This window comes from Ochrobactrum soli, from assembly GCF_003664555.1.
GTDB classification, from domain to species: domain Bacteria; phylum Pseudomonadota; class Alphaproteobacteria; order Rhizobiales; family Rhizobiaceae; genus Brucella; species Brucella teleogrylli.
Map to the genome: position 1 here is coordinate 1 of NZ_RCHH01000021.1, position 57671 is coordinate 57671.

Genomic DNA, 57671 nt, shown 5'->3' on the forward strand with positions numbered 1-57671 from the left:
ACAATCATCCAAATAGCCAGATCGACGACCTGCTGCCTTGGGCCTATGCCGCAACGCACGATCTCAAAGCCGTGGCCTGAAAACAGCGCTTACAGATCATGTCAGCCAGACTAATCATTTCGGCCACTGCGCCATTCGCGATGGCTTCCGGTATAGCGAATTTTGGTGCGAGCTGGAGCCTCACTATTTTGGCTCTTTCTTCCTCGCTAGGTGTCGCGATGCTCACAGGACTGAAGTTGCTTCGCTAATGTCAGCTTTCAGTCTGAAGCAATTGGGGGCGAGATTACGGCAATAGAGCGCAAAGCGGTCATGTGCGGATCTGGTTGCCAGTCAGAATCTTGATAGCCTGAAACAACATCTCCTCGTCCGTGCAGAGCAGTTTTATTTCGTTTCAAGCTACTTCGGTACTGAAGCGTAAACGCGCCATATACTCTTAGCTGAGGCGACTAAAACTCCATCTGAATTAAAATCCAGACTTACGAAAGCCAGGCTACGACCACGTTTTTGCAACGTGCATTTGCAGATTAACGATTTATCTGCGGTAGCGGTATTCAGAAACTGATATCAGTCTGCACAGTTGTATACCTAAACGTTGGATCGGTTGTGCGAAGAATCTTGGCCGCCGCAATATCAGCAAATGTCATGATAACACCGCCATGAATAAAGCCACTTCGGTTATTATGCCCTTCGTCAGGAATAAACTGGAACAACATTGCCCCTTTGTTTGTCTCGCTGAAATCGATCGGACCAAGATTAACCGAGAAAGCTAACAACTCCAGCGGCATCCAATTGGTTTTAGCCAGTGACCTCATCAATGCTCACTCACCGGTACATGGTGCGAAGACGCGTGGATTACTATCGCCGCTCTGTCTGCCGAGACAAAACGGCTGAAATTTCTGGTCGCCTTTCGCCCGGGCCTGATTTCACCAACCCTCGTTGCACATCAGGCTGCCACCTTTCAGCGTGTGACACAGGGTCGTTTGCTGCTCAACGTGGTGACCGGTGGTGATCGGTTTGAGCAGGCACGGTTTGGCGACCACCTTGATCATGACGCCCGTTATGAGCGGACGGCGGAGTTCATTCACGTGCTGCGCGGTGTCTCAGATGAAAATGCGACAGAGCCGTTTTCCTTCACGGGCAAACATTACGACATACGCGAAGCGCGCATCAATGCCGCCCCTTACGGCCTGCCGCAGATCTTCTTTGGTGGTGCAAGTGGCGCCGCAACCGAGGTCGCCACATCGCACTCCGATGTCTATCTGGTTTGGGGCGTCAGCCGGAACTGGAAGCAGACAACCTCAAAAAGCTGAAGGCACAGGCGGTGGCAAAGGGTCGTGACCTGAAATTCGGTATTCGCCTGCATGTGATTTCTCGCGAGACCGAGGATGAGGCATGGGTGGTTGCCGACAAGCTGCTAGGTTGGGTTTCCCCTGATCAGGTGGCAAACGCCAAAAGCCTTGCAGCAAAATCGGAATCGGTTGGCCAAAGCCATATGACAGCGCTGCATGCCGAACGGAATGGCCTGCCAAAATCAGCCCGTGAACTGCAAATCCATCCCGGTGTGTGGTCGGGTTACGGTCTCGTGCGCGGCGGTGCGGGGACCGCGCTGGTCGGCAGCCATGAGCAGGTGGCAGACCTGGTCGAGACCTACCACAAGGCAGGGTTTGATCATTTCATCTTCTCCGGCCAGCCGCATTCGGAAGAGGCCTGGCATTTCGGTGAAGGCGCTGCAGCCCGCCTGAAAGCCCGTGGTCTGCTGGCCCCGGTGTCGTGATGTGAGACAGGTGTCCTGCCCTGAAGGACACCAAAGACGGCTGCCCATTCATAATGCAGGGCGCGTGCCTTGCTGCTTTCAATTTTTGGGATACTCCACATGACTGAACAGACCCGTCCCATAGAGGTTCGCGCCCTTACCAGCACGCAAGAAAAGCGACAGGCCTTTGCCCAGTTTCGTCAGGCCATGCTTGGCATTGGCGACATCGGTCACGCCGATGCGAAGGCCGAAACCGACTATCTGGAAAGCGGTTCGCCGCTCGGTGGATTTATAGACGGTGAACTGCAGGGCGTCGTCAATGGTTATGACGGTTCTGTTGCCCTACCCGGCGGCAATTACGTTAGTCACCTCGCAGTGACGCATGTTGATATCGCCCCGACCCAGATCCGCAACGGTATTGCCCGTACGCTGCTGAGCAAGCAATTGAGGCGCGCTTATACGCAAGGTTATGTGGTCGCGGGCTTGCGTGCATCCGATGCTCGTATCTATGGACGCTACGGATACGGAATCGCGTCTTGGTCTGTTCGGCAGGAGGTTGACCTTTGCAATGGTGGACGGCCAAAACTTGAACGGCGTAGTGATTTACGTATTGTCGATGCAGTTGAGAGCTTTGACTTGTTCCAGAAAATTGCCAAAGCGATTCCGACACCACGGGCAGCAACCTTGTCACGCTGGAACGCATGGTGGACAATACAGGAGTTACGTACCAGAAAGGCATCCACACCTCACCATGCGGCGGTGGTTGGGTCTGAGGGCGCCGAACGGGGATATATAAGGTTTCATATTCAATCATCGGACAACTGGTTTACTTCCGCTCAAAGAACAGCAATTGTCGATGATATGGTGGCTCACGACGACGACGCCTGGCGCGCACTAATCGGCCACTTATTTTCCCAGGATATCCTTCACAAGGTTATTCTGCCCCGCTCCTTCGATTGCGAGACGCACGCCCTGCGCCTTATGTGACGGCAGGTTGTCCATGATGACGATGTCGCCGGTCACCAAGGTTGGAATGAGAACCTGTCCGACATAGGCCTGGAATGCGACGCCGTTCATCGCACCGTCGAGGACCATGGGTGCGGTCATGCCGGATAGTCTGAGTGCACCGGTAAATGTCGTTGTCTTCCAATGGCCGTTTGGGACCGGTAAACGGCATCGATGTCCGCAAGGGGCTCGTCCGCGAAGCCGGGACATCTTCGTGCTCAGGCCGGTTTCATCAATGAAAACGAGGCGCGCTGGATCGAGATCGAGCTGGCCGTCGAACCAGTCCTGGCGACGCTTCAGCAGGTCAGGACGGTCCTGCTCCAGTGCATGTGCGGTGCGGAGCAGGCAAGACATGCTTAGCGATATTCATGCCCGCCTCAATGAAGAGGTGCCAGGAGCTTATAAGCCCATAGACTGCGTTGTCGCACCGATGGTCGAGGCGGGAGAATGGTAACAAAAGTAGCGAAAATCAAACCGCTCATCACTATTAAAGGATGAGGCATATGCAAAAAGGCTCGCGCCGCTCGTATTGAATTGCGCGAGCCGCTGTAACGACTCGGGTAAAAAATTGCATCCTTGCTGAATGGCGACAAAGGGACCGCAAGCAAAACCCGTTCCAGCGGGTAGAGAAACGCCCACCATCGCGCTGTCTGATTGCCAGTCAATACTGTAGATCTCATCACAAAACCAATTGGGTTATGCATTGATTCGCAGTATAAAAATTTTCTCTGCGGATGATCGTTGTTCAAAAGCCGAAATAATCCGTCGTCATCTAGAATTATTTCATTTTGGTAAAAGATATCTTTGAAGTATTGACCGAAATTTTTCGTTCATCTTATAGCTTACAAATCGCCTTTGTTAGACGTAATTTGCTCTGCGGCTATAGTCAAATAGTACATTTAATATCAATATAAATACAAAAGAAACGCATCAATAGACGTTATTTCCTCATTCGTTATTTAACAGATAATCACGGGATCTGTTTCAAACAGGAGACACGCGGCGGCGGTCGCGATCAAGACTGAGAGATCGGCACCGGTACTTATGACAAGTGCTCCAGTACAGCCATAGACGTATGCCGATCCGAATAACACAGATCCGATCCGCTCTAGGTCAGCACGATACCACCATCCACATTCAGACTCTGTCCTGTCACAAAAGCCGAATCATCTGATGCCAGGAACGCGACGGGTCCGACGACATCTTCCGGGTCACCAATGCGGCGCATGGCGGTCTTTTCCTGCCAGGACTGGCGCACGGCAACATCGTCCAGATTGACCCGCCCCATATCGGTCAGGATAATCCCCGGGCAGATGCAGTTAGCCGTAATCCCGTGAGTGCCAACCTCCTGTGCGAGAACGCGGGTAAAGCCCATGACGGCGGCCTTCGATGCGGAATAATGGGCCTGTTCCGGTGCGCCGTGCTTACCGCCGATGGAAGCGATATTGACGATGCGGCCGTATTTTTGCTGCTTCATGTAAGGCAACACAGCCTGAACGACGAGAAACGTTCCCTTCGCATTGACATCGAGAACACTATCCCAGTGCTCTTCCTTGAGGTGCTCCACATCGCTGGCGATGAGAATACCTGCATTGTTGACAATTGCATCGATACGACCAAAAGCATCAGCCGTCTTCTTGACCATCGCTTCAACATCGGCCTTGTTGCTCACATCGGCATAGACGGTCAGGGCGCGGCGACCTGTGGCTTGGATTTCCTGTGCCACCTCCTGCAACGCATCTTTCTGACGCTCGATGTCGTTGATCGCCACATCGAAGCCGCGCGCGGCCATACCAATTGCGATAGCTCGGCCAATACCACGGCTTGCGCCGGTGACCAGAGCAATTTTTGCCTGTTCAGTCATCTTATTCTCCCAAAATCAAAGCGCGGTGTAACCGCCGTCTACGGCAAGCACAGTTCCCGTCACGAAGCTTGCGGCATCGGACGCCAAAAACAGAACAGCATTAGCGATCTCTCGCGGTTCTCCCAGCCGGCCCTGCGGCGTCATGCGCATCCAGTTTGAAAACCACTCCTCATTGCTGCGGCCAGCAAGCGTAAGTTCCGTTGCGGTGTAACCCGGCGCAACCGCGTTGACCCGCACGCCTTGCTTTGCCCATTCAACAGCCAAAGACTTGGTGATGAGGTTTACCCCGGCCTTGGCAGCGTTATAGGCAACCTGCGGCTGCGGATAGACGACAATCTCGCCGCACATGGAAGAGATGTTGACAATGGCACCGCTCCCTACAGCAGCCATGCGTTTGCCAAAGGCCTGAGCACAAAAGAAGACGCCGTTGAGATTGACGTCGATCACCGCGCGCCAATCTGCTTCAGATGTTTCGCCCGCCGGGCCGTTCCGAACAATGCCCGCATTGTTGACCAGAACGTCGGGAACGCCAACCTCGGCAGCAATCGCTTCGGCTGTTCGCTCTGCTGCGTCACGATCCGTGACATCCAGAATGTAGAGGCTTGCAGATGAAGGACGGCGCGCATTGAGTTCCGCGGCCGTCTGCTTCCCGGCCGATTCATCGCGGTCCGTGATGATGACCGTCGCGCCGGCTTCAACGAAAAGCTCGGCAATGGCTCGCCCAATACCCGTTGCGCCACCGGTTATGACAGCGCGCTTGCCGGCCAGTTGAAAATCTTTGAGCATTTCGTCCTCCCACTACAATGCCTCAGGCAGCTTGTACGGCCTTCAGCGCCGGATAGAGTGCTCGATATTGCTGGTAGATTTCATTGTAGCGTGCGGTCTCGCGCGGACGTGGTTCAATACGCTTGCCCAGTCTGACCATCGCGGCAATGCCGTCATCAATACTCGCGAAATGGCCAGCCCCATGCGCGGCCAGAACCGCAGCCCCGACAGAAGGAGCATCACGCGATTGCGGCACGCAGACCGGCAACCCAGCCGTGTCGGCATGGATTTGCAGCCAGAGCGGCGATGCGCTGGCCCCGCCGCCAACCGTAATTTCCTGCCCGCGATAACCAGCCTCGGCCATAGCATCGAGAATGGCGCGTGTGCCGAAACTGATACCTTCCATGATGGCACGGAAGATATGATGCGGTTCATGCGCCAGCGTTAGACCGACAATTGCGCCGCGAGACAAGGCGTCGGTATAGGGCGTGCGGTTACCCTGAAAATGATCCTGCACCAGAAGGCCTTCTGCACCCGGCTCCAGCGCAGCCGCCTTGGCGTTCAACGCTTCCATATCCATGGTGCCGTTCATCATGCGCCCAAGCCATGCGATGATAGATCCGGTGGAAGTCTGCCCGCCTTCGATAATGTAGCGTCCCGGATAAACCATGTTGGGATAGCTGCCCCAAATGCCCGGCGCATGCAGAGGCTTATCTGCAACACCAAATTGCAAGTGAGATGAACCGGTTATCAGCGCAAGCTGACCCGGCTTGGCAACGCCAAGGCCGATCATGCCGATGAGTGCATCGGCCCCGCCCTGCACCACCTTTACGCGCTGCGAAAGGCCAAGTGCGGAAGCAGCAGATGCGCAAAGCCCGCCAATAACTTCGCCGGGCGCGACTACGCGAGATGGCCATTTCTGTAGCAGAGCTCCAAGACCAAGTTTCTCCAGAAGCGTAACCGGAAAGCCGCCGCGATCCGTCGAATAGTGCCAGCGAAGCGAGACATTATTGAGGCTCGCCGCCTTTTCACCGGTCAGACGCAAGGTCATGAAATCCTGATACTCGCAGATTGTATCTGCCTTCTCGAAGACTTCCGGCTCATTGCGCGCGATCCACAACGCTTTCGGGATCATCCATTCCGCGGAAACCGGCCCTCGCCCGCCGCCATTGGCCTGCAAGGCCTGATCGCCGGTTGCAAGTACGGCATCCGCTTCGGCACTTGCTCGGACATCCATCCAGATGATCGAAGGGCGCAGCGGCTTGCCGTCCGCATCCAAAGCCACGACCGTGCAGCTGGTCGTCGCCAGCGTGATCGCTTCAATTGCCGACGGGTCGACAGCCGACTCCGCCATCGCCTTGCGTGCGGCCTGGACGAAGCATGACCACCAGTCTTCCGGATTTTGCTCCGCGCGCGCGCCGCTGGAAAACTTCGTCTCATAGGGAACTGCCGCGCTTGCAAGGCAAGAGCCCGACAAGTCGTAAACCCGCGCCCGGATACTTTCCGTTCCTCCGTCGGCGGTGAGAAAATAAACCATTCAACTCCTCCCGAGGCGGCTGCGAAAACTCCTCCAGTCTTCGCATGCCTCATCGCGCGATTTTCAACTCAGGCCGCGAAATGCTTCCAGCGCCTTGCCCGCATACATGACTGCCGGGCCACCGCCCATTTCAACAGCGACTTCAAGCGCTTCGACCAGTTCTTGTTCGGTTGCGCCGTGCTGGATCGCCGCGTCCACGTGGTAGAGGATGCAATCTTCGCACCCCTTCACCACGGCAATGCTGACCGCAATCAATTCGCGCTGCGCCGATGAAAACGCGCCAGCGGCCGTTGCGGTCTTACTCACCTTGGCAAAGCCACTCATCAGTTCGGGTGCAGATTTTGCAAATGCACCAAGCCGTGCTCGCGCTTCTTTCAGACGTAGCCTGACATCGTCAGTCATGGGAGCTCCCCGTGGAATTTATAATCAGATCAAGCACATCTTGGGACTGATCCCATTGCGGCATATGGCCGGACCGACCGAGGAAATGCACGGCAATCGATGATGGCAATGCGGTCGCCTGTTGCCATGGGATGATGCGATCCAGCAGACCAACGAGAACACGAACTGGCTTTGCGTGAGAAAGCTTTTCTAGGGCCGGAACGATGTCGGAGGTTTGCCCCCAAGGACCCACAATCGCTGCCGAAAGCGCTTTGAGACGCCCCTTGGCCGTGGTGGTCGCAAATTCCGCCGCCAGTTCCGGTGAAAGCTCGACGGGCTTGGCTGCGATACGGCGCAACAGATGGCTGACTTCGCCAGCCGTCGTTGCATTGGCCATGCCGGAGATAAAGCCGGCATCGACTTCAGAACCAAGTCCCGCCGGCGCGATAAGCATCAGGCTCGAAATGCGGTCTGCATGGGCATCAGCAAATTGCGCCGCAGCGACGGCACCAAGAGAATGCGCGACGATGTCAACCTCGGCAATTCCCAGAGCATCAAGGAACGCAGGCAGGAAGGCGCTGAGTTCAGCCGCGTCCGCAGCATCGATTGTCGTTAGTCCATGGGCAGGCAGATCGGGCACGATAACACGGCATTTTGCACGCCGCAGACCCGCTGCAATGCCGCTCCAAGTCGTCCGGTCGCCGGAGAAACCGTGTAGCAAGAGGATTGTGCGGCCATTCTTCGGCCCCCGATCCAGATAGGCGACGCGACCATTTGCAAGATCGATAAAATGCACGGCGCCATTCGATTTCGAACCGCCAGAAGCCGCAAGCACATCTTCCTTCTCGATCCGCCCCCGGCGTCCGCTGCCCGAAAGCGAATTGATGTCGATGCCATTCTGGCGAGCAACCTTGCGAGCAAGTGGCGTTGCGCGAACACGATCACCGCTGTTTGTAGAAGCAGCAGGTTTGGTAACGGAAGCTTCCACAGCCCCTTGAATTGGTTCAACGTCTTGAGCAGTCGCCGCCGATGCTTCCGGCGCTTCATCTTCGCCGTCGCTGGTCCAGTCGGCTCCAGTGCCAATGTCGATGCGCGCCAGAGGCGCTCCGACAACCACATGGTCGCCAATAGCGCCGATCCACTCATTGAGCGTGCCGTCACCCAATGCCGGAAATTCGGCTACCGTCTTGTCGGTTTCGATTTCAATGATCGAATCCCCGCGCTTGAAACTGTCACCCGGCTTGACGAGAAAGCCGACAATCTTGCCTTCCTCCATCGTCTCGCCAAGGCGCGGCATTTTCAAAATCCGTTCACTCATGACAACATTCTCTCGGCAACGGAGCGGATGAAATCGGTCGTCGGAACGCTACCCGTTTCAAGCTCCTGCGAAACTGAAATCGGAATGTCCTCACCGGCAACACGTACCACCGGCTGTTCGAGGTAGTCGAAGCATTCCTCGGTAATGCGAGCGGCGAGTTCAGCCGCAACACCGGCGGTCATCACACCCTCCGAGACCACCATCGCCTTACCGACGCGCTCGACATGTTCGCGCACCGTGTCGAAATCCAGCGGGTTGAGCGTGCGCAAGTCGATGACCGTCGCCTCGATACCCTTAGCGGACAGCTTCTCGGCAGCATCGAGCGCATAGTGCAGCTGGCGCGAATAGGTGACTATGACGAGATCCTTGCCGGTACGGCGCACATTGGCTTTGCCCCATGCGAGCGGTTCGGCGTCGAGATCGACCTCTTCCTTGCGGGTGTAGAGAGCCTTGTGCTCGATGAAGACCACAGGGTCGGGCTTCGTCAGGCTCTGGCGCAGCAGATGGTAAGCGTCCTGAACCGTGGCTGGCATGGCCAGGCGCAGACCCGGCGTATGCATGACCCAGGCTTCAAGGCTCTGCGAGTGTTGGGCGCCGGCGGAACGTCCGGTGCCGCCTTGGGTGCGCAGAACCATCGGCACGCCAATCTGACCACCGAACATATAGCGGATCTTGGCCGCCTGATTGGCAAGCTGGTCCATCGTCATGCCCAGAAAATCAATATACATCAGCTCGGCAACCGGACGCAGGCCGGTCATGGCAGCGCCAACCGCAGCACCGACAATGGCCGGTTCGGATATCGGCGTGTCAATCAGGCGTTCAGGGCCGTATTTGCCAATGAGATCCTTCGTAACACCATAAGCGCCACCATAGCGCCCCACCTCTTCGCCGATCACGACGATGGTGCTGTCTTCCGCCATGGCATCATCCAGCGCTTTACGCAGCGCGTCGCGGTAAGTCATGGCAACCATTATGCTTCATCCTTGGAAAGTACGCGGTCGATACGGGTGCGAACGGGTTCGGGCTCAGGTTCGCCCACGGCATAAACATCCTTAAACATGGAGGTGAGCGGCGGCGCCTTGGACTCGACAGTGAAGTCGATGGTAGCGTCCATCTCGGCAGTGATGTCGCCATCCATGGCGTCGAGTGCAGCTTCCTGCGCCAATCCGGATGAAACGAGCCGATCGCGGGTGAACTTCACCGGATCCTTCTTGCGTCCTTCCAGTTCCTCTGCCTCTGCGCGATATGGGCTCTTGTCCATGCGCGCATGACCAAAGAACCGGTAGCAGGTGACCGACAGGAAGCCCGGCTTGCCGAGCCGCGCATCGTCGATCAACCCTTGAGCCGCATTCTTGACTTCCTCGACATCTATGCCATCGACAACAGCACCGTTAAGGCCGAATGCATGCGCGCGCTGATCGAAAGCCGTGTTGGCGGTCGCCTGATCGACCCGGGTTCCCATACCGTACTGGTTGTTGATGCAGACGAACACCACCGGCAGACCCCACAGGGCCGCCATGTTCATGCTCTCATAAAGAATGCCCTGCTGCATCGCGCCGTCGCCAAAGAAAGCGAGCGAAACGGAATTCTTCTTCAGATATTTGCTCGACAGTCCTGCGCCAACGACGGCGGGAATACCGCCACCGACGATGGCGTTGGCGCCCAGATGACCGAGCGCCATGTCGGCAATGTGCATGGAACCGCCCTTGCCGTGGCAATAGCCTGTTTCCTTGCCGCCGATTTCGGCCATCATCTGCCTCGGATCAGCGCCACGCGCCAGAAAGATACCGTGGCCCCGATGGTGGGTTGTGAAGGTGTCCTGCGGCTGCATGGCGGCACATACACCGGCGGCAGCACCTTCTTCACCAATGGAAAGGTGAAGCATCGAACCTGCCGTCTGGCCGCGCACGAAGAGTTCGCCGACGCGTTCTTCGAAAGTGCGGATACGACGCATCGTTCTATAGAGTTCAAGAAGATTGGAATTACTCGGATTTTGCACGTGCGCCTCCGACAGACCTGTCTGTTGTAAATTTTTCATGATGTCCGGTTCAGTGCCCTCACAGGAGCTTTAGTTTGGTGGTACGCGAAACAACCGCGACCGCGACGAGAATGATGAGGCCTTTCACAATGCTCTGGATGTAGGTGTCCATGCCAATCAGATTGAGGCCGTTATTGATGACGCCGATGAACAGCGCGCCGAAGAAGGTTCCAGCGACTGTTGCCGTGCCGGGTCGAAACATGGTCATGCCAATGAAAACTGTTGCAAGACCGTCGAGGAGATAGCGCTCACCAGCATTGGGCTGGCCGGATCCGAGACGCGCCGCCAGAAGCGCACCCGCGACCGCTGCAAAGATAGAGCAAACGATCAGCGCAGCCGCACGATAGAAGCGACCATTGACGCCCGAAAGTTCCGCGGCCTTGAGATTGCCCCCGACAGCGTAGATGTAGCGGCCGAAGACGGTGCGCTCCATGATGAACCAGGCGACGAACACGACGATCACCATTGCATAGGCAAGCACGGGAATACCGAAAAGCTGTCCCTGTCCTAGCCAGAGATAGCTGGCCGGAAGGCCACCATAGATCGCCCGTCCGCCGGTCATCAGAAAGTTGACGCCATAAAGAATGGAGCCTATGGCAAGCGTGGCAATTAGCGAAGGCACACCGACAAGGGTGACGAGCGCCGCATTGACGGCCCCCACGACAAACCCTGCCCCCAATCCAGCAAGCAAGGCCAAAGGCAAGGGTGTGCCCGCGACCAGCAGCAGGGGCACCAATACACCGGCCATCCCGACCATATATCCGACCGAAAGGTCCATTTCGCGTGCGGCAAAACCGAAGGTCAGGCCCGCGCCGACGATGGTGAGCATGGCAATCTGCTGAAGAATGTTGAGCAGATTATTGGCTGTCAAAAACCGGTCCACCGTCAACGAGAAGCCCGCGAACAGTAGGAGCAACACGAAGAGCGTGGAATATTTCAGCAGCCATTCGCCCTTGAGCTTCTTGCCGAAGCTCTGCGCATGACGCGACGATTGCGGGGCAACAGCGGGGTTCTGTGTATTCATAGGATGACTCCTGCCATCGCGGCAATAAACTTCGCTTCGGAAAAGGCCTCACGCGGAATTTCCGTGCCCGGGGAGCCATTCACGAAGGGGATAACGCGGTCTGCCACGTCGGCAATTTCCAGAAGGTCGGACGAGGTGACCAAAATGGCCACGCCCTTGTCGGCGATCCTGCGCATCTGCGCGTGAATTTCACGCTTCGCGCCGATATCGACACCCTCCGTCGGCTCGATGAAAATCATCAGCCGGTAGTGATCGTCTGCGCCGTAAAGCCACTTGCCGATCGACACCTTCTGCTTGTTGCCGCCGCTCAGATCCTTCACGAACTGATTGCGCGAATGCGCTTTCACGTTCAGAAGCTGCATGGTGCGGTCGGCTTCCTGCGCTTCACGGCGCATCGACAGTACGCCTGTACCGCTCAAGGCCGCAAAGGACGGATGCACCATGGCAAGGTTTTCACGCACGTGCCAATCGCCGATCAGCGAATATTCCATGCGGTGATCGGGAACCAGCGCAACACCCTTTTTCTGCATGGTGCGCGCATCGATCCGGGTGATTGTTTCACCCTGAAAACGGCATGTGCCGCTGGTGACGCCGCTCGGCGTATAAAGCGAACGGGCAAAGCCAAAATGGCCAGCGCCAGTCAGGCCAATCAGACCGACGATCTCACCCGCACGGATGGAAAATTTGTCAACGTGCAGACCACCGGCATGCCAATTGCTGACTTCCAGCACCACAGGACCGAAACTGCGATTGTAACTGGCTTCCTGCGCCATCGCCGTCTTGCCGCCCGAGCGTTGCAGCATCATATCGATCAACCCGGCTTCGCTCGCTTCCGTGGCCTGAAGCGTCGCAATGTGACGACCATCGCGCAGAACTGTAATTCTATCGCTCAATGCCTTGATTTCAGAAAGGAAATGGCTGATCAAAACGATCCCGACGCCTTGCTGCGGCAGGGTCTTGATGATCTCCCAAAGGCTCTCTTTTTCGCGTGCAGGCAATGTCGCCGTGGGTTCATCGAGGATGAGCAAACGGACATTGCCACGCAGTGCGCGGACAATCTCGATGATCTTCTGATCTGCCATAGGCAGCATATCGACCTGCTCGTCGAGGTCGATGGAAACTTGAGGGAACCAGCGCTTGAGCAAGTCATTGGCGCGCGACAGCAGCTTGCGCTTGTCGATCACACGGAGGCCCATGCGAGGCTCGTCGCCCAGCAGAACATTCTGTGCACCGGTCAGTCCGGGAACGAGACTACCCTCCTGCGACACATGCGCGATACCCTTGCGCAACGCATCACCGGCACTTGCAAGCTTCACCTCGACGCCGTCAATGGTGATCGTGCCCGAAGTCGGGCTTTTGCTGCCGCCAAGAATACTGACCAGAGTGGTCTTTCCGGCGCCGTTTTCTCCGATCAGTCCATGCACCTCATCAAACCGAAATTCAGCGCTCACCTGATCCAGCGCCAGCGTTCCGGGATAGGACATAACGATCTGCGACAGGCTTACCGCCATCGGAGAACTCCCATGAATTCAATCTACTCTAAAGGGGCCGGAACGCGGAACGTTCACGCTCCGGCCAGATGCAGGCAACTTGGGGGGCTTGCCTACTTCTTCGGGAGGAAGTCCTTGCAGTTCTGCTTGGTGACAAGCGGCGCATCGAGATAAACAGTCTTCGACGGAATGACCTTTGCAGCGTCTTCCTTCCTGACCACAATGCTCTCGATCCATTCGCCGGTCTGCGCGCCCATCTTTTCGAATGGCTGCGAGACCGTTGCGATCATCAGGCTGTCAGGCTTGCAGACTTCTTCGATCGCCTGCGGATGGCCGTCGATGCCGATGACTTTGACATTCTTCAATCCGGCAGCGTTCAGCGCGTTTATGGCGGCCTGTGCAGGCTCATCCCAAGGCGCCCAGACGGCATTAATGTCTTCACCAAAGCGCGATGCATAGTCCTGCATGGTCTTGGTCGTATCTTCGAAGAAAGCCGTGTAATCGATATTGTGTTCGGCGATGACCTTCACTTCCGGATATTCCTTCAGCACGGTTTCCATCACATCGCCGCGCTTGCGCGTGCCGTGGTGCTCTGCCATGCGCAGGAAGATCAGATTGCCCATGCCGCCCATTTCATTGAGCAAATATGGCGACACATCAGCCGACATCGCCCAGTTATTGGTAGTGACATCGACCACAACGCCGTCAACCTGACCGCTATCGATGGCGAAAACCGGAATTTTGGCCGCAACAGCGGAATCGATAGCAGCACGCGAGGCACGCAGATCCGACATGCTGACGATAATTGCGTCTACACCACGCGAGGCAGCATCCTGAATGTTCGACGCCGTGCGTTCGCCCGAGCCGCCGCTATCCAGAACGCTGATGCTCCAATCCTTGTTGGTTTCCTTAAGCCAGGCATCAAAGCCAGTTTTTGCACGCTGCTCGGACTGCGCCGCAGCGTTGGAATGCACCCAGGCCACATTGGTAGCAGACGCGCTTGCCGTGCCCATGAGCATGGCCAGAGCTGCGACAGCCATGGTTTTCCTAAAAAGTTCCGAACCCATTTTTTCCTCCCGAAGGCCATGTGGTTGGCTCCACAACTGGCTTTGAATTACTGTTTCCCGGCACACATGCAGTTCAGTTCGAGCTGGCGCCTGTTACGGATGGTCCCATCGCCCTCCGCACTCCTCCACACCCGATGCACTGGCGAATGTCGGTCTCTGCTCCTCCAGAAACGCCATTCAGCTGCCTGTGCTTCAGGTTCCATTCCGATTGACCTGCCCGCTCTTTCGCGCTCTTGTCCCCCGGAACGATTGGTATTAAGCGTCGTCAAATTACAAATGTCAAATAGAAATACATTTGTAATTTAACATGCAGGAATTGAACGAGGGACAAATGAGCGAATCCGAAGATAGCCTCATGGTGCGCGTGGCGTGGCTCTATTACGTTGGAGGATTCAACCAGGAGGCGACCGCATCCCGACTGGGCCTGACCCGGGCCCGCGTGAACAAGATATTGGGTGAGGCCCGCGAAAGCGGCCTTGTCAGCATTTCCATCGACCATCAGAACGCAGGCACATTGCCCGTGGAAAACGAGCTGATGCGCCGCCATGGATTGGATTTTTGTATTTCAACACCGCCATTTGGCTTTCATGCCGATGAAGATACGGCATCCGAAATCCGCAAGCAGGTTTCATTCCGGGCCGTCGGTGTTGCCGCTGCCACCTATCTGAAAAGCTTTCTGGCCGACAATGAGGAAGCGATCATCGGCACCGGCTGGGGCCGAACCATCGAACAGATGACATTGCAACTTGCAGGTGTACGCGCCCCACAGGCGCGCTTCATCTCCGTCATGGGATCGCTGACCGCGAACTCCGCCTATAATCCATTTGAAGTTGTGCACATGCTGGCGCGGCGCACGGGCGGGCAAGGCTTTTTCCTGCCAGTTCCGTTCATTGCTGATTCCGCAGAAGATCGAAAAGTCCTCATCTCGCAACGTTCTGTGGCGCGTGCGCTGGAGATTGCCCGCACAGCCTCCGTCTGCTTCATTAGCGCTGGCGAGTTGACGGAGGACTCACTGCTGCGCCGCCAGAACATGCTCAGCAAATCCGAACTGGAAAGCCTGCGTGCCGCCGGTGCAATTGGTGACACCAATGGCATTTTCTACGACAAGGACGGGCAGCAGGTCGAGCACGAGATGAATCAGCGCACCATCGCTCTCAGCTTTGCCGAACTGAAGAAGGTTCAAGTCGTGCTGCTCATCGCCGGGCAGGAGAAAGCGCTTGCGGCCAAAGCACTTCTGAAAAGTGGCATCGTCAACGGCCTCATTATCGATGGTGATGCCGCTGTAGCACTGAACCAGCTATTATAATTAGCTAGACTAAACTCCAGCGCAGCAACTTTATCTATAACGTTTTTTGATGCCTCCATAAGCCACGGAGGAGGCGGTGGTTACGAGCCTTCTGCCGATTGCGACGATAACGGCTTGTGGGATAGCCGCGTTTGTTGATTCTTTGTGTGGCAGATTTCAGAACACAGATTGATATGCACTGGGCACGCAGCCCGGTGCACAAACAGGCTCAATACCCGCCGCCCTTCGCCGCAAACTTAAGGTTAATTGGTATTATTTTGCTGCCCACAGCAACGGGGCGCCTGACTCAGCTTGACCGCATAAAGCGACAAGCGGACAGTCACCTGATATCCAGCCAAGAAACCAACTGTCGTTAAAGCATTCGCTACGCCTTGAAAAGGTATGAACCGCTGCCCCCGTAATGGGCGATCCGCTGATAGTTAAATAAGAACAAGATGCTCTTCCGCACACAAGGCGGAAGAGGCTCTATGTCTTGCCACCTGATATAGTTGGCGCCAAGGCCATTGTTCTCGTCATTACTGAAAGCAGCATGACCAGGAGATCAATCCCTCTTAAGGACTGAATTAAATCCGTACCTTGGTGCCCGATTGCGCAACACGGCTACTACGTCTGCGAATACCTTGTTTCTCACCTCTGAATAAGACTGCTTGGAATAATGTGCAGCATGTGGAGAAAGAAGGAGGTTTTCCACGCTCAGAAGCGGGTTGTCCATCCCTACCGGTTCCTGAACCAGCGTATCAATGCCGGCGCCAGACAGGTGTGCCGATTGGAGTGCGTCAGCCAACGCTCCTTCATCCACAAGGCCGCCGCGGGAAACGTTGACTAGGATCGCACCCTTCTTCATTCGTGCAAGCACGTCTCGTGAGATGATATTCTGTGTTTCAGGCGTGGCGGGAACATGAAGCGAAACAATATCGGATTGAGTTATCACTTCCTCGAACGTGGCTGCTTCCACACCGGTCGCAGCAATGCGGTCCGCAGCCATATAGGGATCGTAAGCGATGATCTTATACCCGAATGCTGAGGCCTTGCGTGCCGTCATACGACCGATTTGACCAAAACCGATCAAACCGAGCGTTTGATGCGATGGCCGAATAATCCCCTCGCCGTCAACCATAGCTTGCCATCGGCCTTCACGCACTGCAGTGTCGTAGCGCTTCAGCCGACGAGCTAGAGCCAACATCATTGCCACGGCGTGAGTGCTGACCTCGTCCAGATTGGAGTCTGGCACATAAGTGACCTGCACTCCTGCCCGTGTACAGGCCTCGACATCAATGGAATCGAGTCCTACACCAAAACGACCGATGACTTTGAGTTTTGGTAGCGCCTTCAAAACACGCTCAGTCACCGGTTCCCGCAAGATCATCAACGCATCTGCGTCGTAGCATTCCTCAATCAGCTCCTCTTCATTGAGAAGTGTCTTTTCTATGAAGGCCGCATCGAGCTCTGCAAGATAGGCATGTTGTTCCGGCTCAACGGCGAGAACGCCATCACACTTGACGATCTTCATGCAGATTTCCTTTCCGTTTCAGTGAGCGCGGCTCGCGCTTGCGATATGCCTCCAGCCATTGCAGCGCCGAGAAACATCGTATCGCTTGCGAGCAGATAGAACGAGATTCCTTTCCCGTACCAAGCGGCTATGTCGCTTGTATCCGGGCGGAAAATGCCTACGGCTTTGTTCGTAGAAATTGCTGTTCTTGTGATCTTTTCAATCGCAGCAACAAGCTTTTCGCGACCATTCGGTCCCATCGCATCGATGGAAACGGACAGGTCTCCGGGGCCTATGAAAATCACATCGACACCATCAACTTCTGAGATCTCTTCGATATTGGCCAGACCTTCAGCCGTTTCGACCTGGATCGCCAAAGCGATGGCATCGTTTGCTGCGGTTAGATAGTCTGGAATACGATAGCCATAGGCCGCGGCGCGACCAGGTCCAACCCCTCGAGCGCCGATCGGCGGATAGCGCGTTGCCTGAACTGCGGCCCGTGCTTGGTGAGCCGTTGATACGCGCGGCACAAGAACACCTTGCGCACCGGCATCAAGCACAGCCGCAATCGCTTCCGGTGCATGACCCGGTACCCGGACCATAGCCGGCACAGCGTGAACATCGCAAGCCCGGATCAGATCCTCAATACGCTCACGACTGATCTGCGAATGTTCCCAGTCTATGCAGACGAAATCAAGCCCGGTGGCAGCCGTCACTTCGACCGCGACAGGATGGGGGATAGCGGAAAACGTTCCCATCAGCGGTGAGCGTGCCTTGCAGCGAGCACGAAAACTTTCCATGAATCCATTCCTTTTAAAAGCGTTAGAAGACTGAAATTTCTTTCCTTCCACGCAGTTTTAGCGGGCAGCAACAATTAGCGCCTCACGCCGCCGTGCAAGCCGGATGTTCACGAAACTCATGAGCCCTCCCGACAGAAGAAAAGCAGCCGCGACGAAAAGCGCATATTCATAATTACCGGTCGTATCGCGAATGATCCCGAACAGGTAGGGACCGGTGAATCCGCCGAGATTTCCAAGTGAGTTCGCCAGTGCGATCGCGGCCGCCGCCGCAGCGCCTGATACAGCAGGCCGCGGCAGCGCCCAATAGGCACTCCCGCCGGCATAAATGCCCGCCGCAACACAACAGAACGCGAACATCGAAATCAGCGGATTTGTCGTCAGAGCACCTATCACAAACCCCAATGCCCCAAGAGCACAGGGGATGAGCACGTAAAACAGGCGATCATCCGTATATTTCGTGTACCGGCTCCAGAAATAGATAGCGAGCGCGGCTGCTATATAGGGGACAGCCACCACCCAGCCCACCATCGAAGTCTGAACACCCAGTTCGCGAACGATTTGCGGAAGCCACATGTTAAGCGCATAGCCAGTTGTCAGGATAAGGAAATACTGGAACGCGAGCGCAAGTGTAGGCAAATCCATTAATGCAGACAGTGGCGAGGCATGCTTTGCAGCAGAATTGCCTTCCGCCTGCAACTGCGCGCGCAGTACGCTTTTCTGGCTATTGTTAAGAAACTTTGCGTCTTCAACGCGATCAGGTAACCTCAGAAAGACAACAATACCGAGGATGATGGCAGGTATACCCTCGATGACAAACATCCAGCGCCAGTCGAAGGCCTCGATCAACGCTGTTGACAGCGGTGCACCAACAGCATTCGCAATAGGCCCGAACGCGAAAAAGATCGCAGTTGCCCTGCCAATCTCACGTTTCGTGTACCACTGGTTCATATAATAGACGACACCGGGAACAAAACCGGCCTCGGCAAGACCCAGAAGGAAACGGACCGCATAGAAGGAATATGGGCCTTGTACCAAAGCCATGCACATGGAAAGAAGGCCCCATGTGACCATGATACGCGCTATCCATCGGCGCGCGCCGACCTTCTGCAAAATGAGATTGCTAGGAATCTCGAATGCAAAGTAGCCAAGAAAGAAGATACCTGCGCCAAAACCATAAGCTGCAGCCGAAAGGCCTATGTCAGCGTTCATTGTTAGAGACGCGAATCCAACATTCACGCGGTCCAGAATAGATACGAAAAAGCTAATCCCGAGCAGCGGCATTATGTTGCGTGTCACTTGTCGAGCGGTATGTTCATCCATAATTTCCCCTCCATGGGAATCAATTTCCCTCTAAGTTCCCGATATGAAAGTGTCGACACTTTTTATTTTATTGTCGACACATATAGAAAAGATGGAGCCATGTCTAATAATTTTACGCCTTCAGACGAGCAAAACGATCCGCAAGGACGTACCGGCGACATGGTGCAAATCTTAGCCACCAGTCTGCGAGGAAAAATTCTAAGTGGGGAATTGCCAGCAGGACAAAGGGTACGCGAATCGAGCATAGCATCAGACCTCAACGTCAGCCGCGCAACGCTGCGTGAGGCCCTGAGGCTAATCGAGAGGGGTGGATTGATCGAGAAATCACCCAACCGTTCCTATATCGTTGTTAGATTCAATGAACGAGATATTTTCGAACTGGCCACCTTGCGTACGGCTCTTGAAGTCATGGGAGCCCGTTTAGCGCTTCAAAGAAGTTATACATCTTCCGCTTTAGCGGCGGCCATACCTGCTATCGCATCGGCTGCCGAGAACCGAGATCTCAAGTCGCTGGCAGCGGCCGACCGTCGCTTTCATGAGATATTGATCGAATGCGCTGATCACAGGCGTCTTCTGGAATCGTATCATGCATTACAGGATCAGATTGAACTGGCCATGCTGAATGTCCAGAAACATGAACTGAATATTGCGGGAATAGCAGACCGGCACGCGCGGTTAGTTGCACTTGCCACAAACCCGGACAAATTTGTTGAAGAACTCTATCGACACATCCGTGAGGGCATGGGCGTTAGCGATATATCGGTATTGATTTGATTCACACGGTATCATTTCGTACAAATCTTGGGGGTGGTGAACTGATTGCCAGTCAGTGTCTGGATGTTGTGAACGTTCCAATCTCAGCCGTTGGCCATATGTAGGGTTATTCTACTTCACATGTTCGGGTCTGCGTTCGAATTTGAGAGCGTCTCTTCAAATATTATAATTTTGAGCATAAACGAAAATTTCCTGTCACCAACGGCGCTCAAACATTAGTATATCCCCAGATATGCTTTTCGAACATTTTCATTACCGAGGAGTTCTTCACTCGCTCCCGAAAGATGTATCTGCCCATTTACTATCACATAAGCACGTTGGGACAATTTTAGTGCGTGATTGGCATTCTGTTCGACCAGAAAAATAGTCTTGCCCATCGCGGCAATCTCTCCCAGCACCTCGAAGACGCGCTTCACGACCAGCGGCGCCAGCCCCAGCGAAGGCTCATCGAACAGGATCAGCTCGGGCCGCGCCATCATGGCGCGCGCAATGGCCAACATCTGCTGCTCACCGCCAGACATGGTGCCCGCAACCTGATTGCGACGCTCTTTGAGGCGGGGAAACAATTCAAACATGGTTGCGCGGTCGGCGTCGAAATGCTCCATACCGACAGGCGTGGTGCCCATCATCATGTTTTCCTCGACCGACATTTCCTGATAGATCTGCCGTCCTTCCGGCACCAGCGCCACGCCCCGTCTTGAAATACGGTTTGTCGCCAGACGCGAAATATCCTCACCCCGATGGACGATCTTGCCTTTCGATGCGCGCGGCGAGCCGAAGATCGTCGAAAGCAGCGTGGTCTTGCCTGCGCCGTTCGCGCCAATCAGGCTGACAATCTCGCCCTTGGAAATATGCACATTGACCGAGCGCAGCGCTTCCACCGCACCATAATGCGCGTGCACATCCACCAGCTCAAGAAGCTTGTCGGTTGCGCCCTGCCCGTTTGGTTCTGCCACCTGGCTCACGATTGCACCTCTTCTTCGCTGACACCGAGATAGGCCGCTATCACTGCGGGATCGTTGGCCACCTGTTCAGGCGTTCCATCGGCAATGACCTCGCCGTGATCCAGCACGACAATGTGGTTCGATATGCGCATCACCAGCCCCATATCGTGCTCGATCACCAGCACGGTCAGTTCCTGCTCAGCGCAAAGCCGCTGGATAATCTGGGAAAGCTCATGTGTTTCGGATGGGTTCAGCCCCGCCGCCGGTTCGTCAAGGCATATGAGTTGCGGCCCGGTACACATGGCGCGGGCTATCTCCAGTCGTCGCTGCCGACCATAGGGAAGTTCGCCAGCCAGCCGGTTGGCGTCTTCAAGCAGGTTCATCTGGCCGAGCCAGTAATACGCGCAGTCCACCGCCTCGGTTTCCGCCTTGCGGAAGGCCGAGGTCTTGAAGATGCCGCTCAAAAGCCCGTTGCGGGTGGCAAGATGCTGGGCAACCAGCAGGTTTTCCACCACCGACATTTCCTTGAACAGCCGGATGTTCTGGAATGTGCGGGCGATGCCCGCCCGCGTCACCTGATGGGAGCCGCCGGTGATCGGCTTGTCCATGTAAGCGCCGATGTCGCGCGGGCCTTCCGGACCGTTGAGCACAATGCGTCCTTCGCTCGCGCGATAAAAGCCGGTGATGCAGTTGAACATCGTCGTCTTGCCAGCGCCGTTGGGACCGATCAGCGCGGTAATGCCGCCTTTCGCCACCGAGAAATTGACGCCGCGATTGGCGACGATGCCGCCAAACCGCATGGTGACATTTTGAACTTCGAGAATTGGCGCGTTCATCGGCTGGCCTCCATGGTCAATTGATCCCGCTTGGAGGAAAGCCCCGCCGATACCACCGCTTCCGACGACGGGAAGAATGCCGGGCGCGTGACCCGTACCAGTCCGCGCGGCTTCCAGATCATCATGACGACCATCAGCACGCCGAAAATGAAGACGCGATATTCCGCGAAGTCGCGCAGCAGTTCCGGCAGGATAGTCAGGACCAGCGCGGCCAGAATGACACCGACAGTCGAGCCGAGACCACCTAGCACCACGATGGCGAGGATGAGCGCGGATTCGAAGAAGGTGAAGGAGGTCGGGTTCACGAAGCCCTGATGTGCCGCGAAGAACACGCCTGCAATCCCGCCTGTCGATGCGCCAAGCATGAAGGCGGAAAGCTTGATGAAGACGTGATTGACGCCAAGCGACCGACAGGCAATCTCATCCTCGCGCAGTGCTTCCCACATGCGCCCCAGCGGCATGACGCGCAGGCGCTCCACCGTGTAGATCACCCCGCACACGACGAGGAACAGCACGAAATACAGGAACCAGAACTTGTAATCGGAATTATAGGCGATGCCGAAGAAGTCGTGGAACGGCGTGCCTCCCTGCTTTGCGGTCCGGCTGAACTCCAACCCGAAGAGCGTGGGGGCGGGCGCGGGGGCGCCGTTCGGTCCTCCGGTGAAGTCCAGCCAATTGTTGAGCACAAGGCGGATGATCTCGCCGAAACCCAGTGTCACGATGGCGAGGTAATCGCCATGCATCTTGAGCACCGGAAAGCCGAGGATCATGCCGCAAAGGCCCGCGAGAAACGGCGCGATGACCAGCGCGCTCCAGAAGCCCAGACCCAGATATTGCGAGCCGAGCGCCAGAAGATAAGCCCCCACCGCATAGAAGGCCACGAAGCCGAGATCGAGCAGGCCAGCCAGCCCGACGACGATGTTCAGGCCCAGACCCAGGAGGCAGTAGATCAGCGCCAGAACGGCGATGCCGAGGAAATATTTGTCGGCTACGAAAGGCAGCATCAACCCTGCCAGAAAAATCACCGCCAGCAGCGGGGCTGCTGATTTTTCCTTGCCGGTCCTGACCGTGACGCCGCCGCTATTTCTGGACAAAAGGGCTTTCAGCCTTGCGCCAAAGGGGCTCATGCCGATCAGCGAAAATATCAGCCGTCCGGCTGTGACGATGGCGGCAAGCGTAACGGCCCGCATCAGCTCATTGCGGAAGGAGAAGCCGTCCAGCACGAGACCAGAAATCGGCCCAAGCAGGATCAGCGAAATGGTGAAAGTCAGCAGCGCTTCCTTGAAAAGCGCGAGAAGACGGTCGTTCAGCATGGTTTCCGGCCTTCCCTCAGACTTTCTGGATTTCCGGACGACCGAGCAGGCCGTAAGGACGGAAGAACAGAAGAACAATCAGCAAGGCAAAGGCGAAGACGTCTTTGTAATCCGTGCTGACATAGCCGGCGAACAGCGCTTCGGTGAGGCCGAGCAATATGCCGCCGAGCACTGCGCCCGGCAGAGAGCCGATGCCGCCAAGCACTGCTGCCGTAAAGGCCTTGATGCCCATCACGAAGCCGATGAAGAAATTGAACGACCCATAGTTGAAGGTCACCAGCACGCCGCCGACGGCGGCTGTTGCTGCACCGATCACGAAGACCGTAGAGATGGTGCGGTCGGTATTGACGCCGAGGATTGCAGAAATACGGATATTCTGCTGTGTCGCGCGGCACTCACGGCCAATGCGCGTATAGCCGATCACATAGGTCAGAATGCCCATGGCGATCAAAGAGGCCAGTAGGATCACGGTCTGCATATAGGTGATCTGGGCGAAGTGCTGTTCGGTGCCGAACCGGAAAGCGCCCTGGATCAGCGTCGGCACACCCTGATCGCGCGCGCCTTGCGAAATCTGAACATAGCTTTGCAGCATCAGCGATATGCCGATCGCAGAAATCAGCGGTGCCAGTTTGGTGGAGCCGCGCAACGGCCTGTAGGCCACGCGCTCGATCACCCACCCATAGACCGCCGTGATGGCGCAGGTGATGATCAGGATCGAGATAAGCGCGAAAGGAACCGACTGAACGCCGAAGAAGCCCAGCACTGCAAGCGTGATCGCGGCAATATAGGCCGACACCATATAGACGTCGCCATGAGCGAAATTGATCATGCGGATGACCCCGTAGACCATCGTGTAGCCGACAGCGATCAGTCCGTAGATGGCGCCCAGCGTGATCCCATTGATCAGTTGCTGGGCCAAAATATAGAAGTCCATGGCAACCCCTTTTGCATTCAGAGCGACATGCGATCTGAACTCTTGGTCCGACGCATCCAGCCGCACAGCGTGACGTGCTGCGGATGCGGTTCAGGCAAGGAGGAACCAGCCAGACCGCAGGGTCTGGCTGGAGCTGGTAGAGCCTTAATTGACGAGAACTGGGGTTCCCTTGTCGTCGAAATTATAGAAGACGAACTTGAAGTCCTTGATGTCGCCCTTCTCGTCCCAAGTGATCTTGCCAATGGCGGAATCAACCGTGTTGTTACGCAGCCAGTTGGTCTGGACCTTGATGTCGTTACCCGCCTTCAACGCAGCCACGATGGCCTGCGCATTGGCGTAGCCATAGAGCGTGTAGTTGGCTGGCGTGATATTCGCCTTCTTCAGCGCATCCTGAACGCCCTTGGTCGACGGATCGGCCAGCGGGTCCGGCGTTGCCGAATAATAGACATTCTTGAGATTGCCCGCGCCGCCAGCTGCCGCAATCAGCTCGGTCTGCGCGAAGGAATCGCCGCTCACTACAACCACATCCAGACCCTGTTCCTTGATCTGGCGGATCAGCGGGCCGCCTTCCGGAATAAGACCGCCAAAATAAACGGCCGTTGCGCCAGAGCTCTTGATCTTGGTCACCAGTGCATTGAAGTCGCGCTCACCGCGCGTCAGGCCTTCATACAGAACCGGCTTGATGCCGCGTGCTTCGATGGTCTTCTTGACTGCATCGACCAGGCCCTGACCATAGGTGTCCTTGTCATGGATCAGCGCGATCTTGTCCCGCTTCAACGTGTCGAGAATGAACGCACCGGCGACGACTGCCTGCTGATCGTCGCGTCCGCAACCGCGAAACACCGTTTCCAAACCACGCTCGGTCACGGTTGGATTGGTGGATGCAGGCGCCATCTCCAGAATGCCTGCATCATTGTAGATCTCGGAAGCAGGGATGGTGCTCGACGAGCAGAAGTGGCCGATCACCGCCTGAACCTTGTCCTGATCGACAAAACGGTTGGCAACGGCAATCGCCTGCTTCGGTTCGCAGGCATCGTCGCCCTTCACCAGCTCGATCTGCTTGCCATTGATGCCGCCGCTGGCGTTCACATCGTTCACATAAGCGGAAACACCGCTGTAAACCTGTTCACCGAATGTAGCGTTGGGGCCTGTCATCGGGCCTGCAACACCGATCTTGATCGTGTCGGCAGCAAAGGCCTGCGACAGCAGGAGACCGGACGCGATGGCCGATCCGGCGAGAAGTCTTGCGATGGATTTCATGGAGTTTCCCTCTGGTTTTAACCGTTGTTCTTATCGAAGCGATTTCTGTTCCGATGGAAGTGTTCGAACCGCTCCAATTCTTTGCTTGCAGGCATTTTCTGGGCAAAATCGCTCTATATTCTCACTGGAAACGTTAGGGCCGCTCTCGGCCTTCGCCATTTCCACGCGAGTGGTCTCATCGCACCAATCATATGATTTTGCTTGCGTATTACCTCCACCAAACAAAAATCGGCCAGCTGAACCGCCGTTTTTGCGGCTTGTTTTCATGTTGACACATATATGATAAGTGACGTATTTAAAGATCGTCAAGTGGAATTACGAATGAGCGCGGCCCAACACCATCAAGACGCATCAATTCCAGACCCCGACGGCCCGATCTTCCACCCGCCTCCATACGACCCAGCACAAAGAAGCGCCGTGATCGGCGACACGCCAGGAACCACAGGCCAGGGAGCCCAGACATGAACATGATCGCGTTCGAAAACCGGCGCGCGGCGACCATCAAATCCTCACCGTCGATGGCAGTTTCGATGGCGGCCAAGGCCATGCGGGCCAGAGGCGAAAACGTCCTCGACCTGTCGCTCGGCGAGCCGGATTTTGATACGCCGTCGCATATTGTCGAGGCGGCTATCGGCGCGATGCGCACCGGCATCACGCGCTATACCGCGCCTGACGGCCTGCCGGAGTTGCGCCAGGCCATTGTCGATAAGTTCAGGCGCGAGAACGGTCTCGACTATGCGCTGGACGAAATCTCGATCGGCAATGGCGCAAAACAGATCCTGTTCAACGCCTTTCTCGGCACCTTGGAGCCGGGCGACGAAGTGATCGTTCCGGCCCCTTACTGGGTGTCCTATACCGATCTGGTGATCCTGCATGGCGGCCTACCGAAAGTGATCGCCTGCGGTGTGGAAGACGATTTCAAGATCACGCCGGAGCGGCTGGAAGCGGCAATCACCCCAAAGACCCGCTGGTTTCTGTTCAACTCGCCTTCCAATCCAACCGGCGCGATCTATACGGCGGACGAATTGAAGGCGCTGGGTGAAGTGCTGGCACGCCATCCGCGCGTCGCGATCATGTCGGATGAAATCTACGAACACATCGTCTGTGACGACACACCCTTCACGTCATTCGCCATTGCATGCCCCAATCTGCGCGACCGCACATTGATCATCAACGGCGTTTCCAAGGCCTATGCCATGACCGGATGGCGTCTTGGCTATGCGGCGGGTCCGAAGGAACTGACCAAGGTGCTCAACAAGCTTCAGTCGCAGAGCACCACCTGCCCCTCCTCCATCACGCAGGTTGCGGCAGCGGCCGCCCTCAACGGCCCGCAGGATTTCGTGCGGAAGGCGGTTGCGGAATACAAGGCGCGTGGCGAACTGGTGACAAAGGGCTTTGGCGCCATTGCGGGGCTTGAAGTGCGCGCGCCGGAAGGTGCATTCTATCTCTTCCCGAAATGCGCTGCCTATATCGGTAAAGTGACGCCGGAAGGCACTCTGATTGAGAATGATACAATGCTCGCTTCCTATCTTCTGACCGAAGGCAAGGTCGCCACTGTGCCCGGCGCGGCTTTCGGCGTTGAGCCTTACATCCGCCTCTCATTCGCGACCTCCCGGGATAACCTGACCGCAGCCATCGAGCGCACGTCCGATGCTCTCGCAAAACTTCGCTAATTAGGACCTCTTCATGACCCACTTTCAAAGAACGCTGTTGACCGGTGCTGCCGGTCGCCTCGGATCGGAGCTGCGCAAATCGGGAACGCGGCTGGGCCAGATCGTGCGCTTGTCGGCGCTGGAACCGTGTCAGGATCTCGCGCCGCATGAAGAGGACTTCCCCGCCGATCTCGCGGATTTTGACGCGGTTTCGCGCGCTGTCGAAGGCTGCGACGCCATCATACATATGGGCGGGCAGTCGGTGGAAGCGCCCTGGAAGACCATCCTCGATTCCAACATTTCCGGCGGCTACAATATTTACGAGGCAGCCCGCCGCCACGGCGTGAAGCGCATCGTCTTTGCAAGCTCGGTTCATGCCATCGGCTATTACGAGCGGACGGATACCATTGACGGCACTGTTCAGACGCGACCCGACAGCCTTTATGGCGTCTCCAAAACCTTCGTGGAAAATCTGGCCCGCTATTACTTCGACAAGTTCGGCATCGAAACCGTCTGCATTCGCATCGGCTCCTCCTTTCCGGAACCGACCGACCGTCGCCATCTGATCACCTGGCTGTCCTTCGAAGACTGCCGCCAGCTGGTCGAGAAGTGCCTGTCGGCGCCGCGTGTTGGCTTCATGGTCGCCTATGGCATGTCGAACAACAGCGAATCCTTCTGGGACAATCGCACAGCCGCCGTGCTCGGCTACAAACCCATGGACAGCGCCGACGATTATCGCGATGCGGTTTTCGCCAAGACGCCGCAAGGCGATCCCAACGATCCGGCAGTCCGGTTTCAGGGTGGCAGCTTCTGCGCCGCCGGTCATTTCGAAGACGAAAATAAGTAGGCTTACAATGCAGGCTTCCAAGACTTCCTATGATGTCGTCATTGTCGGCGGCGCGGTTGTGGGCAGCGCGACCGCCTATTTTCTGGCGACCAACCCCGATTTCAACGGCACCATACTGGTGATCGAAAAGGACTGGACCTATCAGCGCTCGGCAACGGCGCTGTCATCCAGCTCCATCCGCCATCAGTTTTCCAACGCCATCAATGTGCAGGTCTCGCGCTTCGGCACGGAATTCATCCGCAATTTCCGCGGAAACGTGGCCGTCGATGACGACACGCCGGAAATCGGCTTTCACGAAGCGGGCTATCTGTTCCTTGCCGCCGATGACCGCGGCGATCAGGTTCTGCGGCGCAATCATGAAACGCAGGTTTCCTGCGGCGCGGAAGTTTCGCTGCTGGATGTGGATGGCCTTGGCCAGCGCTTTCCTTGGCTCAATCTTGAGGGACTGACGCTTGGCAGCACCGGCGAACGCGGCGAAGGCTGGTTCGACAGTTCCGCCCTCATGCAGGGTTTTCGCAAGAAAGCGCGCGCGCTTGGCGTCGAATATATCGAGGACGAGGTCGTGGCCGTCAACCGTGAGGGCGGCCGCATTGTCTCCGTGATCACCAAAAGTGGGCAGACGATTGCCTGCGGCACGATGGTCAACACGTCCGGCACCAACGGCAAGAATGTCGCCCGCATGGCCGGGTTGGACATTCCGGTCGAACCACGCCGCCGTTCGTTGTTCGTCGTCGATTGTCGCACACCGCTGGAAGGCAAGGTGGGCCTTACCATCGACCCAAGCGGCGTGTTCTTCCGGCCTGAAGGCAAGTTCTATCTGATGGGCACCTATCCCAAGCACGACCCGGAAGTCGACCCCAACGATTTCGATGTCATGCATGACGAATTCGACGAGGAAATCTGGCCGACCTTGGCCAATCGCGTTCCAGCCTTTGAGGCGATCAAAGTCGTCAACTCATGGGCTGGCCATTACGACTATTGCACGCTCGATCACAATGTCATTCTGGGACCGCATACCGAGGTGAAGAACTTCCTGTTCGCCAACGGGTTTTCCGGTCACGGATTGCAGCAGTCGCCAGCCATGGGGCGCGGCTTGAGCGAGTTGATCATCTATGGCGCGTTCAAGACACTCGACCTCTCGCCCTTCGGCTATGAGCGCGTGACGGCTAACCTTCCATTTCTGGAAGATGCCGTGATCTGACCGGCTTTCCAGACAAAATCAAAAAGCCCGAAACTGTCGCCGGTTCTGGGCTTTTCTGTTTGTTTGCGCTGCTCAGTCTGTCAGCGCATCGCTGGCCGGTTCTTCCAGCAAGGAGCGGTAGCGATTGAGGCTTTCCTCCAGATGCGCGACCAGCGCATTGCGCGCCGCCTTTGCATCGCCCTGCGTGATTGCAGCAAGGATCATCGCATGTTCCTTGTTGATCTTCTTGAGATAAGACCGCGAAGCCCGCACGGGCTGGCGATGCTTCAGGAGCAGATCGAAGTTGATCTCGCCGATCACCGCTTCCAGAAAGTTCGGGAAATGCGGATTGCGGGTTGCTCGCGCAATCGCAAGGTGGAAATCGAAATCGGCGCGTGCCTCGACTTCCGGATCGTCGGTTTCCAGATTTTCCAGATGATCGTAAGCGCGGGCGATTTCCGCCAACGCCTCCGGCGTGCGGCGGGTGGCGGCAAGCGCCACCGACTGCATTTCTACGCCAAGCCGCAATTCAAGAATCTGCATTGCGGAGCGAATATCGTCGATCCGGCTGATCTCGTAATTGAGCGCCTTCACGTCCTTGTCGGTGACATAAACGCCCGCACCCTGCCGCGTGGTGACACGCCCTGCCACCTTGAGCGAGGTCAGCGCCTCGCGGATAACAGTTCTGCTGACGCCAAACTCTTCACATAGCTGGGCGCTGGACGGCAGCTTGTCGCCGGGACCATAGAGACCCGAGTCTATTCGGGTCGTCAGTTCCGCGACGACAATTTCCGCCAGATTTCCGCGTTGGGTAATGATTGACACGACATTTAACTCCAGCGCTGGTTATTTGATTTTATAAATCACGTGATGACTAACTATAGTGGCAGTACCATTTCATTGAGTATCTGAACAGGATGCCGGATGGACTGGCGTTCAATCGCCTCGATTAAAATGCTCTGACATATCCGCATGCCTTGACGAATTTCCAATCGTTGGACGTCGCTTGATAAATCGAATTGACGATAGGAAAAACGGTACGCGAGCTGTCACCGATGTCCACTTCACCTTGAAAGCCCGCCTGGGCCAGGTGTTGAGAGAGTTCGAGTGTCAGGCCATTGAAGGGCTGTTTCCTGATCAGAGATGGAATCATGTGGGACTCAAAAAACTTCTTGCATCGCCTTCAACTTGGCATATAAGTGATAACATACAATTCTTCCCACGCAAGACCAAATATGAGGCGGAACGTGAAAGATCAGACCATTATCATTGTCGGCGGCGCTTCGGGACTGGGTTTGACGACAGCAAAGCTGATGGTGGAAAACGGAGCGGCCAAAATCGGCCTCATAGACCGCAATGCGGAACTACTCGCCAGTTCCGCGGAATCCTTGCGCGAACTGGGCGTTGAAGTCGCGACTTCGGTCGCAGATATTTCGCGAGCCGCATCTGCCCACAAGGGCTTCAACGACGTCGCCGGCAAGCTAGGCCGCGTGCATGCGCTCGTCAACAGCGCAGCCATCTATCCGCGCAAGCCAATCCTTGAAATCACAGATGAAGACTGGGATCTGGAAAACGCCATAAACGTCAAAGGCACCTATCACATGATGGTGGCCGCCGTTCTGCATATGCGGCAATTCGTCGATGTGCCGCACGTCACAGGTCGCATCGTCAATGTCACCTCGGTCGACGCCTTCAAGGCGCATCCGCAAAACGCGCATTATGCAGCCACAAAGGCGGCTGTTGTCAGCCTGACCAAATCCTTCGCGCAGGAATGCGCCAAGGACCAGATTCTGGTCAATTCCGTTGCACCGGCGGGCTTTGCCACCGACCGCGCCAAGGAACTGGGCTTCCTGCCGGAACTGGCCAAGGCAAGCGCGCTTGGACGCGCCGCCGAGCCGGTGGAAATGGCGCAGTGGATCGTCATGATGGCTTCCGGCCGCAATACCTATGCCACTGGTGAGAATGTGGTGGTCAGTGGAGGCTATATCTATGTCTGATCCCTACCGCGTTGCGCTTGTCACCGGCGCCACGAGCGGCATCGGCAAGGCCACCGTCGCGCGGCTGCGCGAGCGCGGGCTGACCGTCTACGCCGTCGGTCGCAACAGTCAGGCGCTGTCAGCACTTGCCGCAGAAACGGGCGCGCTCACGGTTGAGGCCGATGTGCGCGACACGAAGGCAATCGAGGCTGCACTTTCTGGCACCGAGGTCGACATCCTGATCAACAATGCGGGCATTCTTTCCACCCGCGCCTTGTTTCACGAGATTGACCCCGACGAGATCAACGCCATGGTCGATATCAATCTCAAAGCGCCGATGCATCTGACCCGCGCCTTTCTGCCCGGCATGGTGGCGCGCAAGCGCGGCCACCTCATCTATATCGGATCGAGCGGCGGTCAGGCGCCATATCCGAATATGGGCGCTTACGGCCCCTCCAAGGCTGGCTTGAGCCTGTTTTGCGACAATCTGCGTTGCGATCTTCTGGGCACGTCTGTTCGCGTCAGCGAAATTGTGCCGGGCCGCGTGCAGACTGCACTCTACCGGACATCAATCCCCGACAATCAGGCGCAAGCCGTGCTTTACGATGGCTATCGCCCGATCCAGCCGGAAAACATTGCCCAGATCATTGGTCAGGTGATCGAACTGCCGGTCTTTGTCGATGTTTCCCGCGTCGAAGTCTTCCCGACCGATCAGGCGACCGGCGGCGGCTCCATGGTCAAATTTCAGGAAAACTAAGGCGAAGGCGACCCTCTGCGTAGCCTTTGTCGTTTCATCAGCATCATACCGGGCATCGCTCGCAAGAGCCGCGCACCGATCAGCTATGCGCGCGCGAAAAGCCCACGCCATAGCTCCACCGAAAGACAAGTAAAACTTGCCAATTGCCGGATTATCTTGATTTCGTGAAAATGCTCCGGCTGGCATGATCATTCACAAGGTGATCGCCGAAAAGGCGCACAGGAAGGAATCTGGAATGCGTAACGGAGGCCAGCTTCTCGTCGAAAGCCTCGTCGCTTTGGGAGCAAGAAAATCGTTCGGTGTGCCGGGAGAAAGCTATCTCGCCGTGCTTGACGCATTGCACGATACCAAGGGCGCGCTCGACTTTGTGATGTGCCGCAACGAAGGCGGCGCTTCCTTCATGGCAGCAGCCTGGGGCAAGCTCACCGGCGAACCCGGCCTCTGCTTCGTCACACGCGGCCCCGGCGTCACCAACGCCTCCGTCGGCATTCACACCGCCATGCAGGATTCCGTACCTATGCTGATCTTTGTCGGACAGGTCGGAACCGACATGAAGGGCCGTGAAGCCTTTCAGGAAATCGATTACCGCGCCGTCTTCGGCACCATGGCGAAATGGGCGACCGAGATCGATGATATCGACCGTATTCCCGAAATTCTGGCCCGCGCCTGGACGACGGCGACCACGGGTCGCCCCGGCCCGGTGGTCATCGCCTTGCCGGAAGACATGCTGACCTCTGCAACAGATGCAGCTCCCCTTTCCGGCCCCGCAAAGATCAGCGAAGCCGCACCTTCCGCCGCCGCTCTGGACGACGTGCAGACCTTGCTCGGCGCAGCTAAGCGGCCTGTCATCCTGATGGGCGGCATCAACTGGACTGAGGCCGGGCGCGACGCCCTGCAAAACTTTGCTGAAGCCTCCGACATTCCGGTTGTCGCTGCCTTCCGCTATCAGGACCAGTTCGACAATTTCTCGCCCTCCTTCGTCGGCGAGGCAGGCGTCGGCATGCTGCCGCATGTCAAGGCGCTGATCCGCGATGCCGACCTGATCCTCGCGATCAATGTCCGCTTCGGTGAAATGACAACGGATGGCTATACTCTGCTTTCCGTGCCGGTCCCGGCGCAGAAGCTCATCCATGTCCACGGTTCGGACCGGGAAATCGGCAAGATCTACCAGCCCACACTCGGCATTCAGGCTGGCCCCAATGCTTTCGCTACCGCCTTGAAGCCGATCAAAGGCGACTGGAATAAGTTGCGAGCGGATGCCCGCGCCGCTTTCGAGGCGAGTTTTTCGGCGCCTTCGCAGCCCTCGCCCGTCGATATGGTGGTAGCGATGGAGCATGTCCGCGATGTGCTGCCCGAAGACGCCATTCTCACCAATGGCGCAGGCAATTTCACCGTCTGGCCCAACAAATTCTTCAAATTCGGCAAGAAGAGCCGCCTGCTCGCGCCGCAATCGGGCGCGATGGGTTACGGTCTTCCAGCAGCGGTCGCCGCGAAGGTGGCCTTTCCGGAGCGCACGGTTGTCTGCTTTGCCGGGGATGGCGATTTTCAGATGAATTGCCAGGAACTGGCGACTGCCAAACAGGCGGGCGCGCAACCCATCGTGCTCATCCTCAATAACGGTATCTATGGCACGATCCGCGCCCATCAGGAGCGGAATTATCCGGGTCGTGTTTCCGGCACCACTATGGACAACCCCGATTTCGTGGCGCTTGCCAAGGCCTATGGCTTTCATGCGGAGCGCGTTGAGCGGACGGAAGACTTCCCTGCCGCTTTTGCCCGCGGCCGCGCATCGCGCAGGGGCGCTGTGCTCGATCTCGACATTTCACCCGAAGCACTGACACCGCGCCAGACGCTCAGCCAGATGCGCGCCGCAGCCCTCGCTAAAGTGCCGGTCTGATTGGATCAGATATGCATTTTAGCTGCTTATTTTAACGCGCATCGTTTCCGAAAACCGTTTCACACTTTTCGGGATGCGCACTAAAAAGGAACCAGCATGAGCCAGACCATCCGCCTTGGCGCTGATATCGGCGGCACCTTCACCGACATCGCGCTCGAATGCAAAGGTGCGCTCTATTCCACGAAGGTTCTGACCAATTACAGCGCGCCCGAACGGGCGATCCTCGACGGCATTGCCGTTGTGACCCGCGATGCGGGTATCAGCCCTGCCGATCTCGACATTGTCATTCATGGCACCACGCTGGCCACCAATGCGCTGATTGAGCGGCGCGGCGCGCGCACGGCCTTTGTGACGACGGATGGCTTTCGCGATGTCATCGAGATGCGTACCGAAAGCCGCTTCGAGCAATATGATCTCAATCTGCGCCTGCCAAAGCCGCTGATCCCGCGTGAGGATCGCTTTGCGGTCAAAGGGCGCATCGGCGCACAGGGGCAGGAACTTCTGGCCCTCGACGAAGAGACGCTGGAGGCCATTGCCGACACCATTGCCGCAGGTGGTTTCGGCGCGGTGGCCATTGGCTTCATCCACTCCTACATGAATCCGGACCATGAACGCCGCGCCCGCGATATCATCGCGCGCAAGGTTTCGGTTCCGGTCTCCATTTCCTCCGAAGTCTCGCCGCAGATGCGCGAGTTCGAGCGCTTCAACACTGTATGCGCCAATGCCTATGTGCGTCCGCAAATGGCGGATTATCTCTCCCGCTTGCAGGTGCGTCTGGCGGAGATGGGCGCAAAGTGCCCGGTCTTCCTCATCCACTCCGGCGGCGGGCTGATCACCGTCGAGACCGCATCCGAATTTCCGGTGCGTCTCGTTGAATCCGGACCGGCAGGCGGCGCGATCTTTGCTGCCGATGTGGCGCAGCGCTTTGGCCTTGACAGAGTGGTGAGCTATGACATGGGTGGCACGACCGCCAAGATTTGCCTGATCGAAGATTTTGCTCCCAAGACTGCCCGCACATTCGAAGTGGCCCGCACCTATCGCTTCTGCAAGGGATCGGGCATGCCGATCTCCATCCCCGTGATCGAGATGATCGAGATCGGCGCTGGCGGCGGCTCTATTGCATGGGTCGACGCCATGGGCCGTATCCAGACCGGCCCGGAATCGGCAGCTTCCGAACCCGGCCCGGCCTCCTACCAGCGCGGCGGCGAACGCCCGGCCATCACCGATGCTGATCTGCTGCTCGGCAAGCTCGACCCGGATAATTTTGCCGGTGGCGCAATCCGCCTATCGGTGGAAAACGCCGCCAAAGCCGTGGCGCGCGATGTGGGAGACAAACTCAACATTGCCGTGGAGCCTGCCGCCTTCGGTATCTGCGAAGTGGTGGACGAAAACATGGCCAATGCCGCCCGCGTTCACGCGGTGGAAAACGGCAAGAACATTTCCGACAATATCATGATCGCCTTTGGCGGCGCGGCACCGCTGCATGCGGCGCGCCTGTGCGAAAAGCTCGGCATCGACCAGTGCCTGATCCCTGCTGGCGCAGGCGTCGGCTCGGCCATCGGCTTCCTCAAGGCACCTTTCGGCTATGAGGCGCTGGCCTCGAAGATCGTGCGCATGTCGGACTTCAAGGCTGCCAGCGTCAACACACTGCTGGACGAGCTGAAGACGACGGCGGAAGGCTTTGTCCGCGCAGGTACGAACGGCAAGGTGCTGCGTGAAATCACCGCCTTCATGCGCTATGTCGGCCAGGGTTGGGAAATCCCGGTGACGCTTCCCGACCGCAGCTTTACCGAAGCCGACGCAGAACTGATCCGCGACAGCTTCCGGCAAAACTATGCCCGTTTCTTCGGTCGTGCCATTGATGGGCTGGATGGTCTCGAAATCGAAATCGTGACCTGGTCGGTCAAGGCGCAGGACGAACGCTCCACGCCCAAACGCCATGCGCTGACCTTCGGTCGCTCGACCATTGAAACGCCGGTTACCCGCGCCGTCTTTGATCCCGCACAGGCCGCCAATCTGACGACCGCCATTGTGGAACGCCACACGCTTGCCCCCGGCGCGCGCGTCAGCGGCCCAGCCGTGATCGTAGAACGGGAAACCTCCACCGTTGTCACCTCGCCCTTCGATGTGGTCATGCAGGATGACGGCGCCCTTCTTCTCCTGCGCAAGGAAACAGCAGCATGAGCGACGCGACACAGGAAATCCGCATGCAGGTCATGTGGAACCGTCTGATCTCGGTTGTCGAGGAACAGGCGCTCACCCTTCTGCGCACGGCCTTCTCTACCTCGGTTCGCGAGGCGGGTGACCTGTCTGCCGGTGTGTTCGACCCTCAGGGCCGCATGCTGGCGCAGGCCGTGACCGGCACGCCCGGCCATGTGAACACCATGGCTGAGGCCGTGCTGCATTTCATGGCCGAAATCCCGCGCGAGGAGATGTATCCCGGCGACACCTATGTCACCAATGATCCATGGAAAGGCACCGGTCATCTGCACGACATCACCATGGTGTCGCCATCCTTCCTCGGCGACAAGCTGGTCGGCTTCTTTGCCTGTACGGCGCATGTGGTTGATGTTGGCGGGCGTGGCTTCGGCGCCGATGGCAAGTCGGTCTATGAAGAGGGCATCCAGATACCGATCATGAAGTTTGCCGAGCGTGGCGCGGTGAACAAGGATCTGGTGCGCATGCTGCGCGCCAATGTGCGCGAGCCCAATCAGGTTGTCGGCGATTTCTATTCGCTCGCGGCCTGTAACGATGTCGGCCATAACCGCCTCATCGACATGATGCAGGAAATCGGCCTGACATCGCTCGACACGCTAGGCGAGTTCATCTTTGCACGCACCCGCGCCGCGACGCTGGAACGCATCCGCGCATTGCCGAAAGGCCAATGGGCGAACGAACTTGTGACCGATGGCTATGACAAGCCGATCAGCCTCGCGGCAAAGGTCGAGATTGAAGGCGATACGGTCAATGTCGATTTTGCGGGCAGCGATGCCGTCAGCCCATGGGGCATCAATGTCCCGATCATCTACACCAAGGCCTATGCCTGCTATGCCCTGAAATGCGTGATCGCGCCGGATATTCCCAACAACTGGGCCTCGCTGGAATTGTTCACGATTTCCTCGCCGGTCAATATCCTCAATGCCGAGCGCCCGGCCCCGGTTTCGCTGCGCCACGTCATCGGCCATATGGTTCCCGACCTCGTTCTCGGCGCGCTGGCCAAGGCCCTGCCCGGCCAGATTCTGGCCGAAGGCGCTGCCGCATTGTGGAATATCCACATTTCGGCGCGTCCCGTGGCGGGTCAAGCCGGACGCAAGGCCGAAATCCTGATGTTCAACTCCGGCGGTATGGGCGCACGTCCCGAACTTGACGGCCTGTCGGCGACCGCTTTCCCGTCCGGCGTGATGACCATGCCGATCGAGGCGACCGAGCATACCGGCCCGATTGTCGTCTGGCGCAAGGAACTGCGTCCTGACTCCGGTGGTGACGGCGAATATCGCGGCGGCCTCGGTCAGACGATTGAAATCGGAGCCATTCCCGGCCACGAGTTCGATTTTTCGGCGATGTTCGACCGCGTTCACCATCGCGCCAGAGGCCGCAATGGCGGCGGCGAAGGCGCGCCGGGAGTGGTGGCGCTGGATGACGGCACCAAGCTGAAGCCGAAAGGCTGGCAGCATGTCCCGTCAGGCCACAGGCTGGTGCTGCAACTGCCGGGCGGCGGCGGTTATGGCGAGCCGCAGAACCGCGACCCGCAAGCCCGCGCCGAAGATATTTCGAAGGGCTATGTGTCGGCCAAGTAAATAAAATAAAGCATCGGCCCGAAATCAGTTCTGAGCTTCGGGCCGATGACATAGAAAATAGCGTTTCCGGCAAAACCGCGAAGCGATTTGGCACAGGAAAAGCGAATAGATGACCAGCCGGCATTCGTGATGGAGTGATATGAGCGAGCGGACAATCAGACTGCCCCCTCTCAACGCGCTGCGTGTGTTTCACGCGGTAATGCGCCACCGCAGTTTTCGCAGCGCCGCCGACGACCTTCTGGTCAGCCCGCAAGCCGTCAGCCAGCAGATCAAGCAGCTTGAAGAAACGACCGGTGTCCAGCTCTTTGAGCGGAAAGGACGCACGGTCGAACCGACCGAGAATGCCATTCTGCTCGGTCATTATGTCCAGTCCGGCTTTGCCGAATTTGCCGAGGGTATCCGCCGCATCAGCAAGACCGGCCAGCGCGACCGGATCAACATCAATGCCAGCCCCTATTTTGCGACACGCTATCTGCTCGAAAAGCTGGGCGGCTTTCGCGACATTGTGCCGGGCGCCGATCTTCGCCTGACAACCATGGTGGAGCTGCCGGATTTTGCCCGCGACGATGTGGATGTCGCCATACAATGGGGTTTTGGAGGCGATGTTCAGGGGAGCTGGAAAAACTATGAGACCAGGCCGCTGACCCGCGACGTAAAGGTGATCTGCTGCACGCCCGATCTGGCGCGCCAGATCGCGTCACCCGCCGATCTTCTCCCTATGACGCTGCTGCATCCCGTGCTTTCGGGCAACCTGTGGGCCGATGTTCTGGATCATATGGGCGTCGCGTTCGATCCGGCGGCAAGCAATATGCGCCTTCAGGACGCCGCCACCATGCGCCGCGCGACCGTGGCGGGCTTAGGCGTCGGGCTCCTCTCCATCGCTGACGCGGAGGAAGACCTCAAGCTTGGGCGTCTCGTCGCGCCTTTCGGGCGCGAGATCATGACCACCATGCCGGAAGCAAAAGTGCCGTGCTTTTATCTTGTCTTCCCGAAAGCGCATCTGCGGGTCCCCGCCATCGCAGCTTTCTGCAAATGGCTCGAAAAACATCCCTGGCGCGCCGAGAGGCTCGATACTGCGGCAATAACAGACAGTTAACCTCTTGATCTGATTGCCAGTCATAATCTGTCGACCACGATCGGGGCCTCGCGCGAACAAGAACATTAGCGGGTGCGTCGGCCTAGGCAAAAAATTGATTCTTATATGATGAGTGGTAAGTGCTACGCTTCGTACACTTTTGCATTGGCTCAATTCAGCACAACTGGTGGCCCTACTTTATTACCCCAGTCGCCTTCGATCTAAAGCAGTGTCATCGTTATCTCTTGCTATTACATGTCACTATAATCCGATGCCAAAGGTTTAATAGAACGATGACACATATTCTCAGAAAGCAGAACGTGGTGGCCATCGCACATGCAGAGACTAACGTGCTCCACGCACGAAGCTTTCACCAAGTGCTTGCGGCAAGCTTGCCTTGCGGCCAGCGATCAACAATACCAACATCACCATGGCAAATGGCAACATCTGGATCACGTCTGTAGGCACATTGACGCCGGCAACCTGTAACGCCGTTGCCATCGATAGGCTGACACCGAACAGTAATGCGCCGCCCAATACCCATAACGGCCTGCCGCGCGCAAGCATAGCAAGAACGATGGCGATGAAGCCGTTGCCATGGCTCATGAACGGAATGAACACGCCCGCAACTGTGACCGACATGAAGGCTCCGCCAAGACCGGCCAATGCACCGGTTATCAGTACGGCAATACTTCGCGTGCGGACAATATCCACACCGGTTGCATCAAGTGCCGCCGGTTTATCGCCCGCCGCCTGCAGGGCTGTGCCGAGATGCGTCATCCGGTAAATCCAGGCGAAAACCGCGACCAGAATGACCGCCACATAAACAACCGGATTATGGTTGAACAGGATTGGTCCCAGCACGGGAACTTCAGACAGAGGCCAGATCGGCCATTTCGGAGCACCGTCCAGACGTGGGTATGTTTGCGAAAACTGCACGAAATGCAGGAGTGCGGTCAGACCTTGCACAGCGAGCGTCAGGGCAATACCGATGACGATCTGATTGAGGCCGAGCCGCACGCAAAACAGCACCATGAAGGATGCGATGAACGCGCCAGCCGCCATGCCGCCGACGAAGCCGAGCCCCATGCTGCCGGTGGTCCATGCCACCAGAAAACCGGCATAGGCACCGACCAATATCATGCCTTCGAGCCCGATATTCAGGACGCCTGCCTTTTCCGACAATTGCTCGCCAAGCCCGGCTAGCAAAAGTGGTGTACCCGCAGCGATTGCACCTAGGAACAGCGTGATGATGAAACTATCCGTAAAAAGCGCCATGTTTTCTCCTCCTCAGACCTTCGCCCGGTAACGGCGATTCTTGTCAAAATATTCCGCCAGCGCCAAGGTGATCAGCAACAACGCCACGATGACGAGCGAGAAGAAACTTGGGACACCAAGCCGACGCGCTGCACTTTCCCCGCCGATTGTGAGGGCGGAAAACAGGAAGACATAAGCGATGGAGCCAAAGCCGTTGAGCCGCGCGAGGAAAACCAGCGGCACCACCGTTAGGCTGTAGGCCGGGTTCCAGTCCGCGCGGACATTGCCTTGCGTGCCCAGAATATCCACCGCGCCGGACAGCCCGGCAAGGCCTGCCGAAATGGCAAAGACGGCGATGGTCAGCTTCGGAACCGATAGACCGGCATGAACGGCGGCGCGCGGATTGGCCCCGACCAGCCGTAATTTCATGCCAAACGAGGTTTTCGTCATCATCAGATGCATGGCGATGATAACGACGAGGCCGATGATCAGGCCCGATGAAATGGTCGTATCGAACAGCTTCGGCAAGCGCGCATCCACCGGAAGCGTGCGCGTTTGCGGGGTCGTGGTCGCCGGATCGAGAAAAGCGAGCTTCACCAGCACATTGGCCAGCGAAACGCCAAGGAAGCTCATCATCAAAGTAGTGATGATTTCATTGATGCCATGCCACGCCTTCAGCATTGCAGGCAACAGGCCCCAGACCGCCCCAACCGCCAGACCAATTAGCAGACCGACAGCAAGGTTGAGCCAGATCGGCAATCCGGCCGTGTGCAAAAGCGGTGTGGTAGCCGCGACAATCACCGCAGCGAACAGAAACTGCCCGTCGCCGCCAAGATTCCAGATGCCAGCACGGAAAGCCACGATCAGGCTTGCCGCGATCAGCAGAAACGGCCCCATACGGGTCAGCGTTGCCGATAGACCGGACGGCGATAAAATCCCCCGCTCGACCACATAGGCATAATAACTTAGCGGATTGACGCCCATGGCGAGCAAGATCAGCCCACCCAGAACAAGGGCCGCGACCAGCGGTCCAACGCTGACGGCAAGGATTCTGCCCCACGCGGAAAAAGACAGACGTGCCATCTGTCCAGCCATCCCAGCCGTGCCGGCTTGCTGATCGCTCATTCTTCTTCTCCGGTACTCATCAGACGGCCGATGGTATCGCGCGCGCCTGCTTCATTCTGGACCGTACCGAGCACTCTGCCCTGGTCGATCACGGCTATTCTGTCGGCAAGCTCCAGAAGCTCGTCCAGATCGGTGGAAATCAGCAACACCGCCTTGCCAGCATCTGCGGCATCACGGATACGCTGGCGGGTGGCCCGAATGTTTTTCACGTCGAGCCCATAGGTCGGCTTTGCAAAAATCACCGCTTCGGCTGCGCCTGTCAGTTCACGCGCCAGCAGAACCTTCTGGATATTGCCGCCCGACAAAGTGCCAACCGGCGTCTGGACATCCGGCGTGCGGATATCGAAATTGCGAACATGTTCGGCAGCCTGAGCGCGGATCTGTTGAGGTTTTTCCAGCCCTTTGCGCCAGAATGGGGCGGCGCCAATGTCTTTCAACAGAAAATTGGTGGCGACCGCGAAAGCGCCCACCGTTCCCTCGCCAAGACGATCATCCGTCACGTAGCGCAAGCCTGCCGTACGGCGCTCACCCACCGAAAGCGCGCCGATTTCAGTCCCGTGCAAGCGAACGCTTCCGACGGACGGCGCTTGGCCTGCAAGCGCTTCCGCGAGTTCTTTCTGGCCATTGCCGTCGATACCGGCAATTCCCAGTACTTCCCGAGCACGGATGGTCAGCGAAACATCGCGAACCGGAATGCGCCCCGCGCTGGAGTTAAGCTTTTCGACCGTCAGTACCGTCGCGCCCAAATCGCGGCTGACACGTGGCGCGGTTTCACCGTCACCCGTGGCGGCATTGCCGAACATGAGCTGGATGATATTGGCTGTGTTTTCTGCATCGGTATGGGATTTCAGCTCTTCCGGTGCGATAGCGCCAGCGTTCTTGCCGAGGCGCAGTACGGAAATCCGGTCGCCATAGGCAAGCGCTTCGTTGAGCTTGTGGGTGATGAATATGACCGCCAGCCCTTCCGCCACGAGCCGCCGCATCAGTTGCCCCAACGACACGGCCTCGTTTGGCGTCAGCATGGCTGTCGCTTCGTCAAGGATCAGGCATCGGCTGCCACGCATCAAGGCACGCAGAATTTCCACCTGCTGCCGTTCGCCCAGCGACAGGCTGGAGACCAGCGCAAACGGATCAACCCGCAATCCCACGCGGCTTGCCGTTTCGTTGATACGCTTCGCAACGCCGCTGCGATCCGGTTTCCGCCACCATGCGCCGCCCAGTGTAAAATTGTCGACGACCGTCAAACTCGGAACCAGCATGGAATGCTGGAAAACAGTACCAATCCCCAGCGACAATGCATGGCGGGGCGATGTGATGTTGACCTGTGCGCCATCCACCTCGATCCAACCATCGTCAGGCTGCTGCAGCCCGGACAGCATGCCGACAAGTGTGGATTTACCCGCACCGTTTTCGCCAAGGAGAACATGAACCTCGCCCGGCCAGATATCTGTGCTGACATTACTATTGGCGACGACACCCGGAAAGCGCTTGGTTATGCCGCGCAGAGCGACAAAGGGCATGCCCGATGCACTGACCGGAGAATTTATCGCGTGTGATGGAAGAGGGACTACTTTTTCTGTTGTCGCCTGCATCAAACTGTCCTTCATGGAAGTCCGCCTCGTCGCGACCGGATGGATCACGACGATGCGCGGAAGCAACGAGACGGGTATTCGAGCGTCGTGCGTCCTTTCGGGCGCACAAAATTCGCTCTCACTGCTTTATCCATGCATCGCTTTTTCAGAAATCGCGCCCGATTTCTGAGCCGATGCTTGAGCAAGCCGGTTACTTGGAAGCGACCGTTTTCACCAACGCATGCACGCTGTCGGCGTCGAACTTCGGCTCAACCTTGATCTCGCCGGAGACAACCTTGGCCTGAAGATCTTCGATCTCCTTCCACACATTGTCCGGGATGTTCTTAGTCTTCAGAAGACGCAGGCTGCCGTCATCCAGTTTGATATTATAGTTATGGCTGCCGTATTTGCCATCTTTCAGGTCCTGAATCATCGCCGCATAAACGGGTTTCAGATCCCAAATGACAGAAGACAGAAGGAAGCCCTTGTCGATCGGGCTCTTGTCGCCGATGACGTCGATGAAATAGGCCTTGCCGCCATCCGTCGCAGGCGTGGTTTCAACGGCCTGCAACATGCCGAAGCTGGAACCGTTGCCCTGTCCGAAGATAACGTCCGCGCCGGAAGCGATAACCGTTTCCGTCACGCGCTTGCCGCCTGCGGCGTCCGCATAGGCAGCTGGTCCAATGACGGCATAACGAACTTCAACCGCCGGGTTTTCAGCCTTCACGCCCTGGGCAAAAGCAACCGACATGTTGTTCCACGATGGCGGCTCACCAGAAACGACGATACCGACGACCTTGGTGCGGCTGACCTTGGCGGCGAGACGACCGGCGAGATAAGCACCATCGCTACCGGCAGCGGTATAATCGGCCACTTTGCCTGCGGAAAGCTTGTCCGGGCTGTCGACAATCGCGACAGGAACCTTCATTTCCTCGCCGATTTCCGGCCCGGCAGTGTTGTAGCCGGAAGCATGCGCGATCAGCAGACCGGCGCCATCTTCGGCAAGCTCGCGCAGCGTTGGGCGCACGTCGCCATAGCCGAGATTTTCCGCAACCACGACCTTCACACCGGCAGCTTCGCCAGCGGCCTTGGCCGCGGCCACGCCCTGTTGGTTCCAGCCCATGTCGGTTCCCATTTCCGGGGCCAGAATAGCAATTGATTTGATATCTTCCGCCAATGCAGTACTGGCCATCCAGCCGCTTACTGCAAGAGCAAGCACAGCTTTACTTACTGTACTGATTCCCATTTTCTTCATTTTTTCGTTCCCTATTGTAGAATTTTGTTGACTATTTCTTACTCTCCGGTTGAATCTTAAGTACAAACGGGAGAACATTTTAAAAATGCGAATTCACCTTACCTTTCTTGTTACAACACTTCTTGGATTAAACACCGCGCAGGCCGCCATCGGCGGCCAGTCGCTCGACATTACGGTCGAGAACAGTGGAAAGACTTCACTGGCATGTTCGGCTGCTTTCGCGCACTGGTTCTCCGCCGATCTTGGCGAAGTTGCACCCGGCGCGAGCCGTTCATTCAGCTTTGGTGTCGATGTGAAGACGGGCAATGTCTTCCAGTTGAACTCGGTCGGCGACAAGATGGCCGTGCAGCGCATCTGGTGCGGGCACAAGGGCGATGACTGGGCAACACGCGCCGAAATTCCGATGGAGCGCCGCGCAGGCGTGACGCCGGAACCGGTGCATCTGCGCTGCGAGGCAGGCGTCAAGGCAACCCGATGCGCCGCCCCATAGCGGCGCTCGACCAAGCCCTGGATTAGGCGAATTGCCAATCTGTTACAGCCTCGCATCTGACCCCTCCATTTGGAACGAAGCGGGTCCGAAACGCAGATCACCGAAAGATCTCTGCTGCGCATGAACCTCACCCCGATTGACAGTGCGAGAATACGATAGCATGATCATACCGTAATACAATATTGAAAATCGACTAGCGGTGAATTTGCAGAAATCCTTACATCCATTTGGATATAAAGGAAAATTTCAATAACGCCCGCAGATCAGCATTCATAAGAGAGAGAAAATGCGAACAGCAATTGTTACCGGAGCGAGCCGCGGATTGGGGAAAGCCTCCGCTATCGGACTGGCAAAAGACGGGTTCGCGCTTGGTCTTTGCGCCCGTGATGCGGCAGCTCTGGAAGAGACTGCGGAGGCTGCACGCGCCGCTGGTGCGCCGGAAGTCGTCGTCATTGCCGCCGATCTTTCACAGCCGGGTGCTGCAGAAAAAGTTGTCGCCGATACGCTCGCCGTCACCGGACTGATCGATGCGCTGATCAACAATGCAGGCGCGACCAAGCGCGGCGACTTTCTGTCGCTCAGCGATGATGACTTTCTGGAGGGCTTTGCGCTCAAGTTTCATGCCACCGTGCGCTTTTGCCGAGCGGCATGGCCGGCCCTTGTCGAGAGCAAAGGCAGCATTGTGAATATATCCGGCGTCGGCGCGCATACGCCCGAGCCAGACTTCACGATTGGCGGCTCGGTCAACTCAGCCCTGATCAACTTTACAAAGGCGATTTCAAAGCGCGCCCAAGGCACCGGCATGCGGATCAATACGCTCTGCCCCGGCCATATCGTGACCGACCGGCTGCTGCGTCGTATCGAAGTGCTGGCGAAGGAACGGAATATTTCTCTGGATGCAGCACGCGATGCGCTGCGTGAAGCGCAAGGCATCCAGCGTTATGGAGAAGCCGATGAAGTTGCCGACGTTGTGCGCTTTCTATGCAGCCCTGCGGCTGCCTATGTGCATGGCACGGTCATCAATGTCGACGGTGGTGCGACGCCGGGAATATGATCCCGGCGCCAAACATCCGGTTTAAGAAGCGCTGGCCTCTTCGGCCAGCCGCTTGCGCAGAATGGCGATTGCGACTTTGCCCGCATTCATGACGTGATAAGCCGCCGCCCTGCGGGCTTCCTTGCCGCGTCTGGCTGCCAGATGGCCAACGACCTCTTCCAGCTCGGTGAGGCTTTCGCGCGTTCTGCCCGGCGCGCCGAGCGAAGTTGCGCGGAGAACCATGACGCGAGCGTTCAATGACGACAGCGTATGGCCCAGCGCCTCATTATGGGCACCGTAGATCAGGCAGTCGTAGAAAGCGTTCTTGGCCGTCAGCCGCTCCAGAGGATCGGTGATCTTATCGCTGTTCTTCAGCACTTCGAATGCTGCCTTCAGAGCTGCAATGTCATCATCGGTCGCATTTTGGGCGAACAGTTCGCAGGCAAGACCTTCCAGTTCGATACGCACCTGATAGATGCCCTCGGCCTGTTCAGGCTTCAGCCGCGCGACGATGGGACCGCGATGCGGCACCACTTCCACAAGGCCTTCACTCTCCAGCTGACGCAGCGCTTCGCGCACAGCCGTGCGGCTCACGCCAGTCATTTCACACAAATCACGTTCCGTGATGCGCTGCCCGGCGGTGAAATACCCAATCGCGATAGAGTTACGGATACTTTCTGTAACGCTATGACGGACAGGTGCTGCAGCCTTTATCACTTTGAAATCAATAGGTGGGTTTTTTCCGTTCATCAATATCGCCATAAGTTTGCGCCCCATAAGCGAAAAGCGGGCATATTACCGTATTACTATACGATAACTGCACTTTTTGAAAGCATCCCCTTGTTCTCTCTGCCCGTTTTAGGTGCAGAACGTTAAGCGGGTGCCTCTTCAATCACCGCCATCGCCGCTGCAACACCTGCGCCAACGTCGATATTTGGCACACCTGCCGCCTTGAGACCGCTTGCAATGGCGGCAACCGAGACGAGCGAATATGTCGGACGTGCTGTCGGCCCCATATGTCCGATGCGGGTCAGTTTGCCGAGCGTTTCACCGCGCCCAGACGAAAAGACAACTCCATAGCGGTCACGGATCGCCGCCCGCAGTTTGGCTTCATCCACCCCTTCCGGGATCGCCACAGCGGTACAGGTCGGCGACGCGATCTCTTCCCGTGCGGCCCAGAGCTTCAGACCGGCGGCCTGAATGCCTGCGCGGCAGGCCTTGGCAGTCCAGGCATGGCGCGCCCAGACGGCCTGTTCGCCCTCTTCCAGATAGAGGTCGAGCGCCGCATCCAGCCCATTGATTTCGGAAACAGATGGCGTGAAAGGGAAAGGCTTGTGAGCTTCATGGGCACGTTTCCAATCAATGATCGACAGGATGGAAGCCGTCGGCGCATCGGGATTGGACGCGATTTTCTCCCAGGCCGCATCGCTGACATGCAGGAGCGTTAGCCCGGGCGGGCAACCGAGACACTTGTTCGGACCGGTCACGAACATGTCGGCATGCGCCGTTTCAGGCAGCACATCCATGCCGCCGAATGCCGATACGGAATCGACGATGAACAATTTGCCAGCAGCCTGAACGACCGCGCCGATTTCCGCGACAGGATTGACCGTGCCGGATGGCGTATCGTGGTGGCAGATCGACACAATCGCAACATCAGGACGTTTTTTGAGGAAATCAGCCACAGCTTCGGCGGTCAGCACCTCATTATAAGGCACTTCCAGCTCGACCACTTCCTTCGCATAGCGCGCAGCCCAGAAGCCGAAGCCTTTTCCGTAGACGCCCGAAACGAGATTGAGCACCACATCGTTTCTGGCGATCAGCGAAGCGGCAGCCGCTTCCAGCCCAAGAACAGGCTCTCCATGCAGGATAACCGGCGGTGTTTTGGTGTGAAACACGCGCTGCACCTTGGCATTTACAGCCTCGTAGAACGCAAGAAATGCCGGGTCGTAATCATAAAGAACCGGCCGCGACAAGGCCCGCAATACAGCCGGATAGGCATCGACAGGGCCGGTGGTCAGCGTAAAAATCGGGTCGGCAATTTTTCCTGCATTCATTTCGCTCTCCCTTGCTTATGCATTTATCTCGATGCTCTATCTGACTCGCGCCAGGCTGAGAAATGAGGTGGCGTCGGCGGCATTCTCTATCCCTTCAAGGACAGCGATCAGCGCCTCGTCGTCAATTGCAATTCCGCGCCAGTCGATCTGCGCCTTGAATTTCCGTGCCAGTTCAGCGTTGCTCATTGGATGAGCCAGCCCGCCCTTGGCGCCATCGATCTTGCGCACCAGTTTGCGCCCATCTTCGAGCAGAACGCAAACCTCGACCGCTTCGAAAGAAAACGACGGATCATCGACGAAGGACAGTTTTTCACCCAGCGCCTTCAGTTCAGACTCGGCTACCGCGGCATCGGAGAAAGCCGCCAGATCGGCCTTGCCCCACAGTAAGCTGACCGCAACGGCATGTTGGGCGCTGACTTGCGCCAGCCGTCCGGTGGTAACGCCGGGCCTATCCGTGCGCTGGCGCAGCAATGGATGGCCGGTCAGTGTTACAGCGGTAATGGCATCGGCCCGCAGACCGCCCTCAACGTGCAGTTCAAGGCAAGCTTCAATCACCGGATTGAGCACCACACCGCATGGATAGGGCTTGAATGTGTTCTTCAGGATTTCCCAATCGCTGCCAAGTCCGCCGGTCAGCGCATCATAGTCCGGCGTATCGGAATGCAGAGCCAGAAAGCCGCGCGCACCCTCCAGCGGCTCCGCCGGGCCGGTATATCCGTCGGCGGCCAGCAAGGCAGACATGAGGCCTGCTCGTGCAGCCTGCCCTACGGAAAGGCTTTTGGACATAGTGCCCAGTGTTTCGACCGATCCGGATGCCTGTGCCAATGCATGACCCAGCGCATCAACGAGTTGCGACGGAGAAAGCCCCAGCAGCCGACCTGCTGCCAATGCGGCACCAAATGCCCCGCAGGTGGAAGTGATGTGCCAGCCGCGTGCATAATGAACCGGATGCAACGCATTGCCCAACCGGCACGTCACTTCCGCACCGAGCACGAAGGCCTCGATCAGCGCGGCGCCAGATACCGGACGCCCTTCCCCGGCCATGGCTTCGGCCAGCGCCAGAATGGCTGGTGCGACAGGTGCCGATGGATGAATGACTGTCGGCACATGCGTGTCGTCAAAGTCGAAAATATTGGCGGAAGCGGCATTGATATAGGCCGCCCAAAGCATGTCGGCACGCTCCGAGCGGCCAATGATGCTCGCTATCGCCGGTCCAGAAAAGGCTGGCAGCATGGCCATCAGCTTTTGTATCGCCGCTTCGTTCGAGCCGCCTATGGCCGTGCCGACCATATTGAGCAATGAGCGCCGCCCGGCAGCGCGCACTGCTTCCGGCAAAACTGTCGGTGCATGGACGAACGCCGCCAGAGTGAGGGTTAAACCTTTCATGTCACGCGCCAGCAGCTTTGCCGCGCACTTCGGCACCCGCCCATTTTTCAAGCGGGCGAATGATTGCGGTCATGTCGGCATCCGCACCGAGATCGGCCTTGGTGATCGAGAAGAGCATGCGCACCGCATTGCCCACCATCATCGGCACACCGAGCCGTTCGGCTTCTTCGAGACATAAACGGATATCCTTGAGCGACAAGCCAATTGCAAAGCCAAAATCGAAACCGCGCGGCAGTACGAAACGCGGTATTTTATCGGCGCTGGCGGAGGTTCGCCCGGAACCGGCATTCAGGACTTCGATCATGACATCGGCATCGAGACCAGCCTTGGCACCCATCACCATGGCTTCGGAGGTGATCGCCAATGCAGCAGCCGAGCAGATATTGTTGATAAGCTTCATCACCTGCGCCTTGCCCGGCTGTTCGGCAACACGGATCACCTTGCCAAGCGCGAGCAGCATCGGCTCCACGACCGAAAAATGCGCCGAAGGTCCCGCAGCCATAAGCGCAAGTGTGCCCTTCTTGGCGCCTGCGACACCGCCCGAAACCGGACTATCGATCAGGGCAATGCCCGCAGCTGACAATATTTCAGCAAGATCCATCTCGGCTTTCGGCCCGGTGGTCGACAAATCGACGACGCGTTTCACGATGCCGGGATTGGCCGCAATGCTGCGCCCGACAGCGATCACCACCTCGGGCGTGGGCAAAGACAGGAAGATCGTCTCTGCGCGAGCGGTCAATTCGCCGATGGTGCCAGCCTCTTCAGCCCCTGCGGCTACCAATGCGGCCACAGCCGCTTCGGCGCGGTCATTCACGGCAAGCTTGTAGCCTGCACCGATGATGCGCTCCGCCATTGGGCGTCCCATATTGCCAAGGCCGACAAAACCGACTTCACTCATTCCACTCTCCTGTTATCGCGGTCGCGCCATCAAGCAAACGACCAGCCATTATCCACCGGTATCGCCGCACCGTTGATTCCTTCGCTGGCAGCGCCGCAAAGGAACAGCGCCAAGGCGGTCACCGTCTCTATCGGAATAAATTTGCCACCCGGCTGACGGGTGGAAAGGAAAAGACGCGTCGCCTCTTCAGTGCTGATGCCTTTTTCCGCAGCCAGCTCTTCGATGCGGACAAGAGCAGAATCGGTCGCCATCAGTCCGGGACAGATCGCGTTGCAGGTGATCGCGGTCGAGGCCAGTTCCAGCGCGACCGTCCGCGTCAGGCCGACCATTGCGTGTTTGGTGGTGACATAATCCGCACGACCGGCAAGCGCGATGAGGCTGTAAACAGAAGCCATATTGACGATCCGCCCCCAACCCCGTGCCTGCATGCCCGGCAGACAGGCGCGAATCAGACGGAAAGGAGCGGACAGATTGACCTCCAGCGCCTTGTCCCAATCGGAATCGGCCAGCGCCTGCACCGGCGCCATTTTGCGAATGACCGCATTGTTGACCAGAATATCGATCCCACCCAACTGTTCGGTTGCAATGGCTGCAAGGTGATCGGCTGCACCGGTTTCAGACAGATCAACCACCGATGAGCCGACCGGCTGGCCTGTCTCACGGCTCAGAGCCGTCGCGGCATCACTCACTTCGGGCAGAATATCGGTGAGAAACACACGATCACCGGCCTTTGCAAAGCTGCGGGCCAGTTCCAGCCCGAGGCCAAGGGCCGAACCGGTAATCAGAACACCACGTCCTGTTGCAAGCGTCATCGCGCCAGTTCCTCCCATGTCAAACTTGGCGCAACGTCGAGCCGAACGACGATCCCCTCCAGTTCAGCCGAAGGTGCTGAATAGGCCTGCATAACTGCCGGATCGTGGCCCGGAACAATGTGATCGAGGCTTGGCGCCAGTTCGGTCAGTCGGGCATAGCCGCGAATAAGAGAGGCTTCATCGTAGAGCACGGGAAACGGATTACGACGCTCCATATTGGCGTAAAAATGCGTCGCATCGGAAGCCAGCACCACCCAGCCGCGCGCGGTATAGACGCGAACCGCCTGCAAACCGGCGCTGTGGCCCGGCACGGCATGAAGCCAGAAACCGGGCGAAAGTTCCCGGTCGCCCCGGTGAAATTCAATCCTGCCCGCATAGAGGCTGCGAATATAGGCGACAATGTTTTCAACATCGAAAGGAGCGCGCGCTTTCGCGTCGCACATGCAGGGACCGGTCGCGTGTCCCGCCTCATCAACCTGCAAATGAAAATGCGCTGCCGGAAAATCACCAAGCGTTCCCGCATGATCGTAGTGGAGATGTGTCAGCACGACCTGGGACACTTTGTCTGCATCCACGCCGAGAAATGCCAGCGCATCCACCGGCTTTCGCAGCAAGGTTCGCCCGCGCGCATCGGCAGCATCCTGTCCGAAGCCGGTATCGATGACGAAAACCTCGTCACCGCGCCGGGCGAGCCAAACGAAATAGTCGAGATCAGCTCCCGACTCATGCGGGTCAGAAACATGCAGAAAATTGTCTTTGATCGTTCGTCCGCCATGGGTGGCGTAACGCAAGGCATAAAGCTCGAAGGGCGCTATTTCCCCGTCAGATCCCGTTATCGGCTCCGCCATGATCCTCCCGCCCCACAAGCGCATTCGACGTTGATGCGCCGAACAATTTCATCTTAGCCTACAGTATGACCGTAATCTTGTCATACAATCTATTGACAGGTCAAGTCCGGCATGTCTAACCTTGGGTCAATAAGAAAGACAAAACCACGGGGACAAGCTGGCGCACTGCCACCTTAACGGAGAGATGTATGACTCGTCCTGAATTCAACGGTGAACAATTCCAGAAGGGGTTGAAGGTTCGGCGCGAAGTGCTTGGCGAGGCTTATGTCGCGCCATCGCTGGCCAATGCCGATGACCTGACCGCACCGCTTCAAAAGCTCGTCACCGAATGGTGCTGGGGTGAAATCTGGACCCGCCCCGGTCTCGAGCGCAAGACCCGCAGTTTTCTCAACCTCGCCATGCTGACGGCGCTGAACCGTCCGCATGAAATCAAGATCCACGTTCGCGGCGCACTGAACAATGGCGTGACCGAAAACGAGATCGTTGAGGTCATTCTTCAGGCCGCGATTTATTGCGGTGTGCCTGCCGCGCTCGACGCGATGCGTGTTGCTTCGGATGTGATCCGGCAAATGCGTGAAGAAAAGGCCGAAAGCGCCTGATTTATATAACCGGAACCGCTCCATAAAACCGGGGAACACCGGCGATTCCAATTGCAAATAGGAGGCCCAATGACACAGGGAACAGCTACAAAACCAGCCAGCACGCCGCATCGGCTGAAGACCGGCGCGGAGTATAAGGAATCCCTCAAGGACAACCGCCAGATCTGGGTCGGCGGTTCCAAACTGAACTCCGTCTATGACGAACCCGCGCTGGCCAAGGGCATCGACCTTCTGGCCTCGATGTTCGACGATCAGTTCACTGAAGAACATGCCGACGCCACCACCTATTACGACGAAAAGGCCGGCGCTGTTCTGAGCCGTTCGTGGCAGATTCCACGCACCAAGGAAGACCTAACTGCCCGCCGCCGCATGATCGAATATACGTCGCTCAAGACCGCAGGCACCTTCGGACGCCCGCCAGATCTCGCGCCGTCCATCGTTGTTGGTCTCTATGCCTATCTACCGACTTTCAAGAAGAAGAAGTCGCTCATCGACGGCATTGATCCGGACTTCGCCGAAAACATCGAACGCTACATGGAATACGGTCAGAACAACAATCTGACCGCGTCGGAAAGCCTCGCCGGACCGCAGGCCGACCGCTCGTCGCCCAAGGCTTCCGAAGCCTCGCTCCTGAAGGCGCGTAAGGTCACGAAGGACGGCGTCTATATCTATGGCGCCAAGACTGTCGGTTCGATTGCGGCTCAGGCCAATGATATTTTCTTCACCAATCTCGGCGGCATTCAGGAAACCCCTGCGGATGCCTGCATCTGGGGTTCGGTGCCAATCGACACGCCCGGCATCAAGATGATCTCGCGTGAAATGGTCTCGCAGCCATTGTCGAGCAAGTTCGACCATCCGGTGTCGAGCCTTGGCGAAGAAGCTGACCAGTTCATCGTGTTCGACAATGTTTTCGTGCCGAAGGAACGGCTCTTCAACCTCGGCGATCCGACGGCGATGAGCTATTACGGCCCGGTCTGCGTTTTTGCACACTGGCATGTCCTCACCCGTCTCGCGGTGAAGGCTGAACTGTTCGTCGGTGCAGGCCAGATGGTTCTTGATTATCTCGGCACCGGCAAAATTCCGGCTGTTCAGATGATGCTGGGCCAGTTGGTCGAATATGCGCAGACGCTCCGCGCCTTCGTCACCGCTGCCGAAGCGCTGGCTGTCCCGACCGAAGGCGATGTCATGCGCCCCGATGTCGGCATGCTGACCGCCGGTCGCCTCTATTCTATCGAAAACTACCCGAAGATCATCCATATCCTTCAGGAACTGTGTGGTCAGGGTCTGGTGATGCGTTTTGGCAAGAAGGCGTTCGACAATCCGGAAGTCGGCCACTTCCTGCATGAACTGCTGCCTGGACATGGCGTATCGGCCATGGTCAAGGAACAGCTGATGAATTTCATCTGGGACATGACCTCCGGTTCGCTGGCAGGCCGCGTTGCACTGTTTGAAAACGTCAACGCCACACCGGCTCCGGCCCTGCGCGCCCGACTATATAATGAAGTCAAGCGCGACGGTTATGTCGCCCAGGTGAAGAAGATCGCCGGGATCGAGTAAAGCTCTGACGACCCCGCCTGATGCCAATCGGGCGGGGTTTTTTCTTTCGCGACATGTTGGAGATTGCGATGGACCAGTCCTCGCTTATCGACCGCTTTTATAGCGCTTACACTTCGCGCGATGCCGAGGGAGCGGCTTCGCTTTATCACGCCGATGGCTGGCACGAGGAAGTCGCCATGGCGAAACGCCGCCAGGGACACGCCGCTCTGGCTGAGGGGCTGACCGGCTTCTGGCGCATGCTGCCCGATGTTGCATGGGAACGGCGCGGCTATATTCGCTCGGGCAATCAGGTTGCTGTTCCCTATTACATGACCGGGACCTTCACGCCGCGCGGCGACAATGTTGAACCACGCCAGATCGCGCTTGACGGTCTGCATATATTCGAGTTCCAGGACGGTCTGCTGGCGGGCACCAAGGACATGTGGGACCTCGATCTTTTCAAAGCGCAGATGAGTTGAGACGATGAATGATCTGGCGAAACTCGACGGCATCGCGATTGCCGGTCTGATCTCCAGCAAAGAGATCAGCGCAAGCGAAGTCCTCGAAACCACTATCGAACGGATCGAGCGGCTCAACCCGCAGCTCAATGCCGTCGTGCATCCGCATTACGATCTCGCGCGCAAGCAGGTCGCCGACGGCTTGGCCAAAAGCCCGCTTTCGGGCGTTCCGATGCTGTTGAAGAACACCGGCTTCGAAGCGGAAGGCATGCTCCTGTCGAGCGGGTCGGAACTGCTGCGCAATGTCGTCAGCAAACGCGATTCCACCATCACCGCGCGCTATAAAGCGGCGGGCATGGTGATTGTCGGCAAGTCCAATACGCCGGAATTTGCGCTCAGCTTCACCACAGAATCCGACGCCTTCGGCCCGACCCGCAATCCATGGGATATCAACCGCACGGCGGGCGGCTCGTCCGGCGGCTCGACTGCGGCTGTCGCCAGCGGCATGGTGTCGCTTGCCAACAGTTCGGACGGTGCGGGTTCCACACGCCTGCCTGCCAGCCATTGCGGTCTTTTCGGGTTCAAGCCGTCGCGGCTGATCAATCCCGTTGGTCCTGCTGCCGCTGAAGCCATTGGCGGCATGTCCACACCACACGCCGTTACCTGGTCGGTGCGAGACAATGCAGCCATGCTTGACGTGACAGGCGGCAGCGATCTTGGCGACCCATGGGCGTCTCCAGCCACGCCGGGCAGCTATCTGGCAGCGCTCGACAAAACACTGCCTCGCCTCAAGGTCGCGATGATTGTCGTTGCACCAGACGGCAGTCCTATTGATCCAGAAATGGTCGAAACTGTGCGCGCCACCGCGCGGTTGCTGGAAGACCTCGGGCACAGCGTCGAAGAAGTTGCAGATGCAGGCTATGACGCGGAAGCACTGAAAGCGGCATGGCGCATCATCGTTGGTGTCAACGTGGCTTTGGGTGTCAGCGGCGGTGATGCAGCCTCTGCCAACATCGCCAAGCTTGAACCCGTCAATCAGCAATGGGTCCGCGAAGCGCTGGCAATACCCGGCACCCGTTATTTGTGGGCCGTCAACCAGCTTCACGCTTCGGCGCGCGCGCTCGGGCGGTTCTTCAGCACATATGACGTCATGCTGACCCCGGCTGCGGCAGAAACCGCGCCGCTATTGGGCAAGCTTGCCGGTCAGGGCAAAAACATCGACGAATTCTACGATCTGTTCTGGTCGCATTCGCCCTTCACTGCCGTTTTCAACACATCCGGCTGCCCGGCAATGTCGGTTCCCCTCGGCATGAGTACCCATGGCCTGCCCATTGGCTCCCATCTCGGTGCGGCCTTTGGAAACGACGCATTGCTTTTCGCGCTGGCTGCGGAGCTTGAACGCGCCGCTCCGTGGATCGACCGGCGCCCTTCCATATTTGGCTGAGGAAATGTTTGATGAACAACTCTGAAATCCTTGCCCTTGATGCTCGCGACATCGCTGCTGCCGTAGCCTCCGGTGCTCTCACCACCCGTGCAGTCACAGAAGCCTATCTTGAATGCATTGCGGACAGAGACGGTCCGGTCATGGCGTGGCAGCATCTTGATGCCGCGCGGGCGCGCGCTGCCGCCGATGCGATGGATGCATCTCGAGCCAAGGGAGCGTTGGCTGGCGTCCCGATTGGCGTCAAGGACGTCATCGACACAGCCGACATGCCCACGGGCTATGGCACAAGCATCTATGAGGGCTTTCAGCCGCCATGGGATGCGCCAGCCGTGCAGATCACCCGCAATGCAGGCGGCTTGATCCTGGGCAAGACGGTTAGCACGGAACTTGCCATGGCAAGCCCGAACAAGACCCGCAACCCGCACAATCCGGCCCATACGCCGGGCGGATCGTCATCAGGTTCCTGTGCTGCCGTTGCCGCTGGCATGGTGCCTCTGGCCTATGGCACACAGACTTCCGGTTCGGTTATTCGCCCTGCAAGCTTTTGCGGCGTGACGGCCTTCAAGCCGACCTTCGGAGCGATCAACACGGCGGGGATCAAGGTACTCTGCCACGGGCTGGATACGCTCGGCATTCTCAGCCGCAACATTGGCGATGCCGCCCATTGCGCCGCAGTGCTGACCGGTAAATCCGAACTGGCCACCCTCACAGCACCGGCGCGCCCTCGCATCGGCGTCCTCCTCGGCACCCGTCTCGAAAAAGCGGAAGCCTATGCGATCGACATCGTCAACCGGCTGGCGTCCGTCGCGGAAGCATCCGGCGCAGACGTAACCGTGCTGGCCGCTCCGTCCTGGTTCGACGGCATTTTCGACCTGCATGAAGCCGTCATGGGCTGGGAAGTGACCCAGTCACTCGTCTCCGAGACCAGCCGCCATTGGGATCGGCTTACACCCGTTACCCGGGCCATGATGGAAGATCAGGGTCGCGTTGATGAAGCCCGCTATCGTGCTGCCATGGGCGAAATTCCAGGCATCCGCCTGATGATGGACGCGATCCTCTCGCGTTTCGATGCGGTGCTGACGCTGGCCGCTCCGGGCGAAGCGCCGGAAGGAACGCCGACTGGCGACCCGATTTTCAACCGGCTGTGGAGTGTCCTGCATGTGCCGCTCATCTGTCTCCCCGCAGGCAAAGGCCCCAAGGGATTGCCAGTCGGCGTCCAGCTTGTCGGCGCGCGCGGCGCCGACCACCGGCTTGCCTCAGCAGCGCTCTTTCTTGAAACCGTGCTTGCTGCAAAAGGAGGCACCCTATGATCCAACCAGCCACCGATCAACTGACCGATGATTTTCGCTCCGCCATGCGCCAGCTTGCGGCGACGGTGAACATCATTACCGCCGGTGAAGGCGATCAACGGCGCGGCCTGACGGCAACTGCCGTCTGCTCCATGTCGCTGACGCCGCCTTCCATGCTTGTCTGTGTCAATCGCTTCGGCGAGGCGCACAAGGCGATCACCTCGGCGGGCAGCTTCTGCGTCAGTATTCTCGCCGACCGCCAGCGTGAAGTCGCCATGCGTTTCGCAGGCCAGATCGGCCATATCGGTGAAGACAAATTTGCGCCCTATCGCTGGACAAGCCTTGCGACGGGTGCTCCGGCTCTTGATGACGCCATGGCCAATCTCGATTGCGAGATCGTCACGGTTTCCGAGACGGACAGCCATTCGATTTTCATCGGCAATGTAAAGGCCATTCGCTTCGGACCTGAAACATCGCCGCTGCTGCACTACAACCGCAACTTTTTCACACTGGCAAACCAAAACGCACTCTAGAGCTGTTCCAGCAGAGGTTGAATCGTAATAACCGCTCTAGCCTTTTGTTTTGTCGCACATCTTATCCGAAAACCGCTTCGCACTTTCGGGATGTGCTCTAGCAACCCGACAGAGTGGGAACCAGCTGCACCAGAATAAACACAATAACAAATAGATAGAGCACATTCTTCATCGGGACTGGCCGAGTGCTCTCTGGTGCAGCCACAATGTCAAACGGGCAGACGCCCAATGGAGGTATCATATCATGTCAATCAGCGACGCTCAGTTCCTGAAGGGCTGGAGACAGGTGCTCGAAATGTGCAACCTGAAAGCTGGCGAACAGGTTACCATTCTGACGAGTGACGACAGCAACAAGCAGATCGCCTATATCGCCAAGCTTGCGGCTTCCGATCTTGGAGCGGTTGTCACCGAACTGAACCTTGCTCCGGTCAATGCCGAAAAAGCGATTTCGCCTGACAAGTCTGGCTATATCGGCAAGACGCCACTCGACGGCAATTCGGCAGCGCTGGCCTGCCTCATGGCGTCCGACATGGTCATCGACACATTGCAGCTTCTGTTTTCCAAGGAACAGGAAGAAGTATTGAAGACCGGCACGCGCATGCTGCTGGCGGTGGAACCACCGGCAATCATGATGCGCCAGATTCCGCGCCCGGAAGACAAGCTGCGCGTTCTCGCTGCCGC

Annotated in this window: 52 protein-coding genes and 2 pseudogenes (1 of these 54 running past the window's edge); 23 read left to right on the forward strand and 31 right to left on the reverse strand. The window is 57.6% G+C overall.

Annotated features, from left to right (window positions below; genetic code table 11):
• Positions 1-551: 551 nt before the first annotated feature.
• On the reverse strand, positions 552-812 hold the full coding sequence (locus D8666_RS21410; protein WP_121539346.1) for a PaaI family thioesterase: 261 nt from the start codon (positions 810-812) through the stop codon (positions 552-554).
• Between the two features lie 84 nt (positions 813-896).
• Here D8666_RS21410 and D8666_RS24500 point away from each other — a divergent pair.
• Positions 897-1774, forward strand: a pseudogene (locus tag D8666_RS24500) (LLM class flavin-dependent oxidoreductase).
• Between the two features lie 99 nt (positions 1775-1873).
• On the forward strand, positions 1874-2740 hold the full coding sequence (locus D8666_RS21420; protein ID WP_121539347.1) for a GNAT family N-acetyltransferase: 867 nt from the start codon (positions 1874-1876) through the stop codon (positions 2738-2740).
• Here the strand turns inward: D8666_RS21420 and D8666_RS21425 are convergent.
• The 11 genes and pseudogenes from D8666_RS21425 to D8666_RS21475 form a co-directional block, all read right to left on the reverse strand.
• A pseudogene (locus tag D8666_RS21425) lies at positions 2696-3097 on the reverse strand (transposase); the annotation flags it as partial. The gene D8666_RS21420 and the pseudogene D8666_RS21425 overlap by 45 nt on opposite strands.
• Before the next feature lie 769 nt (positions 3098-3866).
• Positions 3867-4622 carry an SDR family NAD(P)-dependent oxidoreductase gene (locus D8666_RS21430; protein ID WP_121539348.1) on the reverse strand — a complete coding sequence of 252 codons (756 nt, stop codon included), beginning with the start codon at positions 4620-4622 and terminating at the stop codon, positions 3867-3869.
• A 15-nt stretch (positions 4623-4637) separates the two neighbouring features.
• A complete protein-coding gene (locus D8666_RS21435; RefSeq protein ID WP_121539349.1) occupies positions 4638-5408 on the reverse strand; it encodes an SDR family NAD(P)-dependent oxidoreductase in 771 nt (256 codons plus the stop codon).
• A gap of 22 nt (positions 5409-5430) precedes the next feature.
• Positions 5431-6924, reverse strand: coding sequence for an FGGY-family carbohydrate kinase (locus tag D8666_RS21440; protein WP_121539350.1), 1494 nt, complete (start codon positions 6922-6924; stop codon positions 5431-5433).
• A 63-nt stretch (positions 6925-6987) separates the two neighbouring features.
• The gene (locus tag D8666_RS21445; RefSeq protein ID WP_121539351.1) at positions 6988-7326 is read right to left on the reverse strand and encodes a carboxymuconolactone decarboxylase family protein; all 339 of its coding nucleotides are present in this window, start codon (positions 7324-7326) and stop codon (positions 6988-6990) included.
• Entirely contained in the window at positions 7319-8623 is a 1305-nt protein-coding gene (locus tag D8666_RS21450) for an acetoin dehydrogenase dihydrolipoyllysine-residue acetyltransferase subunit (protein WP_121539352.1), read from the reverse strand. Before D8666_RS21450 ends, D8666_RS21445 begins: the two co-directional genes overlap by 8 nt.
• Entirely contained in the window at positions 8620-9594 is a 975-nt protein-coding gene (locus D8666_RS21455; protein WP_167836152.1) for an alpha-ketoacid dehydrogenase subunit beta, read from the reverse strand. Before D8666_RS21455 ends, D8666_RS21450 begins: the two co-directional genes overlap by 4 nt.
• Positions 9594-10622 (reverse strand): thiamine pyrophosphate-dependent dehydrogenase E1 component subunit alpha, encoded by a 1029-nt coding sequence (locus tag D8666_RS21460; protein WP_113533912.1) that lies wholly within the window; start codon positions 10620-10622, stop codon positions 9594-9596. The genes D8666_RS21455 and D8666_RS21460 overlap by 1 nt, the downstream gene beginning before the upstream one ends.
• A 58-nt stretch (positions 10623-10680) precedes the next feature.
• Positions 10681-11685, reverse strand: a complete 1005-nt coding sequence (locus tag D8666_RS21465) for an ABC transporter permease (RefSeq protein ID WP_121539354.1) — start codon at positions 11683-11685, stop codon at positions 10681-10683.
• Positions 11682-13196: a sugar ABC transporter ATP-binding protein gene (locus D8666_RS21470; RefSeq protein ID WP_121539355.1), complete on the reverse strand. Its 1515-nt coding sequence runs from the start codon at positions 13194-13196 to the stop codon at positions 11682-11684. The genes D8666_RS21465 and D8666_RS21470 overlap by 4 nt, the downstream gene beginning before the upstream one ends.
• Positions 13197-13288: 92 nt before the next feature.
• Positions 13289-14215, reverse strand: coding sequence for a sugar ABC transporter substrate-binding protein (locus D8666_RS21475; RefSeq protein WP_235859041.1), 927 nt, complete (start codon positions 14213-14215; stop codon positions 13289-13291).
• A gap of 358 nt (positions 14216-14573) precedes the next feature.
• Here D8666_RS21475 and D8666_RS21480 point away from each other — a divergent pair, with 358 nt between their 5' ends.
• A complete protein-coding gene (locus tag D8666_RS21480; protein WP_121539357.1) occupies positions 14574-15548 on the forward strand; it encodes a sugar-binding transcriptional regulator in 975 nt (324 codons plus the stop codon).
• A 541-nt stretch (positions 15549-16089) separates the two neighbouring features.
• Here the strand turns inward: D8666_RS21480 and D8666_RS21485 are convergent.
• The 3 genes from D8666_RS21485 to D8666_RS21495 are packed head-to-tail and all read right to left on the reverse strand — an operon-like array spanning position 16090 to position 19157.
• A complete protein-coding gene (locus D8666_RS21485; RefSeq protein ID WP_109365765.1) occupies positions 16090-17058 on the reverse strand; it encodes a C-terminal binding protein in 969 nt (322 codons plus the stop codon).
• A complete protein-coding gene (locus tag D8666_RS21490) occupies positions 17055-17837 on the reverse strand; it encodes an HpcH/HpaI aldolase family protein (RefSeq protein WP_121539358.1) in 783 nt (260 codons plus the stop codon). The genes D8666_RS21485 and D8666_RS21490 overlap by 4 nt, the downstream gene beginning before the upstream one ends.
• Before the next feature lie 57 nt (positions 17838-17894).
• Positions 17895-19157, reverse strand: a complete 1263-nt coding sequence (locus tag D8666_RS21495) for an MFS transporter (RefSeq protein WP_121539359.1) — start codon at positions 19155-19157, stop codon at positions 17895-17897.
• 99 nt (positions 19158-19256) lie between these two features.
• Here D8666_RS21495 and D8666_RS24050 point away from each other — a divergent pair, with 99 nt between their 5' ends.
• Positions 19257-19931, forward strand: coding sequence for a GntR family transcriptional regulator (locus D8666_RS24050; protein ID WP_167836153.1), 675 nt, complete (start codon positions 19257-19259; stop codon positions 19929-19931).
• Between the two features lie 215 nt (positions 19932-20146).
• Here D8666_RS24050 and D8666_RS21510 read toward each other — a convergent pair whose 3' ends face one another.
• The 5 genes from D8666_RS21510 to D8666_RS21530 all read right to left on the reverse strand — a co-directional run bounded on the left by D8666_RS21510 (position 20147) and on the right by D8666_RS21530 (position 25218).
• Complete coding sequence (locus D8666_RS21510) at positions 20147-20896, reverse strand: ABC transporter ATP-binding protein (protein WP_371830845.1); 750 nt, start codon at positions 20894-20896, stop codon at positions 20147-20149.
• The gene (locus tag D8666_RS21515) at positions 20893-21711 is read right to left on the reverse strand and encodes an ABC transporter ATP-binding protein (RefSeq protein ID WP_121539360.1); all 819 of its coding nucleotides are present in this window, start codon (positions 21709-21711) and stop codon (positions 20893-20895) included. The genes D8666_RS21510 and D8666_RS21515 overlap by 4 nt, the downstream gene beginning before the upstream one ends.
• Positions 21708-23024, reverse strand: a complete 1317-nt coding sequence (gene livM / locus D8666_RS21520; protein WP_121539361.1) for a high-affinity branched-chain amino acid ABC transporter permease LivM — start codon at positions 23022-23024, stop codon at positions 21708-21710. The genes D8666_RS21515 and livM overlap by 4 nt, the downstream gene beginning before the upstream one ends.
• A gap of 16 nt (positions 23025-23040) precedes the next feature.
• A complete protein-coding gene (locus tag D8666_RS21525) occupies positions 23041-23958 on the reverse strand; it encodes an ABC transporter permease subunit (protein ID WP_121539362.1) in 918 nt (305 codons plus the stop codon).
• A 144-nt stretch (positions 23959-24102) separates the two neighbouring features.
• Entirely contained in the window at positions 24103-25218 is a 1116-nt protein-coding gene (locus tag D8666_RS21530) for a branched-chain amino acid ABC transporter substrate-binding protein (RefSeq protein ID WP_121539363.1), read from the reverse strand.
• 461 nt (positions 25219-25679) lie between these two features.
• On the opposite strand from D8666_RS21530, the gene D8666_RS21535 reads away from it, so the two are divergent.
• From D8666_RS21535 to D8666_RS21545, 3 genes are read left to right on the forward strand one after another with little or no spacing between them, the layout of a single operon-like run.
• Entirely contained in the window at positions 25680-26891 is a 1212-nt protein-coding gene (locus D8666_RS21535; RefSeq protein WP_167836154.1) for a pyridoxal phosphate-dependent aminotransferase, read from the forward strand.
• A gap of 13 nt (positions 26892-26904) precedes the next feature.
• Positions 26905-27717 carry an NAD-dependent epimerase/dehydratase family protein gene (locus D8666_RS21540; RefSeq protein ID WP_121539364.1) on the forward strand — a complete coding sequence of 271 codons (813 nt, stop codon included), beginning with the start codon at positions 26905-26907 and terminating at the stop codon, positions 27715-27717.
• A 7-nt stretch (positions 27718-27724) separates the two neighbouring features.
• Positions 27725-28918 (forward strand): NAD(P)/FAD-dependent oxidoreductase, encoded by a 1194-nt coding sequence (locus D8666_RS21545; protein WP_121539365.1) that lies wholly within the window; start codon positions 27725-27727, stop codon positions 28916-28918.
• A 72-nt stretch (positions 28919-28990) separates the two neighbouring features.
• On the opposite strand, the gene D8666_RS21550 is transcribed toward D8666_RS21545, so the two are convergent.
• Positions 28991-29722, reverse strand: a complete 732-nt coding sequence (locus tag D8666_RS21550; protein WP_121539366.1) for a FadR/GntR family transcriptional regulator — start codon at positions 29720-29722, stop codon at positions 28991-28993.
• Positions 29723-30144: 422 nt separating this feature from the next.
• Between D8666_RS21550 and D8666_RS21560 the strand changes: the two genes are divergently transcribed.
• From D8666_RS21560 to D8666_RS21585, 6 genes are all read left to right on the forward strand, one after another.
• A complete protein-coding gene (locus D8666_RS21560) occupies positions 30145-30894 on the forward strand; it encodes an SDR family NAD(P)-dependent oxidoreductase (RefSeq protein WP_121539368.1) in 750 nt (249 codons plus the stop codon).
• Positions 30887-31630 (forward strand): SDR family oxidoreductase, encoded by a 744-nt coding sequence (locus D8666_RS21565; protein WP_121539369.1) that lies wholly within the window; start codon positions 30887-30889, stop codon positions 31628-31630. Before D8666_RS21560 ends, D8666_RS21565 begins: the two co-directional genes overlap by 8 nt.
• Positions 31631-31865: 235 nt before the next feature.
• Complete coding sequence (locus D8666_RS21570; RefSeq protein ID WP_121539396.1) at positions 31866-33527, forward strand: thiamine pyrophosphate-binding protein; 1662 nt, start codon at positions 31866-31868, stop codon at positions 33525-33527.
• A 96-nt stretch (positions 33528-33623) separates the two neighbouring features.
• Positions 33624-35711: a hydantoinase/oxoprolinase family protein gene (locus tag D8666_RS21575; RefSeq protein ID WP_121539370.1), complete on the forward strand. Its 2088-nt coding sequence runs from the start codon at positions 33624-33626 to the stop codon at positions 35709-35711.
• Entirely contained in the window at positions 35708-37324 is a 1617-nt protein-coding gene (locus tag D8666_RS21580) for a hydantoinase B/oxoprolinase family protein (protein ID WP_121539371.1), read from the forward strand. Before D8666_RS21575 ends, D8666_RS21580 begins: the two co-directional genes overlap by 4 nt.
• A gap of 139 nt (positions 37325-37463) precedes the next feature.
• Positions 37464-38420, forward strand: a complete 957-nt coding sequence (locus D8666_RS21585) for a LysR substrate-binding domain-containing protein (protein ID WP_121539372.1) — start codon at positions 37464-37466, stop codon at positions 38418-38420.
• Positions 38421-38744: 324 nt separating this feature from the next.
• Here D8666_RS21585 and D8666_RS21590 read toward each other — a convergent pair whose 3' ends face one another.
• From D8666_RS21590 to D8666_RS21600, 3 genes are read right to left on the reverse strand one after another with little or no spacing between them, the layout of a single operon-like run.
• Complete coding sequence (locus tag D8666_RS21590; RefSeq protein WP_121539373.1) at positions 38745-39677, reverse strand: putative B6 ABC transporter permease subunit 1; 933 nt, start codon at positions 39675-39677, stop codon at positions 38745-38747.
• Positions 39678-39689: 12 nt separating this feature from the next.
• Complete coding sequence (locus D8666_RS21595; protein WP_121539374.1) at positions 39690-40781, reverse strand: putative B6 ABC transporter permease subunit 2; 1092 nt, start codon at positions 40779-40781, stop codon at positions 39690-39692.
• Positions 40778-42301, reverse strand: a complete 1524-nt coding sequence (locus D8666_RS21600) for a putative B6 ABC transporter ATP-binding protein (RefSeq protein WP_121539375.1) — start codon at positions 42299-42301, stop codon at positions 40778-40780. The genes D8666_RS21595 and D8666_RS21600 overlap by 4 nt, the downstream gene beginning before the upstream one ends.
• Between D8666_RS21600 and D8666_RS21605 the strand changes: the two genes are divergently transcribed.
• Positions 42300-42542 carry a hypothetical protein gene (locus D8666_RS21605; protein ID WP_121539376.1) on the forward strand — a complete coding sequence of 81 codons (243 nt, stop codon included), beginning with the start codon at positions 42300-42302 and terminating at the stop codon, positions 42540-42542. The genes D8666_RS21600 and D8666_RS21605 overlap by 2 nt on opposite strands.
• Before the next feature lie 21 nt (positions 42543-42563).
• Here the strand turns inward: D8666_RS21605 and D8666_RS21610 are convergent, their stop codons facing one another.
• Complete coding sequence (locus D8666_RS21610; protein WP_121539377.1) at positions 42564-43607, reverse strand: putative B6 ABC transporter substrate-binding protein; 1044 nt, start codon at positions 43605-43607, stop codon at positions 42564-42566.
• An 85-nt stretch (positions 43608-43692) separates the two neighbouring features.
• On the opposite strand from D8666_RS21610, the gene D8666_RS21615 reads away from it, so the two are divergent.
• Both D8666_RS21615 and D8666_RS21620 read left to right on the forward strand, forming a co-directional pair.
• Positions 43693-44097 (forward strand): hypothetical protein, encoded by a 405-nt coding sequence (locus D8666_RS21615; protein WP_121539378.1) that lies wholly within the window; start codon positions 43693-43695, stop codon positions 44095-44097.
• A 286-nt stretch (positions 44098-44383) separates the two neighbouring features.
• On the forward strand, positions 44384-45151 hold the full coding sequence (locus tag D8666_RS21620; RefSeq protein WP_121539379.1) for an SDR family oxidoreductase: 768 nt from the start codon (positions 44384-44386) through the stop codon (positions 45149-45151).
• A gap of 21 nt (positions 45152-45172) precedes the next feature.
• Here the strand turns inward: D8666_RS21620 and D8666_RS21625 are convergent, their stop codons facing one another.
• The 6 genes from D8666_RS21625 to D8666_RS21650 form a co-directional block, all read right to left on the reverse strand.
• Positions 45173-45907: a GntR family transcriptional regulator gene (locus D8666_RS21625; RefSeq protein ID WP_121539380.1), complete on the reverse strand. Its 735-nt coding sequence runs from the start codon at positions 45905-45907 to the stop codon at positions 45173-45175.
• Between the two features lie 95 nt (positions 45908-46002).
• On the reverse strand, positions 46003-47187 hold the full coding sequence (gene ppaT / locus D8666_RS21630) for a pyridoxamine--pyruvate transaminase (protein WP_121539381.1): 1185 nt from the start codon (positions 47185-47187) through the stop codon (positions 46003-46005).
• Between the two features lie 36 nt (positions 47188-47223).
• Positions 47224-48573: an MmgE/PrpD family protein gene (locus D8666_RS21635; RefSeq protein ID WP_121539397.1), complete on the reverse strand. Its 1350-nt coding sequence runs from the start codon at positions 48571-48573 to the stop codon at positions 47224-47226.
• 1 nt (position 48574) lies between these two features.
• Positions 48575-49471 carry an NAD(P)-dependent oxidoreductase gene (locus D8666_RS21640; protein WP_121539382.1) on the reverse strand — a complete coding sequence of 299 codons (897 nt, stop codon included), beginning with the start codon at positions 49469-49471 and terminating at the stop codon, positions 48575-48577.
• Between the two features lie 29 nt (positions 49472-49500).
• Complete coding sequence (locus tag D8666_RS21645) at positions 49501-50283, reverse strand: SDR family oxidoreductase (protein WP_167836155.1); 783 nt, start codon at positions 50281-50283, stop codon at positions 49501-49503.
• Positions 50280-51131, reverse strand: coding sequence for an N-acyl homoserine lactonase family protein (locus D8666_RS21650; RefSeq protein WP_121539384.1), 852 nt, complete (start codon positions 51129-51131; stop codon positions 50280-50282). The genes D8666_RS21645 and D8666_RS21650 overlap by 4 nt, the downstream gene beginning before the upstream one ends.
• A gap of 188 nt (positions 51132-51319) precedes the next feature.
• Between D8666_RS21650 and D8666_RS21655 the strand changes: the two genes are divergently transcribed.
• From D8666_RS21655 to D8666_RS21685, 7 genes are all read left to right on the forward strand, one after another.
• Positions 51320-51730: a carboxymuconolactone decarboxylase family protein gene (locus tag D8666_RS21655; protein ID WP_121539385.1), complete on the forward strand. Its 411-nt coding sequence runs from the start codon at positions 51320-51322 to the stop codon at positions 51728-51730.
• Between the two features lie 69 nt (positions 51731-51799).
• Positions 51800-53287, forward strand: coding sequence for a 4-hydroxyphenylacetate 3-hydroxylase N-terminal domain-containing protein (locus tag D8666_RS21660; protein WP_121539386.1), 1488 nt, complete (start codon positions 51800-51802; stop codon positions 53285-53287).
• A gap of 68 nt (positions 53288-53355) precedes the next feature.
• Positions 53356-53745, forward strand: coding sequence for a nuclear transport factor 2 family protein (locus D8666_RS21665; protein ID WP_167836156.1), 390 nt, complete (start codon positions 53356-53358; stop codon positions 53743-53745).
• A 4-nt stretch (positions 53746-53749) separates the two neighbouring features.
• Positions 53750-55168, forward strand: coding sequence for an amidase (locus D8666_RS21670; RefSeq protein ID WP_121539388.1), 1419 nt, complete (start codon positions 53750-53752; stop codon positions 55166-55168).
• Between the two features lie 11 nt (positions 55169-55179).
• Positions 55180-56478, forward strand: coding sequence for an amidase (locus D8666_RS21675; RefSeq protein ID WP_121539389.1), 1299 nt, complete (start codon positions 55180-55182; stop codon positions 56476-56478).
• Positions 56475-56990, forward strand: coding sequence for a flavin reductase family protein (locus D8666_RS21680; RefSeq protein WP_121539390.1), 516 nt, complete (start codon positions 56475-56477; stop codon positions 56988-56990). The genes D8666_RS21675 and D8666_RS21680 overlap by 4 nt, the downstream gene beginning before the upstream one ends.
• Before the next feature lie 244 nt (positions 56991-57234).
• Positions 57235-57671: the 5' end (the start) of a 2,5-dihydroxypyridine 5,6-dioxygenase NicX family protein gene (locus tag D8666_RS21685; protein ID WP_121539391.1), read on the forward strand. The gene runs 607 nt beyond the window's last position; the window shows 437 of its 1044 coding nt (coding positions 1-437); its start codon is at positions 57235-57237; the stop codon falls past the right edge of the window.

What these genes read in the sequence shown, in the direction of transcription:
- D8666_RS21410 (WP_121539346.1), bottom strand. Translation starts at nt 812, where the DNA reads ATGAGGTCACTGGCTAAAACCAATTGGATGCCGCTGGAGTTGTTAGCT.
- D8666_RS21420 (WP_121539347.1), top strand. Translation starts at nt 1,874, where the DNA reads ATGACTGAACAGACCCGTCCCATAGAGGTTCGCGCCCTTACCAGCACG.
- D8666_RS21430 (WP_121539348.1), bottom strand. Translation starts at nt 4,622, where the DNA reads ATGACTGAACAGGCAAAAATTGCTCTGGTCACCGGCGCAAGCCGTGGT.
- D8666_RS21435 (WP_121539349.1), bottom strand. Translation starts at nt 5,408, where the DNA reads ATGCTCAAAGATTTTCAACTGGCCGGCAAGCGCGCTGTCATAACCGGT.
- D8666_RS21440 (WP_121539350.1), bottom strand. Translation starts at nt 6,924, where the DNA reads ATGGTTTATTTTCTCACCGCCGACGGAGGAACGGAAAGTATCCGGGCG.
- D8666_RS21445 (WP_121539351.1), bottom strand. Translation starts at nt 7,326, where the DNA reads ATGACTGACGATGTCAGGCTACGTCTGAAAGAAGCGCGAGCACGGCTT.
- D8666_RS21450 (WP_121539352.1), bottom strand. Translation starts at nt 8,623, where the DNA reads ATGAGTGAACGGATTTTGAAAATGCCGCGCCTTGGCGAGACGATGGAG.
- D8666_RS21455 (WP_167836152.1), bottom strand. Translation starts at nt 9,594, where the DNA reads ATGGTTGCCATGACTTACCGCGACGCGCTGCGTAAAGCGCTGGATGAT.
- D8666_RS21465 (WP_121539354.1), bottom strand. Translation starts at nt 11,685, where the DNA reads ATGAATACACAGAACCCCGCTGTTGCCCCGCAATCGTCGCGTCATGCG.
- D8666_RS21470 (WP_121539355.1), bottom strand. Translation starts at nt 13,196, where the DNA reads ATGGCGGTAAGCCTGTCGCAGATCGTTATGTCCTATCCCGGAACGCTG.
- D8666_RS21475 (WP_235859041.1), bottom strand. Translation starts at nt 14,215, where the DNA reads ATGGCTGTCGCAGCTCTGGCCATGCTCATGGGCACGGCAAGCGCGTCT.
- D8666_RS21480 (WP_121539357.1), top strand. Translation starts at nt 14,574, where the DNA reads ATGAGCGAATCCGAAGATAGCCTCATGGTGCGCGTGGCGTGGCTCTAT.
- D8666_RS21485 (WP_109365765.1), bottom strand. Translation starts at nt 17,058, where the DNA reads ATGAAGATCGTCAAGTGTGATGGCGTTCTCGCCGTTGAGCCGGAACAA.
- D8666_RS21490 (WP_121539358.1), bottom strand. Translation starts at nt 17,837, where the DNA reads ATGGAAAGTTTTCGTGCTCGCTGCAAGGCACGCTCACCGCTGATGGGA.
- D8666_RS21495 (WP_121539359.1), bottom strand. Translation starts at nt 19,157, where the DNA reads ATGGATGAACATACCGCTCGACAAGTGACACGCAACATAATGCCGCTG.
- D8666_RS24050 (WP_167836153.1), top strand. Translation starts at nt 19,257, where the DNA reads ATGTCTAATAATTTTACGCCTTCAGACGAGCAAAACGATCCGCAAGGA.
- D8666_RS21515 (WP_121539360.1), bottom strand. Translation starts at nt 21,711, where the DNA reads ATGAACGCGCCAATTCTCGAAGTTCAAAATGTCACCATGCGGTTTGGC.
- livM (WP_121539361.1), bottom strand. Translation starts at nt 23,024, where the DNA reads ATGCTGAACGACCGTCTTCTCGCGCTTTTCAAGGAAGCGCTGCTGACT.
- D8666_RS21525 (WP_121539362.1), bottom strand. Translation starts at nt 23,958, where the DNA reads ATGGACTTCTATATTTTGGCCCAGCAACTGATCAATGGGATCACGCTG.
- D8666_RS21530 (WP_121539363.1), bottom strand. Translation starts at nt 25,218, where the DNA reads ATGAAATCCATCGCAAGACTTCTCGCCGGATCGGCCATCGCGTCCGGT.
- D8666_RS21535 (WP_167836154.1), top strand. Translation starts at nt 25,680, where the DNA reads ATGAACATGATCGCGTTCGAAAACCGGCGCGCGGCGACCATCAAATCC.
- D8666_RS21540 (WP_121539364.1), top strand. Translation starts at nt 26,905, where the DNA reads ATGACCCACTTTCAAAGAACGCTGTTGACCGGTGCTGCCGGTCGCCTC.
- D8666_RS21545 (WP_121539365.1), top strand. Translation starts at nt 27,725, where the DNA reads ATGCAGGCTTCCAAGACTTCCTATGATGTCGTCATTGTCGGCGGCGCG.
- D8666_RS21565 (WP_121539369.1), top strand. Translation starts at nt 30,887, where the DNA reads ATGTCTGATCCCTACCGCGTTGCGCTTGTCACCGGCGCCACGAGCGGC.
- D8666_RS21570 (WP_121539396.1), top strand. Translation starts at nt 31,866, where the DNA reads ATGCGTAACGGAGGCCAGCTTCTCGTCGAAAGCCTCGTCGCTTTGGGA.
- D8666_RS21575 (WP_121539370.1), top strand. Translation starts at nt 33,624, where the DNA reads ATGAGCCAGACCATCCGCCTTGGCGCTGATATCGGCGGCACCTTCACC.
- D8666_RS21580 (WP_121539371.1), top strand. Translation starts at nt 35,708, where the DNA reads ATGAGCGACGCGACACAGGAAATCCGCATGCAGGTCATGTGGAACCGT.
- D8666_RS21585 (WP_121539372.1), top strand. Translation starts at nt 37,464, where the DNA reads ATGAGCGAGCGGACAATCAGACTGCCCCCTCTCAACGCGCTGCGTGTG.
- D8666_RS21590 (WP_121539373.1), bottom strand. Translation starts at nt 39,677, where the DNA reads ATGGCGCTTTTTACGGATAGTTTCATCATCACGCTGTTCCTAGGTGCA.
- D8666_RS21595 (WP_121539374.1), bottom strand. Translation starts at nt 40,781, where the DNA reads ATGAGCGATCAGCAAGCCGGCACGGCTGGGATGGCTGGACAGATGGCA.
- D8666_RS21605 (WP_121539376.1), top strand. Translation starts at nt 42,300, where the DNA reads ATGCCCGATGCACTGACCGGAGAATTTATCGCGTGTGATGGAAGAGGG.
- D8666_RS21600 (WP_121539375.1), bottom strand. Translation starts at nt 42,301, where the DNA reads ATGCCCTTTGTCGCTCTGCGCGGCATAACCAAGCGCTTTCCGGGTGTC.
- D8666_RS21610 (WP_121539377.1), bottom strand. Translation starts at nt 43,607, where the DNA reads ATGAAGAAAATGGGAATCAGTACAGTAAGTAAAGCTGTGCTTGCTCTT.
- D8666_RS21615 (WP_121539378.1), top strand. Translation starts at nt 43,693, where the DNA reads ATGCGAATTCACCTTACCTTTCTTGTTACAACACTTCTTGGATTAAAC.
- D8666_RS21620 (WP_121539379.1), top strand. Translation starts at nt 44,384, where the DNA reads ATGCGAACAGCAATTGTTACCGGAGCGAGCCGCGGATTGGGGAAAGCC.
- D8666_RS21625 (WP_121539380.1), bottom strand. Translation starts at nt 45,907, where the DNA reads ATGGGGCGCAAACTTATGGCGATATTGATGAACGGAAAAAACCCACCT.
- ppaT (WP_121539381.1), bottom strand. Translation starts at nt 47,187, where the DNA reads ATGAATGCAGGAAAAATTGCCGACCCGATTTTTACGCTGACCACCGGC.
- D8666_RS21635 (WP_121539397.1), bottom strand. Translation starts at nt 48,573, where the DNA reads ATGAAAGGTTTAACCCTCACTCTGGCGGCGTTCGTCCATGCACCGACA.
- D8666_RS21640 (WP_121539382.1), bottom strand. Translation starts at nt 49,471, where the DNA reads ATGAGTGAAGTCGGTTTTGTCGGCCTTGGCAATATGGGACGCCCAATG.
- D8666_RS21645 (WP_167836155.1), bottom strand. Translation starts at nt 50,283, where the DNA reads ATGACGCTTGCAACAGGACGTGGTGTTCTGATTACCGGTTCGGCCCTT.
- D8666_RS21650 (WP_121539384.1), bottom strand. Translation starts at nt 51,131, where the DNA reads ATGGCGGAGCCGATAACGGGATCTGACGGGGAAATAGCGCCCTTCGAG.
- D8666_RS21655 (WP_121539385.1), top strand. Translation starts at nt 51,320, where the DNA reads ATGACTCGTCCTGAATTCAACGGTGAACAATTCCAGAAGGGGTTGAAG.
- D8666_RS21660 (WP_121539386.1), top strand. Translation starts at nt 51,800, where the DNA reads ATGACACAGGGAACAGCTACAAAACCAGCCAGCACGCCGCATCGGCTG.
- D8666_RS21665 (WP_167836156.1), top strand. Translation starts at nt 53,356, where the DNA reads ATGGACCAGTCCTCGCTTATCGACCGCTTTTATAGCGCTTACACTTCG.
- D8666_RS21670 (WP_121539388.1), top strand. Translation starts at nt 53,750, where the DNA reads ATGAATGATCTGGCGAAACTCGACGGCATCGCGATTGCCGGTCTGATC.
- D8666_RS21675 (WP_121539389.1), top strand. Translation starts at nt 55,180, where the DNA reads ATGAACAACTCTGAAATCCTTGCCCTTGATGCTCGCGACATCGCTGCT.
- D8666_RS21680 (WP_121539390.1), top strand. Translation starts at nt 56,475, where the DNA reads ATGATCCAACCAGCCACCGATCAACTGACCGATGATTTTCGCTCCGCC.